Below are 57,671 nucleotides of genomic sequence, written 5' to 3' on the forward strand. Positions count from 1 at the left end.
GCCCGGGCCGCCACGTACGCGGGTATCCCGGCCGGTGTCGTCAACATCGTCACCGGCACCGGCAAGGAGGCCGGCGAGCATCTCGTCGGCCACCCCGATGTGGCCATGACCTCCTTCACCGGTTCCACCTCGGTCGGCGGGCGGGTCGCCGAGATCGCCACCGCGTCCGTCAAACGCCTCCACCTGGAACTCGGCGGAAAGGCCCCCTTCGTCGTCTTCGACGACGCGGACCTTCAGGCGGCCGTCCACGGTGCGGTCGCGGGCTCCCTCATCAACACCGGCCAGGACTGCACGGCCGCCACCCGCGCGTACGTGCAACGGCCCCTGTACGAGGAGTTCGTCGCACGGACCGCCGCCCTGATGGAGACCGTCCGGCTCGGCGACCCGTTCGCCGCCGGCACCGACCTCGGCCCGCTGATCTCGCACGTCCAGCGGGACCGCGTGGCCGGCTTCGTCGACCGGGCACGTGCCTACGCGCGCGTGGTGACCGGCGGGGAGGCCCCCGGGGGCGAGCTCGCGGACGGCGCGTACTATCGGCCCACCCTGATCGCCGACGCACCGCAGGACAGCGAGATCGTCCAGTCCGAGATCTTCGGGCCCGTGCTCGTCGTCCTGCCCTTCGACCACGACGACGACGGCATCCGGCTCGCCAACGACACCCCTTACGGCCTCGCCGCCTCCGCCTGGACGCGGGACGTCTACCGGGCGAACCGCGCGACCCGCGAGATCAGGTCGGGCTGCGTCTGGGTCAACGACCACATCCCGATCATCAGCGAGATGCCCCACGGCGGATTGCGGGCCTCCGGCTTCGGCAAGGACATGTCCGCCTATTCGTTCGAGGAATACACCCAGATCAAGCACGTCATGTTCGACAACACCGCGGTTGCCCGCAAGGACTGGCACCGCACCGTATTCGGGGACCGATAGCAGACGGGCCGCCCGACCCGCGGCCGCACGACCCTCCCGAAAGGGCACCACCTCCGAAAGGGCACCACGCGCATGGAGCAGTACGAGCCCGACCGCCTGACCCCGGCCCAAGTGGCCGCCGTGCGGCGCAGTTTCCGCAGCGGCAGGGCCGCCCTGACCCGCCGTTCACTGCTGCGCGCCTCCGCGGGCGGTGTGCTCGCCGTGGGCGGACTGGGGACGCTGAGCGCCTGCGGCATCCCGCCGGCCGGCAGGACACAGGGCGGCACGTCCGCCCAGGACTTCTCCGCCAGGGAGAGGGTCGTCAACTTCTCCAACTGGCCCGAATACATCGACGCCGACGACAGCGGCAAGCACCACCCGACCCTCGACACGTTCCGCCGGCGGACCGGCATCACGGTCAGGTACACCGAGGACATCAACGACAACAACGAGTTCTTCGGCAAGATCAAGCCGCAGCTCGCCGCGGGCCAGGACACCGGCCGCGACCTCATCGTCCTCACCGACTGGCTGGCCGCCCGACTGATCCGCCTGGGGTGGGTGCAGAGACTGGACCCGTCCCACCTGCCGCACGCCTTCGCCAACCTGTCGGCCCAGTTCCGCACCCCCGACTGGGACCCGGGCCGCGCCTACTCCTACCCCTGGCAGGGCATCTCGACCGTCATCGCGTTCAACAAGAAGGCGCTCGACGGCATCGAGGTCAGGTCGGTCTCCGACCTGCTCGACAACCCGAGGCTCAAGGGCCGTGTCGGCTTCCTGTCGGAGATGCGCGACAGCGTCGGCATGACGATGCTCGACATGGGCAAGGACCCGGCGAAGTTCACCGACGACGACTTCGACGCGGTGATGGCCCGGTTGCAGAAGGCCGTCGACAAGGGCCAGATCCGCCGCTTCACCGGCAACGACTACACCTCCGACCTGAGCAAGGGCGACCTGGCCGCCTGCGTGGCCTGGGGCGGCGACATCGTCCAGCTCAAGGCGGACAGCCCGGACGTCGACTACGTGATCCCGGACAGCGGCTACATGACGTCCACCGACAACCTGCTGATTCCCAACAAGGCACGCCACAAGACGAACGCCGAACGGCTCATCGACTTCTACTACGAGCCCGAACAGGCCGCCGCACTGGCCGCCTACATCAACTACGTGTCCCCCGTCGACGGCGTGAAGGACCACCTCGCGAAGATCGACAAGTCGGCGGCGAACAACCCGCTGATCATTCCCGACAAGGCCATGGCCGCCAAGTCCCACGCCTTCCGTTCGCTGACGCAGAAGGAAGAGACGGCCTACGAAGAGAAGTTCGCGAAGCTCACAGGGGCGTGACGACGATGAACACCACGACAGACACCGGCGGCGACGTCCGCCTCGCGGGCATCAGCAAGACCTACGGCTCGTTCACCGCCGTACACCCGCTCGACCTCACCGTGCCGCAGGGCTCCTTCTTCGCCCTGCTCGGCGCCTCCGGCTGCGGCAAGACCACCACGCTGCGCATGATCGCAGGCCTGGAGGAACCGACGAGCGGCACCGTCCGTCTCGGCGACCAGGACGTCACCCACCTGCCGCCGTACAAGCGCCCGGTGAACACGGTCTTCCAGTCCTACGCCCTCTTCCCGCACCTGGACATCTTCGAGAACGTCGCCTTCGGCCTGCGCCGGCGCGGCATCAAGTCGGTGAAGAAGCAGGTCGAGGACATGCTGGAGCTGGTGCAGCTCGGCGAGCAGGCGCGCAAGAAGCCCCACCAGCTCTCCGGCGGCCAGCAGCAGCGCGTGGCCGTGGCCCGCGCACTGATCAACCACCCGAAGGTGCTGCTCCTGGACGAGCCGCTCGGCGCCCTCGACCTCAAGCTGCGCCGTCAGATGCAGCTGGAGCTCAAGCGGATCCAGACCGAGGTCGGCATCACCTTCATCCATGTCACGCACGACCAGGAGGAGGCCATGACGATGGCCGACACGGTCGCCGTGATGAACGCGGGCCGGGTCGAGCAACTCGGTTCGCCCACCGACCTGTACGAGAACCCGCGGACGACGTTCGTCGCCAACTTCCTCGGCACCTCCAACCTGATCGAGGCCGAAGTCGACTCCCGGCACGGCGAGGAGATCGTCCTGAAGGCGGGCGGCGGCAAGCTCACCCTCCCCGGGGCACGCTGCTGCGCGCCGACGGCCGGCGGCGGAAAGGTGCTGGTGGGCGTCCGCCCGGAGAAGATCTCCCTCATCCACGCCGACGACGCGGGCGAGGTCCCCGAGGGCCGCAACCGCATCACCGGAAGGATCGCCGACGCGAGCTTCATCGGCGTCTCCACCCAGTACGTCGTCGACAGCCCGGTCTGCCCGGAGTTCGCGGTCTACGCCCAGAACATCGACCGCGACCCCCGCCTGGTTCCCGGCGCGGAGGTCGTCCTGCACTGGAGCCCGGCCCACACCTTCGGCCTGGACGCCGCCCAGTCCCTGCTTGCCGGGACCGGCGACGCCGACGACGCGAGCGTGGAGCCCGGAGAAGGGGTGGCCGCCTGATGGCCGCCGTCACCGAGGCGCCGCCGCCCCTCGCGCCCCCCGCACCCGAGAGCAGGAAGCCCCCGCGCGGACGGGGCCGCCTCACGCCGTACTGGCTGCTGCTGCCCGGCATCCTGTGGCTGCTGGTCTTCTTCGCGCTGCCGATGATCTACCAGGCGTCCACTTCGGTGCAGACGGGCTCCCTGGAGCAGGGGTACAAGGTCACCTGGCACTTCGCCACCTACTGGAACGCACTGTCCGCCTACTGGCCGCAGTTCGTGCGGTCGGTCCTCTACGCGGCCGCCGCGACGCTGCTGTGTCTGCTCCTCGGCTACCCGCTCGCCTACCTCATCGCCTTCCGCGCGGGCCGCTGGCGGAACCTGATCATGATCCTGGTGATCGCGCCCTTCTTCACCAGCTTCCTGATCCGTACCCTCGCCTGGAAGACGATCCTGGCGGACGGCGGCCCGGTCGTCGGCGCCCTGAACACGCTGCACGTCCTGGACGTCACCAACTTGCTGGGCTGGACCTCGGGCGACCGCGTGCTGGCCACGCCGCTCGCGGTGGTGTGCGGACTGACGTACAACTTCCTGCCGTTCATGATCCTGCCGCTGTACACCTCGCTGGAGCGCATCGACCCGCGCCTGCACGAGGCGGCCGGCGACCTGTACGCGAAGCCCTTCACCACCTTCCGCAAGGTCACCTTCCCGCTGTCGATGCCGGGCGTGGTCTCCGGCACCCTGCTGACGTTCATTCCGGCGGCCGGCGACTACGTCAACGCCGATCTGCTCGGCTCCACGGACACCCGCATGGTCGGCAACGTCATCCAGACGCAGTTCCTGACCGTCCTCGACTATCCGAAGGCGGCCGCCCTCTCGTTCATCCTGATGGCCGCGATCCTCGTCATGGTCACGGTCTACATCCGCCGGTCCGGCACGGAGGATCTGGTTTAAATGGACACGCGACCCAGTCGCATATTCGGCGCGAGCGTCAACTGGCTCAAACGCCGTCTCGTCGTCATCGCCGGACTGCTGACGCTCGGATATCTCCTGCTGCCGAACGTCGTCGTCACGGTGTTCTCCTTCAACAAGCCCACGGGCCGCTTCAACTACCAGTGGCAGCAGTTCTCCACGGACGCCTGGCGGGATCCGTGCGGCGTCGCCGGGATGTGCGGCTCGCTCGCGGTCAGCCTCCAGATCGCCGTGTGGGCGACGCTCGGCGCCACGGTCCTCGGCACGATGATCGCCTTCGCACTGGTCCGCTACCGCTTCCGCGCGCGCGGCGCCGTCAACTCGCTGATCTTCCTGCCGATGGCGATGCCCGAGGTCGTCATGGCGGCCTCGCTGCTCACCCTGTTCCTCAACATGGGCGCTCAGCTCGGCTTCTGGACCATCCTGATCGCCCACATCATGTTCTGCCTCAGCTTCGTCGTCACCGCGGTCAAGGCGCGCGTGATGTCGATGGACCCGAGGCTGGAACAGGCCGCGCAGGACCTGTACGCGGGCCCGGTCCAGACGTTCCTGAGGGTCACGCTCCCCATCGCCGCCCCCGGGATCGCCGCCGGAGCACTGCTCGCCTTCGCGCTCTCCTTCGACGATTTCATCATCACCAATTTCAACGCGGGCTCGACCGTCACCTTCCCCATGTTCGTATGGGGCTCGGCGCAGCGTGGAACGCCCGTCCAGATCAATGTCATCGGCACGTCGATGTTCGTCGTCGCCGTCCTGTTCGTGCTGGCGTCCATGGCCGCCGGCAACCGCAGGAAGCGCCAGAAGGCGTAATCACCGTTCCGCAGAATTCCGTAGGGAGTTGACATCATGGCCCCGAGCGCCATGACCCGTTGGACCAGTTCTCTCTCCGACGCCCGGCCGGTCCCGTACTGGCTGGACGACCCCGGAAGGCCCCGCCCCGAGCCCGCGCTCACCGGCGCCGAGACCTGCGACCTGCTGGTCGTGGGCGGCGGCTACAGCGGACTGTGGACCGCGCTGATCGCCAAGGAGCGCGACCCCGGGCGGGACGTGGTGCTGGTGGAGGGCCGCGAGGTGGGCTGGGCCGCCTCCGGCCGCAACGGAGGATTCTGCGCCGCCTCCCTCACCCACGGCCCGGCCAACGGGCTGGCCCGCTGGCCGGACGAGATCCACAAGCTGCAGGAGCTGGGCGCCCGCAACCTCGACGAGATCGAGAAGGCGGTCGCCCGCCACTCGCTGGACTGCGAGTTCGAGCGCACCGGCGAGATCGACGTCGCGACCGAGACGTACCAGGCCTGGGAACTGAAGGACTGGTACACCGAGATGGAACGCCGGGGACTCGCCGACGGCGTCGAGTACCTGGACACGGACGCGGTACGGGACCAGGTCCACTCGCCCACCTTCCTGGCGGGCCTGTACGACCGCCGTGGCGTGGCCATGCTGCATCCGGCGAAGCTCGCCTGGGGTCTCAAACGTGCCTGCCTGCGCCTCGGCGTCCGCATCCACGAACACACACCCGCCCTCACCCTGAAGCCGTACGGCGCCGGCATGGCCGTCCGCACCCCGTACGGCGAGGTGCGCGCACGGCGCGTCGCGCTCGGCACGAACGTCTTCCCGAGCCTGGTGCGGCGCGTTCGCTCCTACACCGTGCCGGTCTACGACTACGCGCTGATGACCGAGCCGCTCACCGCAGGCCAGCTGGCTTCGGTCGGCTGGACGAACCGCCAGGGCCTCGGGGACTCCGCGAACCAGTTCCACTACTTCCGGCTCTCGGCCGACAACCGCATCCTGTGGGGCGGCTACGACGCGATCTACCCGTACGGCGGCCGGGTGCGCGCCGAGTACGAGGCCCGTCCGGAGACGTACGCCAAGCTCGCCGGGCACTTCTTCACCTGCTTCCCGCAGCTGGAGGGCGTCCGCTTCACCCACGCGTGGGGCGGCGCGATCGACACCTGCTCGCGCTTCTCGGCGTTCTACGGCACCGCCCACCAGGGGAGGGTGGCGTACGCGGCCGGTTACACGGGCCTCGGCGTCGGCGCGACCCGCTTCGGCGCGGAGGTGATGCTGGACCTGCTGGCGGGGGAGCGCACGGAGCGGACGGAACTGAGGATGGTCCGCAGGAAGCCGCTGCCGTTCCCCCCGGAGCCGTTCGCCTGGACGGGCATCGCGCTGACGAAGTGGTCGCTGGCGCGGGCGGACGCACACGAGGGGCGGCGCAATCTGTGGCTGAGGACCATGGACCGGCTGGGCCTGGGCTTCGACAGCTGAGGGCCTGCCCGGCCCCTACGGCCCCGCGTGCCGGCCGAGGAACACCGTGAGCCCGGTCAGCAGCACGGCGCACAGACACCAACTGGCCACGACGTCCAGGGGCCAGTGGTAGCCGTGGCGGACCAGACCGAAGGCCACGCCGAGGTTGAGGGCGAGGCAGGCGAGGAGCACTCCGCGGCGGGCGCACGCCGTGCGTAGCCGGGGCCGCAGGACGAGGGCCGCCGCACCGTAGGCGACGGCGGCGGTGGCCGTGTGGCCGGAGGGAAAGAACCCGGTGGCCGGGCCCATCACGGGTGGGCCCGGCCGGGCGACGAGGTCCTTGAGCGGGAGCACGACCACCGGGACGAGGGCCATCGGGACCGCCGCGGCGAGGGACGGCAGCCACCACCGCCGCACGCCGGCACGCCGGGCACGCCGGGCGACGCACACCAGCACCACCGCGAGGACCGGGACGGCGACGGAGATGCTCCCCAGGTCGGCGAGAATCCCCGAGAGCCGGTCGGGGCGGACCAGGTCCGCGCTCAGCCGCCGGTCAGCCCGCGCGAGCGGGCCATGAGCGACGACCTGCCAGGTGAGGAGCAGGAAGAGGAGGACGGAGGCGGCCAGGACACGGGCCGGCCACCCGCGGTGGGGGGCGGGTTCTCGCGACGACGACACGTCGGACAGCTTCGCAGGGCCGGCCCGGCGATCGTGACCGGGACCCGCCACCGGGGGAGGCAGAACGCGGAACGGCCGCCCCGGAACAGGGGGGGTGGTTCCGAGACGGCCGTGGTGATCGGGGTGCCGCCCGCCCCGGGGGGTTTGGGGCGTGCGGCCGTCCGATCATGAGGAGATCCGGAGCCGAAGGCTCCTTGTGTGCGCGAGGGCACGACCAGGTCGAAGCTGGGGAGGCCCCGGCCCAGTGCCGCCCACAATCCCCTGTGGGCGGGTGTATCTCTCATCCGGGGAAGAACCTACGGCAGGGAAAACCGCTCCGACAGCCGGAATCGTGTCCCGTCATCCACCTCGCACACCTTCTTCACACGCTCTGACGTTGGTGGTCAGATGCGGGCGAACGCCTGCTCGATGATGTCCAGGCCCTCGTTCAGCAGGTCCTGGCCGATCACCAGCGGCGGCAGGAAACGCAGCACGTTGCCGTAGGTGCCACAGGTCAGGACCAGCAGGCCCTCCTGGTGGCAGGCCTTGGCGAGCGCCGAGGTCGCCTCCGGGTTCGGCTCCTTCGTCGTACGGTCCTTCACCAGCTCGATCGCGACCATCGCGCCGCGGCCGCGGACGTCGCCGATCACGTCGAACTTCTCGGCCATCGCCGTCAGGCGGGCCTTCATGGTCTCCTCGATCTCCTTGGCGCGGGCGTTGAGATCCAGCTCCTTCATCGTCTCGATCGCGCCGAGCGCGCCCGCGCAGGCGACCGGGTTGCCGCCGTAGGTGCCGCCCAGGCCGCCCGCGTGCGCGGCGTCCATGATCTCGGCGCGGCCGGTGACCGCCGCGAGCGGGAGACCGCCCGCGATGCCCTTGGCGGTGGTGATCAGGTCGGGGACGATGCCCTCGTCCTCGCAGGCGAACCACTGGCCGGTGCGGCAGAAGCCGGACTGGATCTCGTCGGCGACGAAGACGATGCCGTTGTCCGTGGCGAACTTGCGCAGCGCCGGCAGGAAGCCCTTCGCCGGCTCGATGAAGCCGCCCTCACCCAGCACCGGCTCGATGATGATCGCGGCCACGTTGTCCGCGCCGACCTGCTTGGTGATCTGGTCGACGGCCTGCGCGGCGGCCTCGGGGCCGCAGTTCTCCGGGCCGGTCGGCCAGCGGTAGGCGTACGCCATCGGCATGCGGTAGACCTCGGGCGCGAACGGACCGAAACCGTGCTTGTACGGCATGTTCTTCGCCGTCAGCGCCATCGTGAGGTTGGTACGGCCGTGGTAGCCGTGGTCGAAGACGACGACCGCCTGCCGCCCGGTGTACGCGCGGGCGATCTTGACCGCGTTCTCGACGGCCTCGGCGCCCGAGTTGAACAGCGCGGACTTCTTGGCGTGGTCACCCGGCGTGAGCTCGGCCAGCGCCTCGGCGACGGCCACGTAGCCCTCGTACGGCGTGACCATGAAACAGGTGTGGGTGAAGTCCTGCAGCTGCGCCGACGCCCGGCGTACGACGGCCTCGGCGGAGGCGCCCACGGACGTCACCGCGATACCGGAACCGAAGTCGATCAGCCGGTTGCCGTCGACGTCCTCGATGATCCCGCCGCCCGCCCGGGCGGTGAACACCGGCAGCACGGAACCCACGCCCTGGGCGACCGCGGCGGTACGGCGGGCCTGCAGCTCCTGCGACTTCGGGCCGGGGATGGCGGTGACGACGCGGCGCTCCTGCGGAAGTGCGGTCATGGGGGCTCCCTGATGATCTTGCGTTCGGGCGTGTCGACGGTCGTGCCGACGGGGTGTCCCGACGGTCGTGCCGGCGGGGGTGTTTTTCGGACGCTTTCCTTCTTTTCCCGCAGGTTAAGGGGGGCCGCGAAGGGTGGGCATGCTCCATGTGGGCACCTTGAGCCCGCCGCCTTGTCCGCCGTGGACATAGCGGCGGACGGGGCGGAGGGGACGTGTCACCGGACACCTGGTCGCGTATGCGGTGAACTCCCCTTGCGAGGACGTTAGATTGACTCGCTGATGGTGGACGGAGCGGCTGGTCAGGGGGCAACGGCGATGGACAGCGACGGAACGCAGGACGCACGCAGCACACGGGCCACCCCCGTGCCGCGTCCGGCGGGACCGCCCCAGGCCCCGCCCCGCCCGGCGCACGCGCCCGGGCTGCCGCCGCGGCCGGACGGCTCGGCGTTCCTGGCCTGGCTGCGGGCGCCGCGGCCGCCCGCGCTGCCCGGCGTGTGGCGCTTCGGGCACCGGCCGCGACCCGAACAGGAACCGGAGCGGACCCCCACCCGGCAGCTGCTCAGCGGCGCGCTGATCGCGTTCCTGGTGGGCTGGCTGATCTGGTCGCTGCTGTGGAACGGCTATCTGGGCAGCTGGTGGGTGGTACCGCTGGACCTGTTCACCCCCGACTCCTGGCGGCACAGCGACGACCGCATCGGCAACGCCGTCCTCTGGTACGGCTACTACACGGTCATCGCCCTCGCCATCATGCTCACGGTCGGCAAGCTCGGCCGCTGGGGCGAGGTCTGGCGCCGCTTCGGACCGCCCGCCTGGCGCGCCGCGGCGCCCGTGGCCGAGAAGCCCCCCGCGCCCGAGGACGACCCCGCCCGGTTCAACCAGCTCCGGGCCGCGGGGGCGCAGGAGGCCGCCGACCGCCTCGCCGCCGACGCGCACGCCGGGCTGATGCGCGACGTCGACCACGCCCGCATCACCCGCGCCTGGCAGGGCGTGCTCAGCGGGCGGCACGACCTCGCCGCGTTCACCGGCGCGGTCCTCAAGGACGGCGCCGCCGCCTGCCCGCACCCCTCCGGGGAGCGCGACCTGCCCGCCCGGCTGGCCCGCCACGACCTGTTCACCGGCCAGGTGCGCCTCGGCACCGCCCTCGACGACCCCCGCAACCCCTACGCCTACCGCGGCAGCGGACTCGCCCTCGGCCCCGACCTGCTCGCCACCTCCCTGGTCGCCGTCGGGCCCGCAGGGTCCGGCAAGACCAGCTCGCTGGTGTGGCCGCTCGCCGAGTCGCTCTGCCTGCACGCACTCACCGGGCGGGCCGCCCTGGTCGTGGTCGGCGCGGCCGGCGCCGGACTCGGACCGGCGGACGCCTACGACGTCGTCGTACGCGTCGGACATCCCGACTCCGCCTACGACCTGGACCTGTACGGCGGGACCACCGATGCGGACGAGGCGGCGGCCGTGCTCGCCGAGGCACTCGCCGGCGACCTCGCCGACCCGCACCCCGGCGGGGACAGCCGCCGCTCCACCACCGTCCTCGCGCAGCTCCTCGGGCCCTACCGGGCCGTCCACGGGCGCTTCCCGTCCGTACCGGAGCTGCGCGAGCTCCTCGACGGCGCGCCCGGGCCCCTCGCCGCCCTGCGCAAGGCCCTGAAGGACACCGGGCAGGACGCCCTGCTGCGCGAACTGGACGCCCGGGAGCGGCAGTCCCGGCACCCGGGCGACGTCGGCGGCGTCCTCGCCGACCGGGTCGCGCTGCTCGACCGGCCCGCCTTCGCCCCGTTCTTCGACACCTCGGGGCAGACCCGGCCGTTCTCCCTGCGGGCCCTCGACCACCCGGTGCGGGTCCGCATCGACCTGCCCGAGCGCGGTCACGCCGACGCCTCGAGGATCCTCGCGCGGCTGGTGCTCGCCCAGTTCACGGCAAGTGTCACCACCCGCGAGGACCGGTCCCTGTTCGCCTGCCTGCTCCTCGACGACGCGAGCGGTGTCGTCACGCCCGAGGCCGTCCGCGGCATCCAGCGGCTCAGGTCCGCGAACGCCGGTGTCGTCCTCACCCTGCGCACCCTCGACGACGTGCCCCGGCCGCTGCGCGGACCCCTGCTCGGCGCCACCGGGTGCCGGATGGCGCTGTCCGGTCTCACTCCCTGGGACGGGCAGGACTTCGCCGAGGTGTGGGGCAAGGAGTGGACCGAGACCCGGGACGTCACCGACCGGCAGATCATCGCGGAGACGCCGGCGGGCAAGGCCCTCCACATGCTGCGCCGGGTGATCACCGGGCATGCGCCGACCGCGCGCGCCGTGACCGTCCGCCAGGTCGAGCGCGAGCGGTGGTCCGCGTCCGAGCTGGCGCACGCGGTGCCGCCGGGGCATGCGGTGCTCTCGCTGAGGAACGTGAGGGGCGAGCACGCCCCGCCGCTCCTGGTGGATCTGCGGAACTGACGGGGTTCCGGGTCCGCGGGACCGTACGGTGAGGCAGAATCGGCACAGGTCGTTCATACGCGGCGGCCAAGGATCACGACGATCACAGAGATCACACAGATCACACAGGTCACGACGATCACTCAGACCGAAGGCCCCATGCCCCTCACCCTCGCCTCGCTGGTCCACCACACCGCGCTCAAGCTGACCGTGCGCGCGGGTGAGGACCACCTGGACGTCCCCGTCCGCTGGGCGCACGTCAGCGAACTCGCCGACCCCGTGCCCTACATGGAGGGCGGCGAACTGCTCCTGATCACCGCCCTCAAGCTGGACGCGGACGACCCGGAGACCATGCGCCGCTATGTGAAGCGGCTGGCGGGCGCGGGCGTGGTCGGCCTCGGCTTCGCCGTCGGCGTCAACTACGACGAGGTCCCGAAGGCACTCGTGGACGCGGCCCGCGAGGAGGGGCTCCCGCTGCTCGAGGTGCCGCGCCGCACCCCCTTCCTCGCCATCAGCAAGGCCGTCTCCGCCGCGATCGCCGCCGACCAGTACCGGGCCGTGACCGCGGGGTTCGCCGCGCAGCGCGAGCTGACCAGGCAGGCGCTCAGCGACGGTCCGGAGGGACTGCTCACCGCGCTCGCCGCCCAGGTCGACGGCTGGGCCGCGCTGTACGACGCGTCCGGCGCCGTCGCCGCCGCCGCACCCGAGTGGGCGGGGCGCCGCGCCGCACGCCTCACCGCCGACGTGGAACGGCTGCGGGAGCGGCCCGCGCCGGCCAGCTCCGTGGTCGGCGGGCCGAACGGCGAGGACCGCATCGAGCTGCACTCCCTGGGCACCGGACGGCGCCCGCGCGCCGCGCTCGCCGTGGGCACGGCCGCCCCGCTGGGCACCGCCGAGCGGTACGCCGTGCACTCCGCCATCGCCCTGCTGACCCTCACCACCGAACGCTCCCGGTCCCTGCACGCCGCCGAGCAGCGGATCGGCGCGGCGGTACTGCGCATGCTGCTCGCCGGGCAGCCGGACCACGCCCGCGCCGTGGCCGGGGACCTGTACGGAGACCTCCTGGACGCGCCCTTCCGGGTGATCGTCGCCGAGTCGGCGTCCGCGTCGGCCGCCCGGGCGCACGCCGACGGGCACGCGCGCGTGGTGACGGCGCCGCCGACCGCCGTCGTGCTCGCGACGGCCGGCGCGGACGGGGACCCCCTGGAGGGGCTCGTGGAGGCGGTCGAGTCCGCCGCCGCCCGCTCCGGCGAGGCCGTGCTCGTCGTGCCCGAGGGGGAGGCCCGGCTCGTGATCCTCGCCGTCGACGGGGGCGCGGCCGTCGCCGCCTGCCAGGAGTACGCGCCGGCGGTCCAGGCCGCCCGGGCCGCCGCCCGCGAGCAGTCGGCCGCCGACGAGGACGAACTGGTGGTCGGGATGTCGGCTCCCGCCGGGCCGATCGCCGCCGCTGCCGCGTACAAACAGGCCGAACAGGCACTCTCGGTGGCCCGGCGGCGCGGCCGGGCGCTGGTCGAGCACGAGGAACTCGCGACCGGATCGGTGCTCCCGCTGCTCCAGGACGACGCCGTACGCGCCTTCGCGGACGGACTGCTGCGCGCCCTGCGCGAGCACGACGCGACGGGCCGCGGTGACCTGGTCGCCTCGCTGCGGGCCTGGCTGTCCCACCACGGCCAGTGGGACGCGGCGGCGGCCGACCTCGGCGTCCACCGCCACACGCTGCGCTACCGGATGCGCCGGGTGGAGGAGATCCTGGGCCGCTCCCTGGACGACCCGGACGTCCGGATGGAACTGTGGCTGGCGCTCAAGGCCACGGCGGCCGCGGGGGAGTGACGCCGACGTCGCTGTACACGGCGTCCAAGCCCGGCCGGGCAGTGCGACTTCCCGGACAAACGACCCGCCGCCGCCCCGGCCCTACCGTGGACCACGCAACCCCAAGCACCAGCCAACCTCGGAAGGGCCGGGACTGACCGCTATGACTTCCACCCACGCCTTCTGGCTCGCCGGCCGCCAGGCCACCGGTGAGACCACCTTCGACGTCACCTCCCCGTGGGACGGCCGGCTCGTCGGCAAGGTCGGCGTCCCGACCGAGGCGCAGGTCGAGGAGGCCGTGGCCGCCGCGTACGCCGTGCGGGACGAGTTCGCCGCCACCCCGGCCCACGTCCGCGCCGCCGCCCTCGACCATGTCTCGAAGCGGCTCGCGGAGCGCACCGAGGAGATCGCGGAGCTGATCTCGGCGGAGAACGGCAAGCCCGTCAAGTGGGCCCGCGGCGAGGTCGGCCGTGCCGTCTCCGTGTTCCGGTTCGCGGCCGAGGAGGCCCGCCGCTTCAACGGCGGCGAGGCGCAGCGCCTGGACACCGACGCCGGCGGCCAGGGCCGTCTGGCGCTGACCCGCCGCTTCCCCAAGGGCGTCGTCCTCGGCATCGCGCCGTTCAACTTCCCGCTGAACCTGTGCGCCCACAAGGTCGCCCCGGCCATCGCCGCCGGCGCCCCGATCATCCTCAAGCCGGCCCCGGCCACCCCGTTGTCCGGCCTGGTCATCGGTGAGCTGCTCGCCGAGACCGAGCTGCCCGCCGGCTCCTGGTCGATCCTGCCGGTCCCCAACGACCGCATGCCCGCCCTCGTCCAGGACGAGCGGCTGCCGGTCATCTCCTTCACCGGCTCCGAGAAGGTCGGCTACGCGATCATGGACTCGGTGCCGCGCAAGCACTGCACCCTGGAGCTGGGCGGCAACGGCGCGGCCGTCGTGCTCGCCGACTACGCGAGCGACGCGGACCTGGACTGGGCCGCGAACCGCATCGCCACCTTCTCCAACTACCAGGGCGGCCAGTCCTGCATCTCCGTCCAGCGCGTGATCGCCGACGCCTCGGTGTACGACCGGCTGCTGCCGCGCGTCGTCGCCGCCGTCGAGGCCCAGGTCACCGGCGACCCCTCCGACGGCGCGACCGACGTCGGCCCGCTGATCAGCGAGGAAGCCGCCAAGCGCGTGGAGTCCTGGGTCGACGAGGCCGTGGGTGCGGGCGCGAAACTGCTCACCGGCGGCAAGCGGGACGGTGCCTCCTACGCGCCGACCGTCCTCACCGAGGTGCCCGGCGATGTGACCATCTCCTGCGAGGAGGTCTTCGGCCCGGTCCTCACCGTGCAGAAGGCGGACGGCGAGGCCGAGGCGTTCGCCGCCGTCAACGACTCCAAGTACGGTCTGCAGGCGGGCGTGTTCACCCACGACCTCCAGGCCGCCTTCCGTGCCCACCGCGCCCTCGAGGTCGGCGGCGTGGTCATCGGCGACGTGCCGTCCTACCGCGCCGACCAGATGCCGTACGGCGGTGCCAAGCTGTCCGGCGTCGGGCGCGAGGGCGTGAAGTTCGCCATGGACGACTACACCTACGAGCGGGTGCTGGTCCTCACGGGTCTCGCCCTCTGACCCCGCTCGAAGACCGACGGCCGGAGCCCGCTGTGCGGGGGCTACGGCCGTCGGTGCGTCGGCCTGGTCCGGACCCTCAACCGGAGAAGCCGACGTGCGCGAGCCGCAGCGGGCCGCGCAGTCCGATGCGGACGTCGCGCACGCCCGAGGCGGTGAACACGGCGTCCACGGTGGCGTAGTCGTACGGGCCGGTGGGCGTGGCGGGCGTCAGCACCGCCGAAGGACCGCCCCCGTCCAGGGACAGCTCGACGGTGCCCTCACCGGCGACCCGCACCGCCACTTCCGTCACGCCGTCCGCGAAGTCGCAGCGGCGGAAGAGCAGTTCACCGCTCCCCCCGTCGGCGGGCGTCACGGCGTCCCCCGACACCTTCGCACGGTCGACGATCACCGTGCCCCGCTGCTCGTCGAAGTCGGCGGCCCGAAGGCCCCGTTCCCGCACCGGGCGCGGTCCGGCCGGCTCACCGGCCGGTGTGATCGTGGTACGCAGTCGTACGTCCTCGCTCGACGCGCCCACCAGGATCTCGTACGGGCCCGGCTCGAGCCGCCACCGCCCGTGTGCCACGTCCCAGAACTCCAAGGCGCTGAGCGGCACGTCGAAGGAAAGCTCCGCCGAGGCGCCGGGCGGCAGGTGCACGCGCCGGTGGGCGACCAGCTCCCGGCGCGGCCGCGGGACAGAGGGGTCGACCGCGCGGGTGTACACCTGGGCGACCTCGTCGGCGGCCCGGCCGCTGGTGTTGGTCACGGTGAAGGAGACCGCCACCCGCCCGTTCTCCACCCGGGCGGCGAGGTCGCCGTACGCGAAGGAGGCGTACGACAGACCGTGCCCGAACGGGAACAGCGGCGTTCCCTCGAAGTACAGATACGTCTGACGGCTGCCGATCACGTCGTAGTCGAGCAGATCGGGCAGGTCCGCGTCGTCCGCGTACCAGGTCTGCGGCAGACGGCCGGCGGGCGGGACGTCGCCGGACAGCACCCGGGCCAGCGCGGTGCCCGCGGCCTGGCCGCCGTGCGCGGTCCACAGCAGGGCCGGCAGGTCGGCGGGGTCGACCGCGTACGGGTACGCGGAGACCAGCACCAGCGCCGTGCGCGGGTTGGCGGCGCGGGCCGCGCGCAGCAGGCGCTCCTGGTGGTCGGGCAGGCGCAGCGTCGTACGGTCCTCGGTCTCACGGCCGTTCAGGTGCGGGTCGTTGCCCGCGAACACGAGCACCACGTCAGCACCGGCGGCAACCCGGGTGACAGCGTCCTCGCCGCGCTCGACGACCTCCAGTGCGAAGACCTCCGGATGCTCCGCGGCAACCTTCACGCCGTCGGCGGCGACCGACACGTACCCGCCCGTCCCGGCATGCTTGAGGAGGTGGCCGCTGCCATGGGGTTCCAGGCGGAACGTCTCCTGGACGACCCAGCCGCCGGGCTGGTCCGCGGACGCGCGGACATACCCGTCGTCGGCGACCGAGAGATACCGCCCGTCGGGGGCGCGGAAGGTCAGCAGGCCCTCGCCCCAGTCGATCAGCGACAGTTCGCTGCCGTGCGCGTCGGTGGTGAGCGGCGGCAGGTCCGTGCGGCCCCGCAGCAGTGCCGGGTCCAGGGCGCCCTCGGCGCCGGGCACCTCGTCGCCGGCGTCGGCCACGGCCACCCGCAGATACGCACCCGCGGAGGTCTTCAGACGTACCCGGTCCACGCCCTCCGCGAAGTCCACCTGATCGGCGCCGAAGCGTTCGTACAGGCCCTCCAGAGGTGTGGACCGGTGGATCAGCGTGCCGCTGTACCAGTCGAGCTTGCACTCGTCGGCGAGCAGGCCGACCGCCGCGACGCGCACGTCGTCGGCGAGGGGCAGCAGGCCGTCGTTCTTCAGCAGTACGATCGCCTGCTCCGCGGCCTCCCGGGCGAGCGCCCGATGGGCCGGGGTGTCGAAGTCCCGGGTCCCCGCGTGCGGGTCGAGGCGCGGGTCGAACTCGCCCAGCCGGAACCGCACCGAGAGCTGCCGGCGCACCGCCTGGTCGACGTCCTCCTCGCTCAGCAGCCCCTTCTCCAGCGCGCCCCTGATCCGCGCGACGGTCGTCGAGCTGTCCGTGCCGTGGTCGGTGAAGCTGTCGACGCCGGCCTGGACCGCCGCGGCCGTCGCCTCCTCGTGTGTGTCGAAGTAGTGCTCGGAGTCGACCAGGTTGGACGGTGCGCCAGCGTCCGAGCAGACCAGCAGCTCCTGGTCGCTCCAGCGGCGCAGGTGCTCGCGCAGATGGGGCGAGACATGGTTGGGGCGGCCGTTGACCAGGTTGTACGCGGGCATCACCCCGGCCACCGAGCCCGCCCGAACCGCCTCGCGGAACGCCCTCAGGTCGTACTCGTGCAGCACGCGCGGACGGACCGAGGAGGAGGTGGTGTCACGGTCGGTCTCGTTGTTGTGGGCGAGCCAGTGCTTGAGGACCGGGGCGGTGCGCCAGTACGTCGGATGGTCGCCGCGCAGGCCGCGCGTGTACGCCGTCGCGATCGCCGAGGTCAGCCCGGGGTCCTCCGAGTAGCCCTCCTCGTTGCGGCCCCACAGCGGGTGGCGCAGCAGGTTGACCGTGGGCGACCAGACGTTGAGGCCGACGCGCTCGTCGCGGGCGCGCATCGCCCGGACCTCCTTGGAGACGGCCTCGCCGACCCGGCGCACCAGGTCCTCGTTCCAGGTCGCGCCGAGCCCCACCGCCTGCGGGAACACCGTCGCCGGACCCATCCACGCCACTCCGTGCAGCGCCTCCTGGCCGGTGCGGAACGCGGCGATGCCGAGGCGCTCGACGCCGGGCACGTACTGGTGCAGGAACGCGGTCCTCTCGTCGAGCGTCAGCCGCGCCACCAGGTCGTCGATGCGCTTCGCGAACGGCAGCTGCGGATCACGGAAGGGGGGAGCGGGTGGCGTCTGTCCGGTCACGTGGTGATCCTTCGGAGGTCGAGCGGCGGGCTCTTTCGAAGCGCTTCGATGCTCATTCGCCTCACGGTCGCGTGTCAAGACACCCGGGCGCAACAAATCCGTTTCCTCGCCGTGATTCCAAGCCTTCCCGTCCGCCCGGCCGACGCCTCCGCACCGCGCAGGAATCTTGGAAGCGACCCTTGTGCGTCCCCAGGTGTTCACTTAACCTCGCAGCAACATCGAAGCGCTTCGACTGCGGAGGGTCCGCTCGACGTGCTCTCCTCCCCCCGATGTCACCGACGCTTCAGCTCAGCCAAGTTCCACTCGAGACACCGCAGCCGACGGCTCTTCCGCCGGGTGTCCTGGTGCGCCACGAAGGGTTGACGCAATGACGCCGAACTCCGCTTCCACCGCCCAGAGCCGGAGAAGCTTCCTCGCCTCCACGGCGGGCGCCGCCGCCGCGGTCGCCGGCGGCATGCCGCTGCTTGCCGCCTGCAGCGGTTCGGACAGCGGCTCGCGGGATGGAACCACGTCGGGCAAGAACGCCGAGAAGATCCTGCCCGCCTACGTGGCCAGCAGCGTGGTGAAGCCGGACATCCCGTCCAAGAACGGCTCGGCGACGGGCTTCACCGCCAAGCTCGACGTCGGCACTCTCAAGACCTCGGTGCCCAGGAAGCTGGGCAAGGGCGGCACGGTCACCGTCATGTCGCCGTTCTGGGGCTCGCCGCCCAAGCAGGACAACCCCTACTACACGTCGATGAACGACCTGATCGGCGTCGATGTCGAGTGGCGGAACCAGGACGGCAACACCTACGACCAGAAGCTCGGCGCGGTCCTCGCCTCCAGCGACATCCCGGACGTGGTGGTGATCCCCGGCTGGAACATGACCGGCCGGATACCCAGCGCCATCATCGGCAAGTTCGCCGACCTCGGCCCCTACCTGTCCGGGGACAAGGTCAAGGAGTACCCGAACCTGGCGGCGATCCCCAGCGACGCCTGGCAGCGCTCCATCTTCGGCGGCAAGCTGATGGGCCTGCCGATGCCCGCCCCGTACGTCCAGAACATCGTGCCGCTCTACCGTCAGGACATCTTCGACAAGGAGGGCTACCGGGTCCCGAGGTCCGCCGACGAGTTCACGGCCCTGTGCAAGGAGATCACCAGCCCCAGGGCCAAGCGGTGGGCCTGCGGTGACATGAAGTGGACCGCCTTCAACACCTTCGGCGTGATCAGCGGCGGGGAGAAGTCGCTCGGCTGGACCGTGGTCGACGGCAAGCTGATCAACCGCATCGAGACCCCGGAGTACCTGGAAGCGCTGGAGTGGGCGCGCAAACTGATGGCCGCCGGGTACGTCCACCCCCAGTTCAAGCTGGGCAAGAGCCAGATCGGCGACCCGGCGCCCCTGTTCGCCGCGGGCGAGTTCCTGATCTGGAACGACGACATCTCCAACTGGTACGGGCGACAGGCCTCCCAGATCACCCAGAACCCCGGCTTCAAGGTATGGGGCATGGACCTCTGGGGCCACGACGGCGGCAACCCGACCCTGTGGGCCGCGAACCCGGCCGGCATCTTCTCATTCGTCAACAAGAACGCCTCCGAGTCCGTCGTCCGCGACGTGCTGGCGCTCGCCGACGTCACCGCGGCGCCGTACGGCACCAAGGAGTGGATGATGACCAACTACGGGGTCGAGGGCACGCACTACACGCTCAAGAACGGTGTGCCCGTCAAGAACGACAAGGGCAACAACGAGGTCGTCAACGCCTACGTCATGGTCGCGAGCCCCGCCGCGACCATCGCACACCCCGACCTCCCGGAGTACACCAAGGGCATGGTGGAGTGGCAGCAGCGGATGGGAGCCTTCACCAGGAAGTCGTCCTTCTGGGGCATGCAGATCACCGAGCCCTCCCGCTACACCAACCTCGCCGACGACTTCGAGCAGCTCGAGGACGACATCGTCCGCGGCCACAAGAAGATCAGCGACATGCAGCAGGCCGTCTCCGACTGGAAGAAGAAGGGCGGGGACCGGCTGCGCGACTGGTACAAGAAGCTTCTCGACGAGAACGGCTCGGCGGCGAGCTGACCGGGCTCTGAGGCAAGGAGAACAGCCGTGTCCCACAGCACGGTGCCTCGGAGCGGTACCGAGGCCGACATGCTCGAGAAGACCCCGGTGGCGTCCGGCGGCGCCACCGGTTCCCGGGAGAGGCGGAGTACAGGGAAGCCGAGTCTGCGGCTCAGGTTCCGGCGCGACCGGGTCCTGATCCTGATGACGCTGCCGGCCGTCGTGCTGCTTCTGGTCTTCAACTACCTGCCGATCCTCGGCAACGTCGTCGCCTTCCAGGACTACGACCCCTACATCAGCGGCAACGGCGTCGTCTCCATCCTGCACAGCCCCTTCGTGGGACTGGAGAACTTCCAGCAGGTCTTCGGGGACTCCGCCTTCTGGAACGCCGTCGAGAACACGCTCGTGCTGTTCCTCGTCCAGCTCGTGCTGTTCTTCCCGATTCCGATCCTGCTCGCGCTGCTCATCAACAGCGTGGTCCGGCCCCGGGTGCGGGCCGTCGCGCAGGCCGTCCTCTATCTGCCGCACTTCTTCTCCTGGGTGCTGGTCATCGCCGTCTTCCAGCAGATGTTCGGCGGCGCGGGCATGCTCTCCCAGCTGCTGCGGCAGCACGGGTACGACGGCTTCGACATCATGACCGACCCGAACACCTTCCCGCTCCTGGTCACCGCGCAGAGCGTGTGGAAGGACGCCGGGTGGGGGATCATCGTCTTCCTCGCCGCGCTGGCCTCCGTTCCCCAGGACCTCTACGAAGCCGCGGCGATGGACGGCGCCGGACGTCGGCGCCGCATGTGGCACGTCACGCTTCCCGCCCTGCGCCCGGTGATCGCCCTGCTCCTCGTGCTGCGCGTCGGCGACGCCCTGACCGTCGGGTTCGAACAGATCCTGCTGCAACGCGACGCCGTCGGGCCGGACGCCGGGGAGGTCCTCGACACCTTCGTGTGGTGGAACGGCGTGCGGAACCAGGACTTCGGCTATGCGGCCGCCGCCGGCCTGGTCAAGGGCGTGGTCAGCATCGGCCTGGTCCTCGCCGCGAACAAGGTGGCCCATCTCATGGGGGAGCAGGGGGTGTACAAGAAATGACCACCGTCGTCGACAAACCGGCCGGCAGGCCGAGTGCGTGGGTCGCACCGGAGCGCCCGGCGTGGGAGGAGGAGCCCTCGAGGGCCGGCCTCGCGGGCAAGGGCCTGGTCCTGTCCGTCGCCTGTCTGGCGGTCCTCTTCCCGCTGTGGATCGTGGTCGTCACCAGCCTCTCCTCGCGCAGGACCATCGACGCGGCGGGCGGCCTGGTGCTCGTGCCCAAGGGCATCACGTTCATCGCCTACAAGGAGTTGCTCAGCGGCGGCCAGGTCACCCGGGCCACGGTCATCAGCATCCTGGTCACCCTGGTCGGCACGCTGTTCTCGATGACCGTGTCCGTCGGTTGCGCCTACGGCCTGTCCCGCAGCGGCTCGCTCGCGCACCGCGGGATCCTGATGACGCTGCTGGCGACCATGTTCTTCAGCGCCGGCCTCATCCCCACCTATCTGCTGGTGCAGTCCCTGGGCCTGACGGACACGTATCCCGCGCTGATCCTGCCGAGCGCGGTGAGCGTCTTCAACATCCTGGTGCTGCGGGGCTTCTTCATGGGGATCTCGCAGGAACTCATCGACAGCGCCCGCATCGACGGAGCCGGGGACTTCCGGATCCTGTGGACGATCGTCATGCCGCTGTCGCGGGCCGTCCTCGCGGTGATCACGCTGTTCTACGCCGTCGGGTACTGGAGCGCCTGGTTCAACGCCTCGATCTACCTGAACGACCAGAACAAGATGCCGTTGCAGAACGTCATGATCCAGCTCGTGCAGAGGCAGCAGCAGCCGGTCGGTCTGGGCCAGGCCATCAGGACCGGTCAGTTGTCGGGGCTCGCCATCCAGATGGCGGTCATGGTGATGGCCCTCCTCCCCGTCGCCGTCCTCTCCCCCTTCGTCCAGAAGCACTTCAAGAAGGGCATGCTCACCGGCGCGGTCAAGGGCTGACGGCCGGACCCCCCGACTCCGTCGCGGCCGACCTGCTCCCGTCAGCGGTCGCCCGCGACGGACCCGAGCCTCCCCGCCTTCGACCCCCGACCGGCTGGTCCTGCGGCCCGCGCCGCCGAAGGCGTACCCGAGCGGCGGGCTGCGCGGGATCGCCCCCGGTGCGGGGCCGAGGTCCACCTCACCTGGAGGCCGGACGGCGCCACCGCCGTCATCCGGCCGAGCCGCAGCCACCGCGTCGAACTCCGCACTTCGCCGGCACCGGGTCCCTCGACCTGGTCGCCGCAGAAGACCACGTCCTCACTCTGACGACGTGGTGAACACTCCCCCCGCAATTCCCCCCACCCATGGAAGGGACACCATGGCAACACACACCCTGAGCAGGGTCGCCAAGGCCCTGTTGGCCCCCGCTATGGCGCTCGGTGCCACGATCGGCCTGGCCTCCGCCCCCGCCTCCGCCGCCGTCTGGAGCTCCTGCGACCAGTGGGGCAGCACCACCCTGAACGGCTACACGCTCTACAACGACATCTGGGGCTCCGGCGCCGGCAGCCAGTGCATCTGGGCGAACTCCGGCACCAACTGGGGCGTCTGGGCCGACCACCCCGACACCGGCGGCATCAAGTCCTACCCGAACGCCAAGAAGGTGATCAACAAGTCGATCTCCTCGCTCTCGTCGTTGTCCAGCAGCTACAACGTCACGGTGCCGGCGTCCGGCGCGTACGAGACGGCGTACGACATCTGGGACACCGGCAACAAGCACGAGATCATGCTCTGGGTCAACAAGACCGGGCCCGTGGGTCCCCTCGGCACCTCCCAGGGCAGCGTGACGCTCGGCGGCTCCACCTGGACCGTCCACAAGGGCAACAACGGCGCGAACGACGTCTTCTCGTTCGTGCGCACCTCCAACTCCGGCTCCGGCACCGTCGACATCCTGCCGATCCTGAAGTGGATCAGGGACACCAAGCGCTGGTTCGGCGACGTGACCATCACGGACCTGCAGTTCGGCTACGAGATCACGTCCTCGTCCGGCGGCCTGAACTTCGCCACCAACAGCCTGAGCGTCTCCAGCGGTTGACCAAGGCCGGAAGCCGTCCCTTCACTGAGGGGCGGCTTCCTCCGCCGGACGGGCATGGGTTGGATGGCGGCCATGCCGATCACCGGCCGCCCCCTGCGCATCCTGACCGCCGCGACCGCCGCGGCCGTCGTCCTCGCCCTTCCCGCCGCCGCACACGCCGCGCCGGTCCCGGCGCCCGCTGCCGTCTCCACCAGGCCCTCGGCGTCCGTCCTCCATCCCGTCGCCGAGCTGTCCGCCGAGCGGCTCGCCACCGCCGACCTGGTGGCGGCCGCCAAGTGGGGCACCGACCGCCCCATCGACGACCCCGCCCGCGAGCAGCAGGTCCTCGACGCGGCAGCCGCCCGGGCACAGCAGCTCGGTGCGGACCCGGACGAGGTCCGGCGCGTCTTCCGCGACCGGATCGAAGCGAACAAGCTGGTGCAGCGCGGCCTGTTCCGGCGGTGGACCGACCACCCGGACCAGGCCCCCCTCACACGACCCGACCTGGCTGTCGTCCGCCAGGAGATCAACCGCACCAACACGGCGCTCGTCCAGGCCCTCGCCGACACGGCCGCGGCCCGCGCCGTGCCCGTCTGCCGCCCGGAACTCGCCCTCGCCGCTGTCCGGGTCCACCACGAGGACCGTCTGGACGCCCTGCACACCAGGGCGCCGCTCCGCTCCCTGCGGTCGGTCTGCGCAAGCCGACGTACCGGCCCTCGGCTGCGGTCGGTCCCGGCGGGACCGGCCGCGGGCCGTCCGCCAGTCACTCGGCGATCGGCAGCTCCGCCCCGTCCCGCAGAAACAGCGGGATGCGGTCCAGGGGCGCGTCGACGGTGACGACCTCGCCGCCCTCGTACGCCTCACCCGTCCACGCGTCCTTCCAGCGGGCGCCCTCCGGCAGGTACGTGGTCCACGTCGTCACACCCGGCTCCAGGACCGGGGCGACCAGCAGGTCGGGGCCGAACAGGTAGGCGTCGGCCACCTGCCAGGCGCGTTCGTCCCCGGGGAACTCCAGGAACAGCGGCCGCATCACCGGCAGCCCCTCCTCATGGGCCTGCCGCATGACCTCCAGGACGTATGGCTTCAGACGCTCGCGCAGCCGCAGGTACCGCTCCAGGATCGCGCCGGCCTCCTCCCCGTACGACCACACCTCGTTCGGGCCGCCGGTCATCTCCGGGCCGAGCGGCATGCCGGGGTCGCGGAAGCCGTGCAGGCGCATCAGCGGGGACAGCGCGCCGAACTGGAACCAGCGGACCATCACCTCGCGGTAGGCCGCATCGTGGGGGTCGCCGCCGTGGAAGCCGCCGATGTCGGTGTTCCACCACGGGATGCCGGACAGGGCGGTGTTCAGGCCGGCGGCGATCTGGCGGCGCAGGGTCGCGAAGTCGGTGCCGATGTCTCCGGACCACAGTGCGGCGCCGTAGCGCTGGCTGCCCGCCCACGCCGAGCGGTTGAGGGTGACGACGTCCGTCTCACCGGAGGCGAGCATGCCCTCGTAGAAGGTGCGGGCGTTCTCGGCCGGGTAGATGTTGCCGACCTCCAGACCCGGGCCCGCCCAGTAGCGCAGGTTCTCCTGGAAACCCGGCTTCAGCTCCGGCTCGCAGGCGTCCAGCCAGAACGCCCTGATGCCGTACGGGTCGAGGTAGTTCTCCTTCACCCGCGACCACACGAACTCCCGCGCGTCCGGGTTCGTGGCGTCGTAGAAGGCGACCTGGACGGTGGAGGCGACCTCCTTGTCCGGCCAGTCGGCGTGTGCCAACGGCCCGTACTGGGTGCCGATGAAGTAGCCGCGCTGCTCCATCACCGGGTGGTTCTCGCTCAGCGGCGACACGGACGGCCACACGCTCACCACCAGCTTGATGCCGAGCTCGTCCAGCTCCCGCACCATCGCCGCCGGGTCGGGCCACTCCTTCGGGTCGAACCTCCACTCGCCCAGGTGCGTCCAGTGGAAGAAGTCGCACACGATCGCGTCGATCGGCAGGCCCCGCCGCTTGTACTCCCTCGCCACGGTGAGGAGTTCGTCCTGGGTGCGGTAGCGCAGCTTGCACTGCCAGAAGCCCGCCGCCCACTCCGGGAGCATCGGGGCGCGGCCGGTGACCGCGCTGTACGCGCGCTGGGCGTCGGCCGGGGCGCCCGCGGTGATCCAGTAGTCGATCTGCCGGGCCGAGTCCGCCACCCAGCGGGTGCCGTTGCCCGCCAGCTCCACGCGGCCGATCGCCGGGTTGTTCCACAGCAGGGTGTAGCCGCGGCTGGAGGTCAGCACCGGCACGGAGACCTCGGCGTTGCGCTGGACCAGATCGACGACCAGCCCCTTCTGGTCCAGCCGCCCGTGCTGGTGCTGGCCCAGCCCGTACAGCTTCTCGTCGTCGTACGCGGCGAAACGCTGCTCCAGGCGGTGGTGGCCGTTGCCGACGGCCGTGTACAGGCGCGGCCCCGGCCACCAGAAGTGGGCGCGCTCCTCGGCCAGCAGCTCGCCGCCGTCCTCCGTGCGCAGGAAGCGGATCAGGCCCTCGGCGTCCATGTCCACCGTGAGTGCGCCGACCGTGAGCCGACCGTGCCCCTCCTCGATCTTGACGGTGCTCCCGGTGGCCGTCGGCGCGTCGAGCAGGGCGCCCGGCAGCCCCTCGAGGACCGGGCCGCCGAGCCGGGCCCGCACGCGCACGGCGTCCGGCCCCCACGGCTCGATGCGCACGGTCTCCTGACGGCCGCTCCACTCCAGCGCACCGTCCCGCTCACGGAAGGTGCCCACGGTGGGGGCGGACTGGGCGAGGCTGACCTGGGGCTGCGTTGCGGCAGGCTGATTCACGGTGGGGTGCTCCTGAAGGGATGCAGACAGGAAGGTGTCTGGAACTTCAGGCGCCGGGAACGGCAGGCGCCTGGGAGAGCTGCGGCGTGGATGCCCCGGCGGGCACGGCACGGGTGCGGTGCCGAGCCGTGGTCTCAGGGCGCGGACGGCGCCGGGCCGGTGCTGGCCCGGACCGTCAGCTCCGGGGCGAGCAGCACGACTTCGTCCGTGCCGTGGCCGTCCAGCTTCGCCACCAGCAGCTCGACCGCGCGCCGGCCCATCTCCTGCGCGGGGATGGCGACGGACGTCAGCCGCACCGAGGCCTGCGTGGCGACCTGGTCCGGGCAGATCGCGATCACGGAGACGTCCTCGGGGACGGCCCTGCCCTGCTGGCGCAGCAGCGCGAGCAGCGGCTCGACCGCGGACTCGTTCTGCACGACGAACCCGGTGGTGCCCGGCCGCTCGTCGAGGATCCGGGCCAGGGTCACCGCCATCGCGTCGTACCCGCCCTCGCAGGGGCGGTGCAGCACCCTGAGGCCCAGCTTCCGGGAGCGGGACCGGAGGCCGTCGAGGGTGCGCTCCGCGAAGCCGGTGTGCCGTTCGTAGACGGCGGGCGCCTCGCCGATGACGGCGACGTCACGGTGGCCGAGGACCGCCAGGTGCTCGGCGCACAGCGCGCCCGTCGCCCCGAAGTCGAGATCCACACAGGTCAGTCCGGTGGTGCTGGCGGGCAGACCGATGAGCACCGAGGGCTGGTCCGTCTCACGCAGCAACGGCAGCCGCTCGTCGTCCAGTTCGACGTCCATGAGGATCATCGCGTCCGCGAGGCCGCTGCCCGTGACCCGTCGCACCGCGTCCGGGCCCTCCTCGCCGGTGAGCAGCAGGACGTCGTACCCGTGAGCGCGCGCGGTGGTCGCCACGGCGATGGCGATCTCCATCATCACCGGCACGTACATGTCCGTGCGGAGCGGCACCATCAGCGCGATGATGTTCGACTTGTTGCTGGCCAGGGCGCGCGCCCCGGCGTTCGGGTGGTAGCCGAGCTCCCGGATGCTCCGCTCGACCCGCTGCCGGGTGGACGCGGAGATGGACCGCTTGCCGCTGATGACATAGCTCACCGTGCTCGCCGACACTCCGGCGTGCTGGGCGACCTCGGCGAGGGTGACCATCCAGCTCTCCCAGCGTAGTGAAGCGCTTCGACAGAGCGCGCATTGCGAAACAGGGCCGTGTGAGGGTGGATCGACAGTAGCTCGGCGGGGGTGGGCTGTCCAGAGTCTGTCGAAGCGCTTCGACAGGCACATGATTCCACCGAGCGCCCATGGCCGTCCGGCCGCCCCCGGGCGGCCGCTGACCGGGCGTATCCGAACCGTCCCCCGGAAGGCCCCACCTGCGCAACACTCTCGACGGCGCCCGTCGCGGTGGTGCGTCCTGGCCCGGATTGACATCGGGGCGCACCCGGTGGCGTCGGCCGAGGCGATTTTCACCGACGGGTCGGTGCGCGAGGACTGGTGACCTTGCCCGGATCGGGGTACCAACGATCGAGTAGCACCGGTCAGTAACGTACGCCCGCGAGATCGCCGTACGACCCTCCTGGTCGTTGTACGGCACCTTGTGTGGTGTACGTCCCCAAACATCCCGATTCGCGGCGAGGTGAGCCTCATGACCGCACCAACAGCCCCCACTCCCAAGCCGACGGTCACCGAGCGCGAGGCCCGCCAGGTCGCGGAGGCCGCGCGCGAGCAGGACTGGCGCAAGCCCAGCTTCGCCAAGGAACTGTTCCTCGGCCGTTTCCGGCTCGACCTCATCCACCCCCACCCGGTACCGGACGCCGAGGCCGTACAGCGCGGCGAGGAGTTCCTCGCCAAGCTGCGCGACTTCTGCGAGACGCACATCGACGGCGCCCGCATCGAGCGCGAGGCACGGATCCCCGACGAGACGATCACCGGGCTCAAGGAGCTCGGCGCCCTCGGCATGAAGATCGACACGAAGTACGGCGGTCTCGGCCTCACCCAGGTGTACTACAACAAGGCGCTCGCCCTCGTCGGCTCCGCGAGCCCCGCGATCGGCGCGCTGCTGTCCGCGCATCAGTCGATCGGAGTACCGCAGCCGCTGAAGTTGTTCGGCACGCAGGAGCAGAAGGAGACGTTCCTGCCGCGGTGCGCCCGCACCGACATCTCCGCGTTCCTGCTCACCGAGCCGGACGTGGGCTCCGACCCGGCCCGCCTGGCCACCACGGCCGTCCCCGACGGCGACGACTACGTCCTCGACGGGGTGAAACTGTGGACCACCAACGGGGTGGTCGCCGACCTGCTGGTCGTCATGGCGCGGGTGCCCAGGTCCGAGGGGCACAGGGGCGGCATCACGGCGTTCGTCGTCGAGTCGGCCTCCGAGGGCATCACCGTCGAGAACCGCAACGCCTTCATGGGCCTGCGCGGTCTGGAGAACGGCGTCACCCGCTTCCACCGGGTCCGCGTCCCCGCCGCCCACCGCATCGGTGAGGAGGGCCAGGGCCTCAAGATCGCCCTGACCACCCTCAACACCGGCCGCCTCTCCCTGCCCGCGATGTGCGTGGGCGCGGGCAAGTGGTGCCTGAAGATCGCCCGCGAGTGGTCCGCGGCCCGGGAGCAGTGGGGCAAGCCCGTCGCGCTGCACGAGGCGGTCGGTTCGAAGATCTCCTTCATCGCGGCGACCACCTTCGCCCTGGAAGCCGTCGTCGACCTGTCGTCGCAGATGGCCGACGAGGACCGCAACGACATCCGCATCGAGGCCGCCCTCGCCAAGCTCTACGGCTCCGAGATGGCCTGGCTGATGGCCGACGAGCTGGTCCAGATCCGCGGCGGGCGCGGCTTCGAGACCGCGGATTCCCTCCGGGCCCGCGGCGAGCGGGGCGTGCCGGCCGAGCAGATGCTGCGCGACCTGCGCATCAACCGCATCTTCGAGGGCTCCACGGAGATCATGCACCTGCTGATCGCGCGCGAGGCGGTGGACGCCCACCTGTCGGTGGCCGGCGACCTGATCGACCCGGAGAAGTCCCTGTCCGACAAGGCGAGGGCGGGCGCGAACGCGGGCGTCTTCTACGCCAAGTGGCTGCCGAAGCTGGTCGCCGGACAGGGCCAGGTCCCCGGCGCGTTCGGCGAGTTCCGCCGGGACGTGGACCTTTCCGGACACCTGCGCTTCGTCGAACGCAGCGCCCGCAAGCTGGCCCGGTCCACCTTCTACGGCATGTCCCGCTGGCAGGGCCGCATGGAGACCAAGCAGGGCTTCCTGGGCCGGGTCGTGGACATCGGCGCCGAGCTGTTCGCGATGGCCGCGGCCTGCGTACGCGCCGAGCACCTGCGCAGGACCGGGGACCACGGGCGGGAGGCGTACCAGCTGGCCGACGCCTTCTGCCGGCAGTCCCGCATCCGCGTCGACGAACTCTTCGACCGCCTGTGGACCAACACGGACGACCTGGACCGAAAGGTGGTCAAGGGCGTGCTGACCGGCACCTACGAGTGGCTGGAGGAGGGGATCATCGACCCCTCCGGGGACGGTCCGTGGATCGCCGACGCGACACCCGGCCCGACCCGCAAGGAGAACGTCCACCGCCCGATCCGGTGACCGACGGCTGTATGCCGTGCAGGGGGCACCGGCACGGGTGAGCCCCCGGAGCCCGGCGGACGCGGCGACGAGCAGATCGGCCGCGTCCGCCGAGGCGTCCTCGATGCCACGCACAGCCACGGATGCGCCCGGCGACGCACCCCCGGAGACGGGGCACCCTGTCCGGCCGCCTCCGCCGTACCGCAACAATGGAGGGATGAGCGACAGCCCAGCCCCTCTTGCCGACCCCCATCTCGTCTTCGACCCCGTGGACGGAGTGCGGGACGTCGTGATCCTCGGCTCCACCGGCTCGATCGGAACCCAGGCCATCGACCTCGTGCTGCGCAACCCCGACCGGTTCCGCGTCACCGGGCTCTCCGCCAACGGCGGCCGGGTCGCACTGCTCGCCGAACAGGCCCGCCGTCTGCGCGTGCGCACCGTCGCGGTCGCCCGCGACGACGTCGTACCGGCCCTGAGGGAGGCCCTGAGCGCACAGTACGGGCCGGGCGAGACCCTCCCCGAGGTGCTCGCCGGACCCGACGCGGCCACCCGGCTCGCCGCCTCCGACTGCCACACCGTGCTGAACGGCATCACCGGGTCCATCGGCCTCGCGCCCACCCTCGCCGCCCTGGAGGCGGGCCGCACGCTCGCACTCGCCAACAAGGAGTCGCTCATCGTCGGCGGACCCCTGGTCAAGGCCCTGGCCAAGCCCGGCCAGATCATCCCGGTCGACTCCGAGCACGCCGCGCTGTTCCAGGCCCTCGCCTCCGGCACCCGCGCCGATGTGCGCAGGCTCGTCGTCACCGCCTCCGGCGGCCCGTTCCGCGGCCGGACGAAGGCCGAGCTCGCGCACGTCACCCCCAAGGACGCGCTCGCCCACCCCACCTGGGCCATGGGCCCGGTCATCACGGTCAACTCCGCGACCCTCGTGAACAAGGGCCTGGAAGTGATCGAGGCGCACCTGCTGTACGACATTCCCTTCGATCGCATTGAGGTTGTCGTGCACCCGCAGTCGTATGTCCACTCGATGGTGGAATTCACGGATGGATCGACCCTGGCGCAGGCGACGCCCCCCGACATGCGGGGGCCGATCGCCATCGGACTCGGCTGGCCCGAACGGGTGCCGGACGCCGCGCCCGCCTTCGACTGGAGCAAGGCCTCGACCTGGGAGTTCTTCCCGCTCGACACCGAGGCGTTCCCGTCGGTGGGGCTCGCCCGGCACGTGGGGCAGCTCGCGGCGACGGCCCCGGCGGTGTTCAATGCGGCCAACGAGGAGTGTGTCGACGCGTTCCTGAACGGCGCCCTGCCGTTCCCGGGGATCATGGACACGGTCACACAGGTGGTCGAGGAGCACGGCACCCCTCGGCAGGGAACTTCCCTGACCGTCGCGGACGTCCTCGAAGCGGAGACCTGGGCGCGCGCCCGGGCCAGGGAACTGACGGCGCAGACGGCTACGGCGGAGGCTCGTGCATGACGACTCTGATGATGATCCTCGGCATAGTCGTCTTCGTGGTCGGCCTGCTGTTCTCGATCGCCTGGCACGAGCTGGGGCACCTGTCGACCGCCAAGCTCTTCGGCATCCGCGTGCCGCAGTACATGGTCGGCTTCGGCCCCACCGTCTGGTCGCGCAAGAAGGGCGAGACCGAGTACGGCATCAAGGCGGTCCCGCTCGGCGGCTACATCCGCATGATCGGCATGTTCCCCCCGGGCCCGGACGGCCGGATCGAGGCCCGCTCCACCTCGCCGTGGCGCGGGATGATCGAGGACGCCCGGGCGCAGTCCTTCGAGGAACTCCAGCCCGGTGACGAGACGCGGCTCTTCTACACGCGCAAGCCGTGGAAGCGCGTCATCGTCATGTTCGCGGGCCCCTTCATGAACCTGGTCCTCGCCGTGGTGGTCTTCCTCGGCGTGATGATGACCTTCGGCGTCCAGACCCAGACCACCACGGTCTCCAAGGTCTCCGACTGCGTCATCCAGCAGAGCGAGAACCGCAGCAAGTGCGAGAAGGGCGACCCGGCCGCACCCGCCCAGGCCGCGGGCCTCAAGCCGGGCGACAAGATCGTCGCGTTCGACGGGAGCAGGGTGAAGGACTGGTCCACCCTCCAGTCCGACATCCGCGCCAACCCCGGCAAGGACGTCACGATCACCGTCGAGCGCAAGGGACAGACGGTCGACCTGCACACGCACCTGATCAGGAACCAGGTCAGCAAGACCGACGGCAACGGCGGCTACGTCGAGGGCAAGTACGTCTACGCCGGCTTCCTCGGTTTCACCCCGGCCACCGGGATCGTGCAGCAGTCCCTCGACCAGTCCGTGCAGCGCATGGGCGACATGATGGCCAACGGCGTCGAGTCGATCGTCTCCCTGCCCGGCAAGATCCCCGCCCTGTGGGACGCGGCCTTCGGCAACGCCCCCCGCCAGCCCGACTCCCCGATGGGCGTGGTCGGCGCGGCCCGGGTCGGCGGCGAGGTCTTCACCCTCAACATCCCGCCGTCCCAGCAGATCGCGATGATGCTGATGCTGGTCGCGGGCTTCAACCTGTCCCTGTTCCTGTTCAACATGCTTCCGCTGCTCCCGCTGGACGGCGGGCACATCGCGGGCGCCCTGTGGGAGTCGCTGCGCCGCGGTGTTGCCAGGGTGCTGCGCCGCCCCGACCCGGGCCCCTTCGACGTGGCGAAGCTGATGCCGGTGGCGTACGTGGTGGCCGGGATCTTTGTCTGCTTCACCTTGCTCGTGCTGGTGGCAGATGTGGTCAACCCGGTGAAAATCTCGTAGCCACGGGGAGTTCGGGCGGCCGGGAAGACTGTCATCCCGGCCGCCGCCCATCGGGTGGGTTCACGGATGGTGATGTGCCGGGGTCCGCACCCGTGGCGTAATCTCGGAGCCCGGGACCCGCCGCTATCCGGGACCGGACCTTGATCCACGACTTGGGGTTGCACAGCAGATGACTGCGATTTCACTCGGCATGCCGTCCGTTCCGACCAAGCTCGCCGAGCGCCGGAAGAGCCGGCAGATCCAGGTCGGGCCGGTGGCGGTGGGCGGGGACGCCCCGGTGTCCGTGCAGTCGATGACGACGACGCGCACGTCGGACATCGGCGCGACGCTCCAGCAGATCGCGGAGCTGACCGCGTCGGGCTGCCAGATCGTGCGCGTGGCGTGCCCCACCCAGGACGACGCCGACGCGCTGGCGACCATCGCGAGGAAGTCGCAGATCCCGGTCATCGCCGACATCCACTTCCAGCCGAAGTACGTCTTCGCCGCGATCGAGGCGGGCTGCGCGGCGGTCCGCGTCAACCCGGGCAACATCAAGCAGTTCGACGACAAGGTCAAGGAGATCGCCAAGGCCGCCAAGGACCACGGCACCCCGATCCGGATCGGCGTCAACGCGGGCTCCCTGGACAAGCGACTACTCCAGAAGTACGGCAAGGCGACCCCCGAGGCGCTCGTCGAGTCCGCCCTGTGGGAGGCGTCCCTCTTCGAGGAGCACGACTTCCGGGACATCAAGATCTCCGTCAAGCACAACGACCCCGTCGTGATGATCGAGGCCTACCGGCAGCTCGCCGCCCAGTGCGACTACCCGCTGCACCTCGGCGTCACCGAGGCCGGCCCCGCCTTCCAGGGCACCGTCAAGTCGGCGGTCGCCTTCGGCGCGCTGCTCTCCCAGGGCATCGGCGACACCATCCGTGTCTCCCTGTCCGCGCCTCCGGTCGAGGAGGTCAAGGTCGGCATCCAGATCCTGGAGTCCCTCGGCCTGCGCGAGCGCGGCCTGGAGATCGTCTCCTGCCCGTCGTGCGGGCGCGCCCAGGTCGACGTCTACAAGCTGGCCGAGGAGGTCACGGCGGGTCTCACGGGCATGGACGTCCCGTTGCGCGTCGCCGTCATGGGCTGCGTCGTCAACGGCCCCGGCGAGGCCCGCGAGGCCGACCTCGGCGTCGCCTCCGGCAACGGCAAGGGGCAGATCTTCGTCAAGGGCGAGGTCATCAAGACGGTGCCCGAGTCGAAGATCGTGGAGACCCTCATCGAGGAGGCCATGAAGCTCGCCGAGCAGATGCAGAAGGACGGCACGGCCTCGGGAGAGCCGTCGGTGTCCGTCGCGGACTGAGCACCGCATCTTCTTCCCATTCCTCTTCCCGGAGTCCCGTCACCCGTCGGTGGCGGGACTCCGCCGTACTTCCGCCCAGACGCTCTTCCCGGGGCTGCGCGGCACGACGCCCCACAGGTCGGCCAGCGCCTCGACGAGCAGCAGCCCGCGTCCGGACTCCTCGCTCGCCGGGTCCCGCGGGGGCCGGGACCCGGGCAGCCGCTCCGTGCGCGTGTCGGAGACCTCCAGGCGCACCACCTCCGGCGTCTCGGTGAGCCGAACGTGGAAGTCCCGCCCCGGCACATGACCGTGCCGCACGGCGTTGGCGGCCAGCTCGGCTGCGATGAGCGTGACGGCCTCGTTGAGGGGACCGCCGTAGGGGTGCCCCCACTCGTCGAGACGGTGGGACACCAGACGCCTGGCGAGTCGCGCGCCGCGCGGAGTGGACGTGAACCGCATGGCGAACTCGTGTGCGGGCGCGGTGCGCTTCTGAATATGCCAGTTGGAGGGGCTTGCCGACTTCATACCGCTCACGGTCGCGCACCGTGCGTAGCGTTGGACAGGGGCTCCGCCGGGACCACCGCGGGTTGTACGCGGGCGGGTCGCGTCTGTACGCGCGGTGAGCCGTGACCACGGCTGCGCGGGAGCGGTGAGGGGTGCATGAGCGAGGAGCAGGCGACGGGCGTGGCCCACATCTTCGGACGGCAGTTGAAGAGGCTGCGCACGGCGGCGGGGATGGGGCGTGCCGAACTGGGGGCGCGGACGGGCTACTCCGAGTCGACCATCGCGTCGTTCGAGCAGGGGAGGCGGATCCCGTCGGCGGAGTTCATCGCCCGGGCGGACGAAGTGCTCGGGGGACGCGGGGTGTTGCTGGAGTTGGTCGAGGAGTTGCAACGGGCGCAGTATCCGGCGTTCTTCCGGGATGCAGCCAAGTTGGAGAAAGAGGCGATCGAGTGGCATGTGTACGACGCACGCGTTGTCAACGGCCTCTTGCAGACGCAGGACTACGCACGGGCGGTGTTCGCCATGGCGCGGCCCTTGCTCGATGAGGAGACGGTCGAGCAGCGAGTGGCCGCTCGCCTGGCACGGCAGGACTTTTTCTTGAGGAAGCCGCTTCCCGTCACTAGCTTTGTCATCGAGGAGGCGGTTTTGCGTGGCCGTCTCGGCGGACGGGCCGTCATGCGGGGGCAATTGGAGCAGGTGCTCCTCATCGGCCAGTTACGCAACGTGGCGATCCAGGTCATGCCGATCGACCGCGAAGAACATCCCGCGCTCACTGGTCCCTTCACCTTGATCGAGACGGCGCAAGGGCGCAGGATCGCATATGTGGAGGCGTACAAGCACAGTCGCCTCTTCACCGATCGTGGGACGGTCAGGGAACTGGAGGAGAAGTACAGCCTTCTACGCGCCCTAGCCCTGACACCAAGCGAATCGCTGGCTTTCGTAGAAAAGTTGCTGGGGGAGACATGAACGCCCAAGAGCCTTCCGAGTTGATCTGGTTCAAGAGCAGCTACAGCGATGACCAGGGAGGCCAGTGCGTGGAAGTGGCCCTCGCTCGGCGCAAGAGCAGCCACAGCAGAGGCGCCGGCGGCGAATGGGTAGAGGTAGCCACCCGCCCCACCACCATCCACGTCCGCGACTCCAAACACACCCCCGGAACCGGCCCCACCCTCATGATCGCGCCCGCCTCCTGGGAGGCGTTCACAGGTTTCGCCGGTCGGCAATGAGTCACTGCGATCCCACAAGCCACAGCAAACCCCCACCAGGCGGCACTGTCCAGGCGCGGCAGGTACAGTGCGGAGATCAGCAGACCCAAGGGTGAGGCTTCCGCACGTGTTGACGCAGACGACCACCCGGGTCCTCGAACCGAGTGACCTGGACGCCGCGCTCGCCGTCCTCGACCGCGAGCCGGTCGCGAACGCCTTCGTGACGTCCCGCGTCCATGTCGCGGGCCTCGACCCCTGGCGCCTCGGCGGCGAGATGTGGGGCTGGTACGAGGACGGCATGCTGACCTCGCTCTGCTACGCCGGTGCCAACCTCGTCCCGATCTGCGCCACCCCCCGCGCGGTGCGGGCCTTCGCCGACCGCGCCCGGCGCACCGGCCGCCGCTGCTCCTCGATCGTCGGCCCCGCCGAGTCCACCGCCCGGTTGTGGCAGCTGCTGGAGCCGAGCTGGGGGCCCGCCCGCGAGGTTCGCGCCCACCAACCGCTCATGGTCACCGACCGTATGCCCGACGGCATCGACCCCGATCCGTACGTCCGCCGCATCCGCAAGGACGAGCTGGAGACGATCATGCCGGCCTGCGTGGCGATGTTCACCGAGGAGGTCGGCGTCTCCCCGCTGGCCGGCGACGGAGGGCTGCTCTACCAGGCGCGGGTCGCCGAACTCGTCGGCGCGGGCCGCTCCTTCGCCCGCATCGACGACAGCGGGAGGGTCGTCTTCAAGGCGGAGATCGGTGCCGCGACCCCGCTGACCTGCCAGATCCAGGGCGTGTGGGTGGCCCCGGAGTACCGGGGGACGGGCCTGGCCGCACCGGGCATGGCGGCGGTGCTGCGTTACGCGCTGAGGGACGTGGCCCCGGTGGTGAGCCTGTACGTCAACGACTTCAACACCCCCGCGCGGCGGACCTACCACAGGGTGGGGTTCCAGGAGGTCGGGGCGTTCATGAGCGTCCTGTTCTGAGCGTCGCCGCAGGCACCCGCTGTAGGCTCACGACCATGCCTCGTACCGTCGACGATGTCGTGATCGGCGCCCTGGACCTGTCCGCCCGCGCCGAGGAGGCGCTCGCCGTCCAGGCCCTCGCGTTCGGACTGAGCGCCGACGAGGTCGCCGTACGCCGGCAGATCGTGCTGCGGCACATGACCTACCCGGGAGCCCGCGCGTTCGGCGCGACCACCTCGGACGGACGGCTCGTCGGGTTCGTGTACGGCATGCCCAACGACCGTGCGCACTGGTGGTCCACCGTCGTCCAGCCGTATCTGCGCGCCCAGGGCCGCGACGACTGGCTCGACGACTCCTTCGTGATCACCGAGCTGCACGTCCACCCCCTGTACCAGAACCGCGGCATCGGCCGGTCCCTGATCACCACCATCACCGACACCGCCACCGAACCCCGCTCGATCCTCTCGGCGATCGACACCGACAGCCCGGCCCGCGGCCTGTACCACTCGCTGGGCTACGTGGACCTCGCACGGCAGGTCCTCTTCCCCAGCGCGCCGAAGCCGTACGCCGTGATGGGCGCCCCGCTGCCGCTCCGCCGCCGAGGTCACTTCGGGCCTTAACCGATTTCCACCGGCACGGCAAGCCCGGCTAACCTCCTAGCCAAAACCTCCCCCACTCCCGGCTCGGCCCGAGCGGGGGGACCACCATCGGCAGGAGTACGAGAACCATGGCCAACGCACCGGTCCAGCGCATGTCCCAGTTGATGGCGAAGACGCTGCGCGACGACCCGGCCGACGCCGAGGTCCTCAGCCACAAGCTGCTGGTCCGCGCGGGCTATGTGCGCCGCACCGCCGCCGGTGTGTGGACCTGGCTGCCGCTCGGCAAGAAGGTCCTCGCCAACGTGGAGCGGATCGTTCGCGAGGAGATGGACGCCATCGGCGCCCAGGAGGTGCTCCTGCCCGCCCTGCTGCCCCGCGAGCCCTACGACGCGACCGGCCGCTGGGACGAGTACGGCGCCGAGCTGTTCCGCCTGAAGGACCGCAAGGGCGGCGACTACCTGCTCGGCCCCACCCACGAGGAGATCTTCACCCTGCTGGTGAAGGACCAGGCGTCCTCCTACAAGGACCTGCCGGTGATCCTCTACCAGATCCAGACCAAGTTCCGGGACGAGGCCCGGCCCCGCGCGGGCATCCTGCGCGGCCGTGAGTTCCTGATGAAGGACTCGTACTCCTTCGACCTGGAGGACGAGGGCCTGGCCCGGTCCTACGCCCTGCACCGCCAGGCCTACCAGCGCGTCTTCGAGCGGCTCGGCCTCGACTACCGGATCGTCGCCGCGACCGCGGGCGCGATGGGCGGCTCCAAGTCCGAGGAGTTCCTCGCCCCGGCCGCCGCCGGCGAGGACACCTTCGCCGACTGCCCGAACTGCGACTTCGCCGCCAACACCGAGGCGATCACCTACGAGCTGAAGCCGGCCGACGCCTCCGGCGTCCCGGCCGCCGAGGAGATCCCCACCCCGGACACCCCCACCATCGAGACCCTCGCCGCCTCCCTCGGCGTCCCGGCCTCCGCCACCCTGAAGAACCTCCTGGTGAAGGTCGACGGCGAGATCGTCGCCGTCGGGGTCCCCGGTGACCGCGAGGTCGACATGGGCAAGGTCGAGGCGCACTTCGCCCCGGCCGCCGTCGAGATGGTCACCGAGGCCGACTTCGCGGGCCGGCCCGACCTCGTCCGCGGCTACGTCGGCCCGCAGGGCCTGGGCGAGAAGGTCCGCTACATCGCCGACCCGCGCGTGGCGCCGGGCACCGCGTGGATCACGGGCGCCAACAAGGAGCACACCCACGCGAAGAACGTGGTCGCGGGCCGCGACTTCGAGGTCGACGAGTACGTGGACGTCGTCGTGGTGCAGGAGGGCGACCCCTGCCCGAAGTGCGGCACCGCGCTCAGGCTGGACCGCGCCATCGAGATCGGCCACATCTTCCAGCTCGGCCGCAAGTACACCGACGCCCTGAAGCTCGACGTCCTCGGCCAGAACGGCAAGCCGGTGCGCGTCACCATGGGCTCCTACGGCATCGGCGTCTCCCGCGCGGTGGCCGCGCTCGCCGAGCAGACCGCCGACGAGCAGGGCCTGTGCTGGCCCAAGGAGGTCGCCCCGGCCGACGTGCACGTGGTGGCCGCCGGCAAGGCGCTGCAGACCGAGCTGGCCCTCGACGTCTCCCAGAAGCTGGCGGCGGCCGGTGTCCGCGTCCTGGTGGACGACCGGGCCGGTGTCTCGCCCGGTGTGAAGTTCACCGACGCGGAGCTGATCGGCGTACCGCAGATCCTGGTGGCGGGGCGCCGCGCGGGCGAGGGCGTGGTCGAGCTCAAGGACCGCAGGACGGGCGAGCGCGAGGAGCTGACGGTGGACGAGGCGATCGCCCGCCTCACCGCCTGACCCCGTACGTCAGGGCACCACCCGCCCAGGGGCCGAACAGCCCTTGGGCGGGCGTCTCCCGTCCCTACTGGGCGGGCAGGTCCTTCGGGCATGATGAGGCCGCACACCAAGGGATCCGCGGATCTTGACCACCCGGAGGACGCCGTGTCCGACATGACTGGCCGGCACCGGTACCGGTTCGGCCCCGCCCGGTTGCGGCACGGGCGCACCCGGCCGCCGGCCGGGGCGGCCCCCACCGTACCGGCGCCGAATGGCAGCGGCCCGCAGACCCTGGCGGTCGAGGCCCGTGGGCTGCGGGTCGTCCGCGGCGGCCGGGAGGTGCTCCGCGGCCTGTCGTTCACCGTGCCCCGGGGCACGGTCACCGGCCTGCTGGGCCCTTCGGGCTGCGGCAAGACCACCCTCATCCGCAGCGTCGTAGGGACACAGATCACCGCCTCCGGTACGGTCACCGTCCTGGGCGAGCCGGCCGGATCCCGGCGGTTGCGCGGACGTGTCGGCTACGCCACCCAGAGTCCGGCCCTGTACCCGGACCTCACGGTCGCCGAGAACCTGCGCTACTTCGCCGCGCTGCTGCACGCGGAACCGGACGTCGAACGCGTCATCGCCGCCACCGACCTGGAGCGCCAGCGCGACCAGGCGGTCGGCTCCCTCTCGGGCGGCCAGCGGATGCGCACCGGGATCGCCGCCGCCCTGCTGGGCGCCCCGCCGCTGCTGGTGCTCGACGAGCCGACCGTCGGCCTGGACCCCGTCCTGCGCAACCAGCTCTGGCAGCTCTTCCACGCCCTGGCGGCGGACGGCACCACGCTGCTGGTCTCCAGCCACGTCATGGAAGAGGCCGGGCGCTGCGGACGGCTGCTGCTGATGCGCGACGGCCTGCTCCTCGCCGACGACACCCCCGACGCCCTGCGCGACCGCACCGGCACCGCCGATCTGGAGCAGGCGTTCCTCCGCCTGATCCAGGACGTTCCGCCCCGCGGGAACCGGCCCCACGAGCACGAGGAGACCGCGCCGTGACGACCTCGGCGAGCCGCGCCACCACGCGGCGCATCCTGCGCCAGCTGCGTCACGACCCGCGCACGGTGGGCCTGCTGCTGCTCGTCCCGGTCCTGCTCGTGGTGCTGCTGCGCTACATGTTCGACTCGGCGGCCGCCTTCGACCGGGTCGCCCCCGCGTTGCTGGGCATCTTCCCGTTCATCGTCATGTTCCTCGTCACCTCGGTGACGACCCTGCGCGAACGGACCTCGGGGACGCTGGAGCGGCTGATGACGATGCCGCTGAGCAAGCTGGACCTGCTGACCGGTTACGCCTGTGCCTTCGGCCTGCTCGCGGTGGTCCAGGCGCTGGCGGTCACCGGGGTGAGCGTGCGACCGCTCGGGCTGACGGTGTCCGGATCGATGGGCCTGCTGCTGACGGTGGCGGTGCTGGACGCCCTGCTCGGCACGGCGCTGGGGCTGTTCGTCTCGGCCTTCGCCCGGACGGAGTTCCAGGCCGTGCAGTTCATGCCCGCGGTGGTCTTCCCGCAGTTGCTGCTGTGCGGGCTGTTCGTCCCCCGGGCACACATGGCGCAGCCGCTCCGCTGGGCCTCGGACGTCCTCCCGCTCTCCTACGCCGTCGACGCCCTGGACCGGGCCGCCGCGGGCACCACCGGCACGGCCGACCTCGTCCGCGACCTCTCGGTGATCGCCGGTTCCGCCCTGGCCGCCCTGGCGCTCGCGGCCGCCACCCTCCGGCGGCGGACTCCCTGACGCCCGGTCCGCAGGCGTTGCGAGCCGGTCACGTCCTCGGGCGGGGCCGACGGCGCCCGGCCCTCGGCATTCCCCGGCCGAGCCGGGCCAGGTTGACGCCGTAACCGATGCCGAAGGCGTGCGGTGTGAGGAACGCGTCGCTGCCCGGGTTCCAGAACTCGCGAACGACCCTGTCCACGGTGGGCCTGCGGAAGTCGTACGGCAGCCCCGCGACCCGGCCCGTCCAGGTGCGCTCCTGCGCCGGCTTGCGCAACTGCTGCGCCACGGCCGCGGCGGTGGCCGCGCCGGCGGCGAGAACGACCAAGGTGCTCAGCGCTTTGCTCCTCATGGGTAGACCGTACGCCGTCGGCCGCGGGACGGGGCGGGGACGAAAGGGGCCCGGCGCAGGGCCGTTCGGGCCTTCGGCACGGCTGACCGGGGTCGGGCGAGGGCTGTCGGCACGCCTCGTCTAGAGCCAGCTCGCGAACTCCAGCAGCAGCTCCGCATCCCCCGGGCGGCCCACCCGGCGCGCCCGTACACCCGACTCCACCGCCCGGAACAGGGTCCAGCCGCGCAGCCGCTCCCGGTCCAGGTCCAGGGACTCCGCGAGCCGCTTCACCCGGCGGCGTGTGATGGACGCCCCGGAGGGCGCCGCGATCAGGTCCTCCACCCGGTCGCGCACCAGCCGGGCCAGATCGAAGGCGCACTCGCCGACCACCGGGTCCGGACCCACCGCCAGCCACGGCATGCGCTCCCCGGCGAGGATCTTGCTCTGCCGGAAGGTGCCGTGCAGCAGCCGCTCCTCGGGCGGCGCGGCGAGCAGCTCCTCCCGGGCCGTCAGCGCCGCCCGGACCAGCGGCGCGGCCTCCGGGTCCGTCTCCGCGCTCCCGAGCATGGCCTCGGCCTGCCGTCCGGTGCGCGCGGCCACCGTCTCGAAGGAGTGGCCGGCGGGCGGCTCGACCCACAGCCGCCGCAGCGTCCCGGCCGCCTCCAGCAGGGCCTTCGCCTCCGGCAGCGAGCGCACGGACATCTCCGGGTGCAGGCGCTCCAGCAGCAGCACGCCCTCCTCGGCGTCCGGGGCGTCCGTCTCCAGGAGCCGGACGGCCCCGAGGCCGTCCCACCGCGAGAGTGCGGCCCGCTCGCCGGCCGGCCTGGCCCACGGCGGTACCAGCTTCAGCACGGCGGGCGTCCCGTCGGCCCGCCGCACCAGCAGCACCAGGCTGCTGCGGCCGCCCGGCGCCTGCACCCGCTCCACGGTCAACTCGCGCAGATCGACGGCCCGCCCGACCAGCTCCGGGAGCCTGCCCAGCCAGTCGGCGCCACCGTCCCGCCGCGTCTCGCCGAGCGCCCTCACCAGGCGCTGCGGCGGTTCCAAAGCCATGCGCGAGTTGTTCCCTTCCAGGTCGGCTTCGCACGCGTACGGTCGAGCGCGTACGCGTCAGGTCCGCGGTGTCGCCGACGCGGTGGGGGTGGCCGCCGCCCGCTCGGCGAGACCAGGGAAGGCTACGCTCTCGCCGCTCCAGCGCACCGCCCGCACCGCCGCTTCCCGCAGCGCCCCGGCCGCGAAGCCGCGCCGCGCGCCCGTCGAGGCCCGCACGAGATCCGAGTAGACCCCGGCCACCCGCTCCTCCAGCTCGGCGGCCAGCCGCACGGCGGCGGTGGAGTCGGGCACCGGGAACGGCAGCGCGTACGCGGCCGCGGCGGCGTCCGGCGTGCCGCCCAGCTCCCGTACCGCCCGGGCCAGTTCGTCCCGCCGGGCGCGGTGGGCGGCGTAGGCGGCCCGCGCCTCCTCGCGCCGCGTCTGCTGGATGCGGCCGCCGACGACGCCGTAGCCGTAGACGGCGGCGTGCTCGGCGCGCAGGGCGGCGCGCAGGGCGGTCAGTTCGGCGCTTGCGGCCGTCGGTGTGCCGGTGCTGCTGGTACTCACTTTCCGCCTTCCGTCAGCAGGTACGCGTGCGCTGCCCCGGCCGCCGCCACGGACGCCATCAGCCGCGCCAGCTCGCCCGGCACCCCCAGCAACGCCCTGCCGCGCCGGTCGGCCAGGGCCCGCTCGGCCGCGGCCAGACCGGCCAGCGCGGACCCGGGGTCCGCCGGCACCGCGGAGGGGGCTGCGGAGGAGCCGGTGGAGGCGGCGGCCGAGGGGGCTGCGGAGGAGCCGGCCGAGGGAGGTGCGGGGGAGTCGGTGGAGGCGGAGGGGGACGCGGAGAGGCCGGTCGCACCGGCGGCGGGGGACGCCGAGGCGCCGCTCCCGCCGCCGAACGCCTGTGCGTGCCGGACGACCTCCGCCCGCAGTGGTCCCAGCCGCGCCGCCAGGTCCGGGTGGGCGGCGATGACCGCCGCGTACCGCGCCGCCAGTGCCTCGCTGTCCCGGGCCGCACGCGCGCGTGCCCGGTCGGCCGTCCCCGGACTGCCGCCCGTGGCGCTCGAATCGGAGGCGCCGGAGCAGCCCGCCAGCAGCGCGGCACCCGCGGCCGAGACGAACAGGCTCCTTCTGCGCAGCGCGTCGGCGTGCGGTGACGGGGGGAGGGGCACGGCAGACCGTCCTCGGAGGCTTCGGTGCGAACGGATGGGCGGGACTCCGACGGATGGGCGGGAGCCCGATGATCACCGTACCCGCGCACCCGGTCCGTGCCCGCCACCGGCTCGGCCGACAGCAACTGCACGCGCGTGCGCTCGCCGTCGGCCCGGCCGGCCGCGCCCCGGGCGGGGCGGCCCAGGTGGACGGCATCACCCTCCGGGACCGGATACCCTTTGACCTGACAGCGACCATCCCACAACAGCACACGCGGCCGAGGAGTCACCCGGATGAGCACCACCCAGAGCGAGAGGCTGCGAGAACTGCTGGAACCGCTCGTCACATCCCAGGGGCTCGATCTCGAGGAGATCGCGGTGGACTCCGTCGGGCGCAAGCGTGTGCTGCGCGTCGTCGTCGACTCCGACACCGGTGCCGACCTGGACGAGATCGCCGATGTGAGCCGCGCGCTCTCGGCGAAGCTCGACGAGACGGACGCGATGGGCGAGGGCGAGTACACCCTCGAGGTCGGAACCCCGGGCGCGGAGCGCCTCCTCGGTGAGCACCGGCACTACGTGCGAGCCACGGGCCGGCTGGTGAGGTTCCAGTTGGCCGAGGGCGGCGAACTGGTCGCCAGGATCCAGCAGGTCGACGACGACGGGGTCGATGTCGAGGTGCCCGGTGTGAAGGGCCGCAAGGCCACCACCCGCAGACTCGCCTTCCCGGACATCGCCAGGGCGCGGGTGCAGGTGGAGTTCAACCGCAAGGACACGAGGGACATGAAGGAAGAGGAGGAGGCGTAGCCGTGGACATCGACATGAGTGCCCTGCGGGGCTTGGTGCGGGAGAAGGAGATCTCCTTCGACCTGCTGGTCGAGGCGATCGAGGCGGCCCTCCTCATCGCATACCACCGCACCGAGGGAAGCCGCCGCCATGCGCGCGTGCAGCTCGACCGGGAGACCGGTCATGTGACCGTGTGGGCGAAGGAGGACCCCGAGGACCTCCAGGAGGGGCAGGAGCCGCGCGAGTTCGACGACACCCCGTCGGGCTTCGGCCGCATCGCCGCCACCACCGCCAAGCAGGTCATCCTGCAGCGTCTGCGCGACGCCGAGGACGACGCGACGCTCGGCGAGTACGCGGGCCGCGAGGGCGACATCGTCACCGGCGTGGTCCAGCAGGGCCGCGACCCGAAGAACGTGCTCGTGGACATCGGCAAACTGGAGGCCATCCTGCCGGTGCAGGAGCAGGTCCCGGGGGAGACCTACGAACACGGCAAGCGCATCCGGTCGTACGTCGTCCGGGTGGCGAAGGGCGTGCGCGGCCCGTCCGTCACTCTTTCGCGCACCCACCCCAATCTGGTGAAAAAGCTGTTCGCGCTGGAGGTGCCGGAGATCGCCGACGGCTCCGTCGAGATCGCCGCGATCGCCCGTGAGGCCGGTCACCGTACGAAGATCGCCGTGCGATCCACCCGTTCGGGCCTGAACGCCAAGGGCGCCTGCATCGGCCCCATGGGCGGCCGTGTGCGCAACGTCATGGGCGAGCTGAACGGTGAGAAGATCGACATCGTCGACTGGTCGGACGACCCGGCCGAGATGGTGGCGAACGCGCTGTCCCCGGCCCGGGTCTCCAAGGTGGAGGTCGTGGACCTCGCGGCCCGCTCCGCCCGCGTGACGGTCCCCGACTACCAGCTCTCCCTGGCGATCGGCAAGGAAGGGCAGAACGCCCGTCTGGCGGCCCGGCTGACCGGTTGGCGGATCGACATCCGGCCGGACACCGAACAGCCCGCCGAGAGGCAGGCCTGAGCCGTGCGACCTCGGCGGCCTCGGCGGGGAATAGATCCCGGCCGTGCGTCGCTGAGATCACGACAGAATCATGTGCAGCAGCTGTTCGATTCTTGCCCCGGAGGGGTGAGGTCGGCGCGGGGAGGTAGACTTAACCGTGTCTGGCCGGACGCACGCCCGATCATGCCCTGAACGCACCTGTGTGGGGTGCCGGGAGCGAGCGGTCAAGATCGAACTGCTGCGCACCGTGGCGATGGGGGACGCCTGCGTCCCCGATCCTCGCGGTACGCTGCCCGGCCGGGGTGCGTACCTGCACCCCGTACTGTCCTGTTTCGACCTGGCGGTCCGCCGCCGGGCGTTCCCGCGGGCGCTCCGCGTCCCGGGTCCGCTCGACACAAAGGCGTTGCGCGAGTACGTCGAGCAGGAAGAAAGTTGTCAGCAGCACGTAGCTGGGCAGGCAACACCGTAAGACGTGCCGCACGGATCCCCGTGCGGTCCTGGTACCTCGCGAGTCGAAAGCAGGTCGAGATTGCGATGAGCACTCGATGAGTACGCGATGAGTACGCCCATGAACTAGCGACGGTCCGGCTTCAACCCGGACCTCAGAGGAGCGAAGTGGCTAAGGTCCGGGTCTACGAACTCGCCAAGGAGTTCGGTGTCGAGAGCAAGGTCGTCATGGCCAAGCTCCAGGAACTCGGTGAATTCGTCCGTTCGGCGTCTTCGACCATCGAAGCGCCCGTAGTACGCAAGCTGACCGACGCCCTGCAGCAGGGCAACGGCGGTGGCGCCAAGTCCGCGGCCCCGCGCAAGGCCGCCCCGGCGAAGCCGGCCGCGCCCTCCCCGGCGCAGGCCGCCCGTCCGGCTGCCCCGCGTCCGGCGGCCCCCAAGCCCCCGGCCGCCGAGAAGCCCGCGGCACCGGCCCCCGGTCCGCGCCCGACGCCGGGTCCCAAGCCCGCGCCGCGGCCCGCTCCGGCGTCCCCGGCCCCGGGTGCCCCCGAGTTCACGGCACCCCCGGCGGCTCCCGCCGCCCCCGCGCCGCGCCCCGGCGCCCGTCCCGGTGCCCCCAAGCCCGGCGCACGTCCGGCCGCCTCCGGTCAGGGGCAGGGCCAGGGCGGCGCCCAGGGTGCGCGTCCCGGCACTCCGCGTCCGGGTGCTCCCGGCCCGCGTCCGGGTGCCCGTCCGGCCGGTCCCCGCCCGGGCAACAACCCCTTCACCTCCGGTGGCTCCACCGGCATGGCGCGCCCGCAGGCGCCCCGTCCGCAGGGCCAGCGTCCGGGTGGTCCCGGCGCCCCGGGCGGTCCGCGTCCGCAGGGTGCGGGCCAGGGTGGTCCCCGTCCGCAGGGCGCGGCCGGTGGCGGTCCGCGTCCCCAGGCACCGGGCGGCCCGCGCCCGACCCCGGGCTCGATGCCGCGTCCGCAGGGCGGTCCCCGTCCCGGCGGCGGCCCCGGCGGCCCGCGTCCGAACCCGGGCATGATGCCGCAGCGTCCCGCTGCCGGCCCGCGTCCCGGTGGCGGCGGCCCCGGCGGCCGTGGTCCCGGTGGCGGCGGTCGTCCCGGTGGCGGCGGCGGCCGTCCGGGTGGCGGCGGCTTCGCCGGTCGTCCCGGTGGCGGTGGCGGTTTCGCCGGCCGTCCCGCCGGTCCCGGTGGCGGTGGCGGCGGTTTCGCCGGCCGTCCGGGTGGTCCCGGCGGTGGCGGCGGTGGCCGTCCCGGCTTCGGCGGCCGTCCGGGTGGTCCCGGTGGCCGCGGTGGCACCCAGGGTGCCTTCGGCCGTCCCGGCGGTCCCGCGCGTCGTGGCCGCAAGTCGAAGCGGCAGAGGCGCCAGGAGTACGAGGCCATGCAGGCCCCGAGCGTCGGCGGCGTGATGCTGCCGCGCGGCAACGGCGAGACCATCCGTCTCTCCCGCGGCGCGTCGCTCACCGACTTCGCGGAGAAGATCAACGCCAACCCGGCGTCGCTCGTCGCGGTCATGATGAACCTCGGCGAGATGGTCACCGCGACGCAGTCCGTCTCCGACGAGACCCTGCAGCTGCTCGCCGACGAGATGAACTACACGGTTCAGATCGTCAGCCCGGAGGAGGAGGACCGCGAGCTGCTCGAGTCCTTCGACATCGAGTTCGGCGAGGACGAGGGCTCCGAGGAGGACCTGGTCGTCCGTCCGCCGGTGGTGACCGTCATGGGTCACGTCGACCACGGCAAGACCCGCCTGCTCGACGCGATCCGCAAGACGAACGTCATCGCGGGCGAGGCCGGTGGCATCACCCAGCACATCGGTGCCTACCAGGTCGCGACCGAGGTCAACGACGAAGAGCGCAAGATCACCTTCATCGACACCCCGGGTCACGAGGCGTTCACCGCCATGCGTGCGCGCGGTGCGAAGTCGACCGACATCGCGATCCTGGTCGTCGCGGCCAACGACGGCGTCATGCCCCAGACGGTCGAGGCGCTCAACCACGCCAAGGCGGCCGACGTGCCGATCGTCGTCGCGGTCAACAAGATCGACGTCGAGGGTGCCGACCCGACCAAGGTGCGCGGTCAGCTGACCGAGTACGGCCTGGTGGCCGAGGAGTACGGCGGCGACACCATGTTCGTCGACATCTCCGCCAAGCAGGGTCTGCACATCGACTCGCTGCTGGAGGCCGTGATCCTCACGGCCGACGCCTCGCTCGACCTGCGGGCCAACCCGAACCAGGACGCGCAGGGCATCTCGATCGAGTCCCGGCTCGACCGCGGCCGTGGTGCCGTGGCGACGGTCCTCGTCCAGCGAGGCACGCTGCGGGTCGGCGACACGATGGTGGTGGGCGACGCCTACGGCCGTGTGCGCGCCATGCTCGACGACAACGGCAACAACGTCGCCGAGGCCGGCCCGTCGACGCCGGTCCAGGTCCTGGGCCTGACCAACGTCCCGGGTGCGGGTGACAACTTCCTGGTGGTCGACGAGGACCGTACGGCCCGTCAGATCGCCGAGAAGCGCGCCGCCCGTGAGCGCAACGCGGCCTTCGCCAAGCGCACGCGCCGCGTGTCCCTCGAGGACCTGGACAAGGTGCTCAAGGCCGGCGAGGTCCAGCAGCTGAACCTGATCATCAAGGGTGACGCTTCTGGTTCCGTCGAGGCCCTGGAGTCCTCCCTGCTCCAGCTGGACGTCGGCGAAGAGGTCGACATCCGCGTCCTGCACCGCGGCGTCGGTGCGGTCACGGAGTCCGACATCGACCTGGCGATGGGCTCCGACGCCATCGTGATCGGCTTCAACGTCCGCGCGGCCGGCCGCGCGGCGCAGATGGCCGAGCGCGAGGGTGTGGACGTCCGGTACTACTCGGTCATCTACCAGGCGATCGAGGAGATCGAGGCGGCCCTCAAGGGCATGCTCAAGCCGGAGTTCGAGGAGGTCGAGCTCGGTACGGCGGAGATCCGCGAGGTCTTCAAGTCGTCCAAGCTGGGCAACATCGCCGGTGTGCTCATCCGCTCGGGCGAGGTGCGCCGCAACACCAAGGCCCGCCTCATCCGCGACGGCAAGGTGGTCGCGGAGAACCTCACCATCGAGGGCCTGCGTCGCTTCAAGGACGACGTCACCGAGATCCGCGAAGGCTACGAGGGTGGTATCAACCTCGGAAACTTCAACGACATCAAGGTCGACGACGTCATCGCGACGTACGAGATGCGGGAGAAGCCGCGGGCGTAAGGCCGACGGTTGCCTGCCGGCCGACGGGACGACCTGTTCCGTCGGCCGGCGGCCGTCTGCCCCTGCGCTGCGCCCGGCGGACCGCCGGCGCCGGGGTTCCCGCCCCGCCGACCCTGCCCTTCCCGTCCCTCGGGGCTGCGCCCCAGAACCCCGCTGTCGGCCTTGCGGCCTCGTCCTCACTCGCCGGACGGGCTGGAATTCAGCCCCTCCGGCGTGTGAGAGCGGGGCCCCGGGGCGGTCGGCCCCAGGAAGGGGTAGGAGCTCCGGGGCGCGGCCCGGCCAGGGACGCGGTCCCCGTCGGGGCCCCGGGGTCGGCGCAGTCCCCGTCATGCCCTCGGGCGCATCCACGCCAGAGCCCTGACGGGGTGCTGGGGACGTAGTCCCCGCCCGGGTTTCCGGGGCGCAGCCCTTGGTGGGGTCGGAGCGGTGGCAGACCCTGGAGGAAGGGAACGGGCAGGGGCGGCCGGGGCGGGAACAATCCCGTCGAGTGGGCCGCAGGGTTCGTTGTACGGTTTTCGTGTTCCTGCCCATACCGACGGCAGGGGCCATCGATCCCGTACCGGCGGGTCATCCGGACACACATGTACGTGGGGACCCTGTCCTTCGACCTCCTCCTCGGCGACGTACGGTCGCTGAAGGAGAAGCGCTCCGTCGTCCGCCCGATCGTCGCCGAGCTCCAGCGCAAGTACGCGGTGAGCGCAGCCGAGGTGGACCACATGGATCTCTACCGCAGGGCCGTCATCGGCCTCGCGGCGGTCTCCGGCGACGCGGGGCACCTGACCGACGTACTCGACCGGTGCGAGCGGCTGGTCGCCGGACGCCCCGAGGTGGAGCTGCTGTCCGTCAGACGGCGCCTCCACGGCGACGACGACTGACGACCGACCGAAGAACACAGACAGGAAAGACAGGGAGACGGACCAGTGGCCGACAACGCGCGGGCTAAAAGGCTGGCGGACCTCATCCGAGAGGTGGTGGCCCAGAAGCTGCAGCGCGGGATCAAGGACCCGCGGCTCGGCTCGCACGTCACCATCACGGACACCCGGGTGACGGGCGATCTGCGGGAGGCGACCGTCTTCTACACGGTGTACGGGGACGAGGAGGAGCGGAAGGCCGCCGCGGCCGGCCTGGAGAGCGCCAAGGGCATCCTGCGCTCCGAGGTCGGACGCGCCGCGGGCGTGAAGTTCACCCCGACCCTCACCTTCGTCGCGGACGCCCTCCCGGACACGGCCCGGACCATCGAGGACCTCCTCGACAAGGCCCGGCAGTCCGACGCGAAGGTGCGCGAGGCGGCCACGGGCAAGTCGTACGCCGGTGACGCCGACCCGTACCGCAAGCCCGGCTCCGACGACGAGACGGACGACACCACCGAATGACCCGGCAGCACACCACGCCCGACGGCCTTGTCATCGTCGACAAGCCGTCGGGCTTCACTTCGCACGACGTCGTCGCCAAGATGCGCGGGATCGCCAGGACGCGGCGCGTCGGTCACGCCGGCACCCTCGACCCGATGGCGACCGGTGTCCTCGTCCTCGGCGTGGAGAAGGCCACCAAACTCCTGGGCCACCTCGCGCTGACCGAGAAGGAGTACGTGGGCACCGTCCGCCTCGGGCAGACGACGCTCACGGACGACGCCGAGGGCGAGGTCACCTCCTCCACCGACGCCTCCAAGGTCACACGGCACGCCATCGACGCCGGGATCGCCAGGCTGACCGGCGACATCATGCAGGTGCCGTCCAAAGTCAGCGCCATCAAGATCAACGGCGTACGGTCCTACAAACGGGCCCGGGAGGGCGAGGAGTTCGACATCCCGGCCCGGCCGGTCACCGTCTCCTCCTTCACGGTCTACGACGTCCGGGACGCCGTCTCCGAGGACGGCACCCCGGTGCTCGACCTGCTGGTGTCCGTGGTCTGCTCCTCCGGCACCTACATCCGGGCCCTCGCCCGCGACCTGGGCGCGGACCTGGGCGTCGGCGGTCACCTCACCGCGTTGCGCCGCACCCGGGTGGGGCCCTACGGGCTGGACGCCGCCCGCACCCTGGACCAGCTCCAGGAGGAGCTGACGGTGATGCCGATCGCCGAGGCCGCCGCGGCCGCGTTCCCGCGCTGGGACGTGGACGCCAAGCGGGCACGGCTGCTGGCCAACGGGGTACGGCTGGAGATGCCCGACGCGTACACGGGGGCGGGCCCCGTCGCCGTCTTCGACCCGGAGGGCCGCCTCCTGGCGCTCGTGGAGGCCCGGCGGGGCAAGGCCAAGAGCCTGGCCGTGTTCGGCTGACGCCCGCCTGGTCAGCCGGTGGGGGGCCGGCGTCTGCGTGGTCTGCCTGCGGGTGGGGACGTCTGCGTGGTCTTGTCGGTGGGGGCGGCATCCGCCTGGGCTGACCGTGGCGCGGTGGCGTCTGCCCGGTCTGCCCCCTGGGGGCCGGCGTCCGCCTGGGCTGCCCGTGGAGCGGCGATCGCCGGGACGCCGGTCGCCGCTCCACGGTCCCCCCTCGGTTCCCCCTCACAGAGATGTATCCATCCACCCGCATCCATTCACCCCGGCGAGCAGGCGCTCGGAGTGAACCGAGGGAGCGGAAGGGGGCGCGTTCACCGCACGGCGACCGGCACAGGCGGTGCCGCACGGCCCGCACGGCGACGTCCGCCCGCCGGACACCCTCGATACGACGTGCCCCCCGTCACAGCCCCCATGCCGATGCGGGCCGAGGCGTCCCGGCATGGCACCCTTAGACCTGCGTACAAGGCAGAGACGGACACGGGTTCGACGAGGAGCGGTCACAGTGCAGCGCTGGCGTGGCTTGGAGGACATCCCCGAGGACTGGGGGCGCAGCGTCGTCACCATCGGCTCGTACGACGGAGTCCACCGCGGCCACCAGCTGATCATCCGGCACACCGTGGAACGCGCCCGTGAGCTGGGTGTTCCCGCGGTCGTCGTGACCTTCGACCCGCACCCCAGTGAGGTCGTCCGCCCCGGCAGCCACCCGCCGCTGCTCGCCCCGCACCACCGCCGCGCCGAACTGTGCGCCGAACTGGGCGTCGACGCGGTCCTCGTCCTGCCCTTCACCACCGAGTTCTCCCGGCTCTCGGCAGCCGACTTCGTGGTCAAGGTGCTGGTGGACAAGCTGCACGCCAAGGCCGTCGTCGAGGGCCCCAACTTCCGCTTCGGGCACAAGGCCGCCGGCAACGTGGAGTTCCTGGCCCAGCAGGGGAAGACGTACGACTTCGAGGTCGAGGTGGTCGACCTCTACGTGACCGGTGAGGCAGGCGGCGGCGAGCCCTTCTCCTCCACCCTGACCCGCCGGCTGATCGCCGAGGGCGACGTCGAGGGCGCGCGCGAGATTCTCGGGCGTCCGCACCGGGTGGAGGGCGTGGTGGTCCGGGGTGCCCAGCGCGGCCGCGACCTCGGCTTCCCGACCGCCAACGTCGAGACGCTCCCGCACACCGCGATCCCGGCCGACGGTGTCTACGCCGGCTGGCTGCTGGTCGAGGGCGAGGCGATGCCGGCCGCGATCTCCGTCGGGACCAACCCCCAGTTCGACGGCACCGAGCGCACGGTGGAGGCGTACGCCATCGACCGGGTGGGACTGGACCTGTACGGGCTCCATGTCGCCGTCGACTTCCTGGCGTTCGTCCGCGGCCAGGCGAGGTTCGACTCGCTGGACGGGCTGCTGGAGCAGATGGCGGAGGACGTCAAGCGTTGCCGTGAACTGATCGCGGCGGCCGGGGACCCCGCCTGAACGACGGCCGCGTCCTTCGCACGCGAACCGCTCGGAAACTCCTTGCCGCCAGGCCCGGTTGTAGAATCCCCCTCGTCCGTAAGGTCGGTGGAACGGAGTGGACCCGGTGGCGACCGAGCAGGAGAAGGAAGAGCTGTACGCCATGGACATCAGCGGCGTCGAGTGGGTCGGCTCCCCTGAAGGTCCCCAGGACGAACGGGTGGAGATCGCGTATCTGCCGGGCGGCGCCGTCGCGATGCGCAACTCCGCGGACCCCGACACCGTGCTCCGCTACACGGCGGCCGAGTGGCGGGCGTTCGTACTCGGGGCGCGCGACGGGGAGTTCGACCTGAAGTAGTGAGACCCCGGGAGTTCAGAGGGCCGGCACCGTGAAGGTGCCGGCCCTCTGGCCTTGTCCGCCGTTTCGCTACTGCTGCGTCCAGCCGGGCGGTACGGCGCCCTGCTGGGGCTGGTCCTGCTGCTGGTGCGGCGGCTGGGCCGGGGCCGGCTGCTGCTGCTGCCAGCTCTGGCCCGGCGCGGGCTGCTGCTGCCAGCCCTGCCCGGGTCCGGGCTGCTGCGGAGCCTGCTGCCAGCCCTGCCCCGGATGCGGGGCACCGTCGGGCCGGCCGTATGGCTGCTGGGGCTGCTGCGGGGCCGCGTATCCCTGCGGGGGCTGCTGGAAGTGCAGGTTCGGGTTGCCGAAGCCCTGCTGCGTACGGGCGATGTCCTCGGCGACCAGGGCGGCGAGGTCGAAGTAGGCCTCGCGGGTCTTCGGGCGCATCATGTCGAGGTCCACCTCGGCGCCCGCCGCCAGGTGCTCGTCGAACGGGATCACGACGACACCGCGGCAGCGGGTCTCGAAGTGCGCGACGATGTCCTCGACCTTGATCATCTTGCCCGTCTCACGGACACCGGAGATGACGGTGACCGACCGCTGGACCAGATCGGCGAACCCGTTCGCCGACAGCCAGTCCAGCGTCGTCGACGCGCTGCTCGCACCGTCCACCGAAGGGGTGGAGATGATGATCAACTGGTCGGCGAGGTCCAGGACTCCGCGCATCGCGCTGTAGAGCAGACCGGTGCCCGAGTCCGTGAGGATGATCGGGTACTGCCGGCCCAGCACGTCGAGCGCGGCACGGTAGTCCTGGTCGTTGAACGTGGTGGAGACCGCCGGGTCCACGTCGTTGGCGATGATCTCCAACCCCGACGGCGCCTGCGAGGTGAAGCGGCGGATGTCCATGTAGCTGTTCAGCCGCGGGATCTCCTGGACCAGGTCGCGGATGGTGGCGCCCGTCTCGCGCCGCACCCGTCGGCCGAGGGTGCCGGCGTCCGGGTTGGCGTCGATCGCCAGGATCTTGTCCTGGCGCTCGGTGGCCAGGGTCGCGCCGAGCGACATGGTCGTCGTGGTCTTGCCGACGCCGCCCTTGAGGCTGATCACCGCGATCCGGTAGCAGGACATCACCGGCGTACGGATCAGGTCCAGCTTCCTCCGCCGCTCCGCCTCCTCCTTCTTCGCGCCGAACTTGAAGCGCGACGGGCCCGTGTTGTTCTTGCGGGCCTTCGGCTGATGGCGCAACAGCCGGTCGGAGGACAGCTCCACGGCCGCGTTGTAGCCGAGCGGTGTGCCGGGCGCGGCCTGCTGCTGGGGGGCACCGGGGCCCGCCTGGGGGCCGACCGGGGCGGTCCAGCCCTGGTTGCCGTGGGCGGCGGGCGGAGCAGCCGGATGCTGCTGGGGCACCTGCTGCTGCGGAAGCGGCTGCTGCGTGGGGGGCTGCTGCTGCGGAAGCGGCTGCTGCGCCGCCGGTTGCTGCTGGTCCGGAGCCGGTGGCTGGGCCGCGGACTGCTGGTGCGGCGCGGCCTGCTGCGGCTGGACGGGCTGCGGGTAGCCGTAGCCGGGCTGCGGGGGCGGATAACCGTAACCGACCGGTCCGGGCTGCTGCTGGGGAAGCGGCTGGGCGGGCGGCTGCGGATAGCCGTATCCGGCGGCCTGCGGCTGGGGATACGGCTGCGGAGGCTGGGGCGCCTGCCGCGGGTCCACCGGTGCGGGCTGTCCGCTCTGCGGCGGGTACGCGGGAGGCTGGGCCGGGCCGAACGCGCCCTGTGGAGGCGTCGGATACACCGGCTGCACCGGCTGCACCGGCTGTCCGGGACCCGGCTGGGCGGGCGGCTGCGGGTAGCCGTATCCGGCGGCCTGTGCGGCCGCGGCCTGCTGGTCCGGCTGTCCTGCCTGCCGCGGTGCCCCCTGAACGGGATGCGCGGGCACGTATCCCTGGGGCAGCGGAGGAAGCTCCTGACCGGCGGGGGACGCGGCGGGGACCTGCGCGGCGGGAGCCGCCTGCGGCTGCGGCTGCTGCCCCTGTGCCGGGGGCGCCGGCGCCGGTGCGGGTCCGGAGGCGGCGGGCGTCGGCTCCGGACCCGCCTCGGCTTCCGGCTCTGCTTCCGCGGTCGCTGACAGGGCGTCGGCCCCGTGCGGCGCGGCGGATTCCGCATCGGAACGGACGTCGGCGGTCTCGGCAGCATCCGCACCGGACACCCCGCCTCCGGCGGAGTCTCCCGACTCCGCCTCGTCGCCGCGCTCCTCCTCCGGCTCCTCGTCGTCATCTCCGCCGAACAGCTTCGCCGCCTCGGCGTCGGCGGCGGCATGGTTGAGTTCCGCCATCGGCTGATCGTGCGTCGCCTCGGGCATCGGCTGTGCGACGTCAGGCCGCTGGGGGACGGCAGGCTGCTGAGGGACGCCCGCCGCCGGGGCGGCGGCCTGTGGCGCCTCGGGCTGGGCGTCCTCGTCGACGGGCCGCAGCACGGGGAAACCGGGCGCGGGCGCTTGGGCCGGCGGCTGCGGCTGGGTCGGTGCCTGTGTCTGCGGCTGGGCGGGTGCCTGTGCCTGGGCGGGCGCCTGTGTCTGCGGCTGGGCGGGTGCCTGTGCCTGGGCGGGCGCCTGTGTCTGCGGCTGGGCGGGTGCCTGTGCCTGCGGCTGTCCGTAACCGCCCGACGTGTCCTGACCCTGCTGGGGCGCGCCCGCTCCCGTCTGCTGGGGGTAGCCGTATCCGCCGGGCACCGCCGCGCCACCCGACGTCTGCGGGATGCCCGGAGCAGGCTGCTGCGGCGGGAAACCGTAGCCGCCCGCTCCGCTCTGGTGCGCGGCGGGCGCGCCCTGCGCAGGCTGCGCGGGCTGCTGCGGTGCGCCCTGGACGTATGGCTGGGCCGGTGCGGGAGTGTGCGGTGCGGGGCCGCCCGGCGGACCGGTGGGCGGACCGACTGGAGGACCGACGGGCGGACCGGGCGGCGGAGGCGGCGCGGCCGTCCCGGCGTCGCGCTGTCCGCCGGCCGGGGAGCCACCCTGCGTGTTTTGGGCGTACCAGGCGGGAGGCGTGTAGACGATTTCGAACTCGCCGGTGAGGTCCACCTCTTGATCGTCCCCGTCCGAGGACGGGCTGCCGCCGTTGTACTCGGACCGATCGCTGTTCACTGCTTGCCTCCTGGTCAGCCACTGCTGCTGAGTTGGTCGTCGTCGCGGCCGGGCGGACCGAGTGGCGATTCCCACGCGGCTGCGATCGTCACCGCATCACCAGAAGAGACTAATCACTAGGGTCGCGGTACGGAAAAGTGACTGTCGACGCGACCGGGCGGCACGCGATCCGGGGACGACGAGCCGTCGAACGGGCCGTCGGGCGAGCTGTCGAAGGGGCCGTCGGGCGAGCCTCGAACGGGCCGTCGGGCAAGCGTCGAACGGTCGTCGGGCAAGCGTCGAACGGTCGTCGGGCAAGCGTCGACTCGAACGGGTCGCCCGGCGAGCGTCGAACGAGCCGGACGACGTGTCAGTCCATACGGCGGGCCACGCCGAGCAGGCCCGTCTCCGCGTCGGTGGGCTCGGTCATGACGAACTTGCGGTGCCTGCGCGTGCACCACAGGGCGACGCCGTCGTACAGCGTGGGCAGCAGCTGGAGATGCTCGTCCGGGATGCCCAGGGTGTCGCGCACGATCTCGGTCTCCTGCGGCGAGATGCGCTGGATACCGACCAGTTGGGCCTGGGCCAGCCAGCGCGGCGCGTGCTCGCCGACGAACGGCAGCACGGTCACCACGGCCTGCCACGGCAGGGCGGTGACCCGCCCGCGGGGCGGACGAACGCCGCAGTCCCGGATCAACACCACCGGGCTCGAGACGGACGGGCCCTGAGCGGGCACCCTTCCCACCGGATAGACCGTCACGCACTGCTGGCCGCCACCCGCGACCTGGGCCAACTGCTGCCAGGCCTGCGGACGTCCCGTCTCGACGCCGACACGAGCCCCCGTCGCGGCGGCGCGCAGCGCCAGCACCTGGGCGAGCCAGAGGCCGCCCACGAGCACCACGTCGAAGGGCGTGGGACGGGACAGGCCGAGCACCGCCGGCTGCGACTCCGGGTCGGTGCCGATGATCACGCCGTCGTCGCCGATCGGCATGCAGATGGCCGCGAGCTCGTCGACTGTGACCACATGGCGGTTGCGGCGAGGGCCGCGCAGCCCGAAACCCGGGCTGAAGATGCGCCGTTGCTGCTGCGGTGCCTCCGGCTGCCGGATGACGGGGATCACGCCGGTGTCGGTGGGCGAGGCGACATGGGCCGGCGTGCGTCCGGAGGCCCGGCCGTGCTGCCGCGGGTCCGTGGCCGTGGCGGGGTGGGACATCAGTACGTACCTCCGAGCGGCAAAGTGGCGAGGGCTCCGGGGACCTGCTCCCGGTCGAGGCGGACCAGACCCACCTTCGCGGCACTGGCGGCCCGCTCCAACTCACGTGCCACCTGCGCGAGTTCACTGTCACCACGGGCGGTGACGCGCAGATGCCCGGCCAGGGAGACACCCCGGCTGCCGGCCTTGCCCAGCGTCACGCTGAACGTCGTGGCGAGCACGGGAAGCGAGGTGAACCGCGTGATCAGCTCGGGCAGTGCCACACCACCGCTGCCCAGTTGCGGCCACCGGGAGAGCCAGTACGTCGTGTGCCACCGGTCGTCGACCCGCCAGGTCCGTACCGACTCGACCGTACGCCGCTGGGGCGACCGGCCGTCCTGAGCGTGCTGCGCGTTGGCCCGCGGGTTCAGGCAGCTGGACGTCGCGAGCGCCTGCATCAGCTCGTTCTCGTCCAGGATGGTCGCCCGGAAGCCGGCTCCCGCCAGTCGGCTCGCCAGCTGGTCCGCCACTCGCAGCAGTGCCCGCTGCGCCCCGGGAACACCGTCCCCGCGCGCCTGAACCGCCTCCGGACACAGCTCCGGGTCGAGCTTGAGGGCGACCCAGGTGAGCCGGAGCGCGGGCGAACCCGTCTGCGCCTGCAGCGGCCCGTACGACCGCGCGGCGACCGACTGCTGGGGGAGATGCGGTGCGGGCGCCGGTTGAGTGTGCTGCACGACCTGAGCGGACGCCAGACGGATCCCGTCGACCTCCAGCGCCTCCTGGACCAGGAGCAGCGGCAGTTGCCGCCCGGCGGAATCGGGGCGCAGCGGCTGGTCTGCCGGCTGCACGAAGAGCACGGCGGTCAGGAAGGTGCCGTCGCCGATCATGCCGATCGAGCGGTCGTCACGGGACACGAAGCGGTACGTCCGCAGGGCCGGGTCGCACTCGACGGTGGGGGCCAGCATCGGGTCCGTCCCCGGCGGGACGGACGTCTTGGCCTCGCGCTGACGGTGCCTGAGCGCCCGGGCCGTCTCGTACCACTCGGGCAGTGGGCGGCGGCCCCGGCGCAGTACCGCAAGGAGCAGCAGCAGCGCCGCCACCCCGCCGGCCGGGGCCAGCAGCCAGGACGCGTCCGCGGCCCAGGCGACCAGCATGACGGCCGCCGCGAGCTCCACCAGGATGAGCTGCTGCAACCGCAGCGGACCCATACCACCCGGGCTGGGCAGCAGG

47 protein-coding genes and 1 pseudogene (2 of these 48 only partly in view) are annotated in these 57,671 nt (G+C 71.7%); 35 read left to right on the plus strand and 13 right to left on the minus strand.

Annotated features, from left to right (window positions below; translation table 11 throughout):
- The 6 genes from AC5WS8_RS22040 to AC5WS8_RS22065 form a co-directional block, all read left to right on the plus strand.
- Positions 1-927: the 3' portion of a gamma-aminobutyraldehyde dehydrogenase gene (locus AC5WS8_RS22040; protein ID WP_496105157.1), read on the plus strand. It extends 618 nt beyond the left edge of the window; only the last 927 of its 1,545 coding nucleotides appear in the window; its start codon lies off the left edge, out of view; it ends in the stop codon at positions 925-927.
- Positions 928-999: 72 nt separating this feature from the next.
- Entirely contained in the window at positions 1,000-2,247 is a 1,248-nt protein-coding gene (locus AC5WS8_RS22045) for a polyamine ABC transporter substrate-binding protein (protein ID WP_496105158.1), read from the plus strand.
- The gene (locus AC5WS8_RS22050) at positions 2,244-3,434 is read left to right on the plus strand and encodes an ABC transporter ATP-binding protein (protein WP_496105159.1); all 1,191 of its coding nucleotides are present in this window, start codon (positions 2,244-2,246) and stop codon (positions 3,432-3,434) included. The genes AC5WS8_RS22045 and AC5WS8_RS22050 overlap by 4 nt, the downstream gene beginning before the upstream one ends.
- Positions 3,434-4,366, plus strand: a complete 933-nt coding sequence (locus tag AC5WS8_RS22055) for an ABC transporter permease (protein ID WP_496105160.1) — start codon at positions 3,434-3,436, stop codon at positions 4,364-4,366. The genes AC5WS8_RS22050 and AC5WS8_RS22055 overlap by 1 nt, the downstream gene beginning before the upstream one ends.
- On the plus strand, positions 4,367-5,194 hold the full coding sequence (locus tag AC5WS8_RS22060; protein WP_496105161.1) for an ABC transporter permease: 828 nt from the start codon (positions 4,367-4,369) through the stop codon (positions 5,192-5,194). It abuts the gene before it with no gap.
- A 36-nt stretch (positions 5,195-5,230) separates the two neighbouring features.
- On the plus strand, positions 5,231-6,649 hold the full coding sequence (locus AC5WS8_RS22065; protein WP_496105162.1) for an NAD(P)/FAD-dependent oxidoreductase: 1,419 nt from the start codon (positions 5,231-5,233) through the stop codon (positions 6,647-6,649).
- A 15-nt stretch (positions 6,650-6,664) separates the two neighbouring features.
- On the opposite strand, the gene AC5WS8_RS22070 is transcribed toward AC5WS8_RS22065, so the two are convergent.
- Together AC5WS8_RS22070 and gabT are read right to left on the minus strand one after the other, a co-directional pair.
- Positions 6,665-7,306 (minus strand): phosphatase PAP2 family protein, encoded by a 642-nt coding sequence (locus tag AC5WS8_RS22070; protein ID WP_496105163.1) that lies wholly within the window; start codon positions 7,304-7,306, stop codon positions 6,665-6,667.
- A 383-nt stretch (positions 7,307-7,689) separates the two neighbouring features.
- Entirely contained in the window at positions 7,690-9,024 is a 1,335-nt protein-coding gene (gene gabT, locus AC5WS8_RS22075) for a 4-aminobutyrate--2-oxoglutarate transaminase (protein ID WP_496105164.1), read from the minus strand.
- Between the two features lie 315 nt (positions 9,025-9,339).
- On the opposite strand from gabT, the gene AC5WS8_RS22080 reads away from it, so the two are divergent.
- From AC5WS8_RS22080 to AC5WS8_RS22090, 3 genes are all read left to right on the plus strand, one after another.
- Complete coding sequence (locus AC5WS8_RS22080; protein ID WP_496105165.1) at positions 9,340-11,457, plus strand: type IV secretory system conjugative DNA transfer family protein; 2,118 nt, start codon at positions 9,340-9,342, stop codon at positions 11,455-11,457.
- Positions 11,458-11,595: 138 nt separating this feature from the next.
- On the plus strand, positions 11,596-13,266 hold the full coding sequence (locus tag AC5WS8_RS22085; RefSeq protein WP_496105166.1) for a PucR family transcriptional regulator: 1,671 nt from the start codon (positions 11,596-11,598) through the stop codon (positions 13,264-13,266).
- Positions 13,267-13,408: 142 nt separating this feature from the next.
- Positions 13,409-14,854 carry an aldehyde dehydrogenase family protein gene (locus AC5WS8_RS22090; protein ID WP_496105167.1) on the plus strand — a complete coding sequence of 482 codons (1,446 nt, stop codon included), beginning with the start codon at positions 13,409-13,411 and terminating at the stop codon, positions 14,852-14,854.
- A 76-nt stretch (positions 14,855-14,930) separates the two neighbouring features.
- On the opposite strand, the gene AC5WS8_RS22095 is transcribed toward AC5WS8_RS22090, so the two are convergent.
- On the minus strand, positions 14,931-17,762 hold the full coding sequence (locus AC5WS8_RS22095) for a glycoside hydrolase family 3 C-terminal domain-containing protein (RefSeq protein ID WP_496105168.1): 2,832 nt from the start codon (positions 17,760-17,762) through the stop codon (positions 14,931-14,933).
- A 367-nt stretch (positions 17,763-18,129) separates the two neighbouring features.
- On the opposite strand from AC5WS8_RS22095, the gene AC5WS8_RS22100 reads away from it, so the two are divergent.
- From AC5WS8_RS22100 to aroQ, 6 genes and pseudogenes are all read left to right on the plus strand, one after another.
- A complete protein-coding gene (locus tag AC5WS8_RS22100) occupies positions 18,130-19,818 on the plus strand; it encodes an extracellular solute-binding protein (protein WP_496105169.1) in 1,689 nt (562 codons plus the stop codon).
- 27 nt (positions 19,819-19,845) lie between these two features.
- Complete coding sequence (locus AC5WS8_RS22105) at positions 19,846-20,880, plus strand: ABC transporter permease (RefSeq protein WP_496105170.1); 1,035 nt, start codon at positions 19,846-19,848, stop codon at positions 20,878-20,880.
- The gene (locus AC5WS8_RS22110) at positions 20,877-21,812 is read left to right on the plus strand and encodes a carbohydrate ABC transporter permease (protein WP_496105171.1); all 936 of its coding nucleotides are present in this window, start codon (positions 20,877-20,879) and stop codon (positions 21,810-21,812) included. Before AC5WS8_RS22105 ends, AC5WS8_RS22110 begins: the two co-directional genes overlap by 4 nt.
- Positions 21,813-21,891: 79 nt before the next feature.
- Positions 21,892-22,129 (plus strand): annotated as a pseudogene (locus AC5WS8_RS22115) (glycosyl hydrolase family 95 catalytic domain-containing protein); the annotation flags it as partial.
- A 41-nt stretch (positions 22,130-22,170) separates the two neighbouring features.
- Entirely contained in the window at positions 22,171-22,884 is a 714-nt protein-coding gene (locus AC5WS8_RS22120; protein WP_496105172.1) for a glycoside hydrolase family 12 protein, read from the plus strand.
- Between the two features lie 72 nt (positions 22,885-22,956).
- Entirely contained in the window at positions 22,957-23,700 is a 744-nt protein-coding gene (aroQ, locus tag AC5WS8_RS22125) for a gamma subclass chorismate mutase AroQ (RefSeq protein WP_496105173.1), read from the plus strand.
- Here aroQ and AC5WS8_RS22130 read toward each other — a convergent pair.
- Both AC5WS8_RS22130 and AC5WS8_RS22135 read right to left on the minus strand, forming a co-directional pair.
- On the minus strand, positions 23,627-25,669 hold the full coding sequence (locus AC5WS8_RS22130; RefSeq protein WP_496105174.1) for a glycoside hydrolase family 31 protein: 2,043 nt from the start codon (positions 25,667-25,669) through the stop codon (positions 23,627-23,629). The two genes, aroQ and AC5WS8_RS22130, sit on opposite strands and share 74 nt — an antisense overlap.
- Before the next feature lie 134 nt (positions 25,670-25,803).
- The gene (locus AC5WS8_RS22135) at positions 25,804-26,817 is read right to left on the minus strand and encodes a LacI family DNA-binding transcriptional regulator (protein WP_496105175.1); all 1,014 of its coding nucleotides are present in this window, start codon (positions 26,815-26,817) and stop codon (positions 25,804-25,806) included.
- Between the two features lie 490 nt (positions 26,818-27,307).
- On the opposite strand from AC5WS8_RS22135, the gene AC5WS8_RS22140 reads away from it, so the two are divergent.
- The 4 genes from AC5WS8_RS22140 to ispG all read left to right on the plus strand — a co-directional run bounded on the left by AC5WS8_RS22140 (position 27,308) and on the right by ispG (position 33,329).
- Entirely contained in the window at positions 27,308-29,248 is a 1,941-nt protein-coding gene (locus AC5WS8_RS22140) for an acyl-CoA dehydrogenase family protein (RefSeq protein WP_496105176.1), read from the plus strand.
- Positions 29,249-29,444: 196 nt separating this feature from the next.
- The gene (gene dxr / locus AC5WS8_RS22145) at positions 29,445-30,701 is read left to right on the plus strand and encodes a 1-deoxy-D-xylulose-5-phosphate reductoisomerase (RefSeq protein WP_496105177.1); all 1,257 of its coding nucleotides are present in this window, start codon (positions 29,445-29,447) and stop codon (positions 30,699-30,701) included.
- Positions 30,698-32,002, plus strand: a complete 1,305-nt coding sequence (locus AC5WS8_RS22150) for a M50 family metallopeptidase (RefSeq protein WP_496105178.1) — start codon at positions 30,698-30,700, stop codon at positions 32,000-32,002. The genes dxr and AC5WS8_RS22150 overlap by 4 nt, the downstream gene beginning before the upstream one ends.
- 169 nt (positions 32,003-32,171) lie before the next feature.
- Entirely contained in the window at positions 32,172-33,329 is a 1,158-nt protein-coding gene (ispG, locus tag AC5WS8_RS22155; protein WP_496105179.1) for a flavodoxin-dependent (E)-4-hydroxy-3-methylbut-2-enyl-diphosphate synthase, read from the plus strand.
- A gap of 39 nt (positions 33,330-33,368) precedes the next feature.
- On the opposite strand, the gene AC5WS8_RS22160 is transcribed toward ispG, so the two are convergent.
- Positions 33,369-33,833, minus strand: coding sequence for an ATP-binding protein (locus AC5WS8_RS22160; protein WP_496105180.1), 465 nt, complete (start codon positions 33,831-33,833; stop codon positions 33,369-33,371).
- 135 nt (positions 33,834-33,968) lie between these two features.
- On the opposite strand from AC5WS8_RS22160, the gene AC5WS8_RS22165 reads away from it, so the two are divergent.
- The 7 genes from AC5WS8_RS22165 to AC5WS8_RS22195 all read left to right on the plus strand — a co-directional run bounded on the left by AC5WS8_RS22165 (position 33,969) and on the right by AC5WS8_RS22195 (position 40,145).
- Positions 33,969-34,778 (plus strand): helix-turn-helix domain-containing protein, encoded by an 810-nt coding sequence (locus tag AC5WS8_RS22165; protein ID WP_496105181.1) that lies wholly within the window; start codon positions 33,969-33,971, stop codon positions 34,776-34,778.
- Positions 34,775-35,035: a DUF397 domain-containing protein gene (locus AC5WS8_RS22170; protein ID WP_496105182.1), complete on the plus strand. Its 261-nt coding sequence runs from the start codon at positions 34,775-34,777 to the stop codon at positions 35,033-35,035. The genes AC5WS8_RS22165 and AC5WS8_RS22170 overlap by 4 nt, the downstream gene beginning before the upstream one ends.
- 106 nt (positions 35,036-35,141) lie before the next feature.
- On the plus strand, positions 35,142-35,990 hold the full coding sequence (locus AC5WS8_RS22175; RefSeq protein ID WP_496105183.1) for a GNAT family N-acetyltransferase: 849 nt from the start codon (positions 35,142-35,144) through the stop codon (positions 35,988-35,990).
- Positions 35,991-36,025: 35 nt separating this feature from the next.
- Complete coding sequence (locus AC5WS8_RS22180; RefSeq protein WP_496105184.1) at positions 36,026-36,589, plus strand: GNAT family N-acetyltransferase; 564 nt, start codon at positions 36,026-36,028, stop codon at positions 36,587-36,589.
- A 107-nt stretch (positions 36,590-36,696) separates the two neighbouring features.
- Positions 36,697-38,400 carry a proline--tRNA ligase gene (locus AC5WS8_RS22185; protein WP_496105185.1) on the plus strand — a complete coding sequence of 568 codons (1,704 nt, stop codon included), beginning with the start codon at positions 36,697-36,699 and terminating at the stop codon, positions 38,398-38,400.
- Positions 38,401-38,553: 153 nt separating this feature from the next.
- Positions 38,554-39,414, plus strand: coding sequence for an ABC transporter ATP-binding protein (locus AC5WS8_RS22190; protein ID WP_496105243.1), 861 nt, complete (start codon positions 38,554-38,556; stop codon positions 39,412-39,414).
- Positions 39,411-40,145 (plus strand): ABC transporter permease, encoded by a 735-nt coding sequence (locus tag AC5WS8_RS22195; RefSeq protein WP_496105186.1) that lies wholly within the window; start codon positions 39,411-39,413, stop codon positions 40,143-40,145. The genes AC5WS8_RS22190 and AC5WS8_RS22195 overlap by 4 nt, the downstream gene beginning before the upstream one ends.
- A 28-nt stretch (positions 40,146-40,173) precedes the next feature.
- On the opposite strand, the gene AC5WS8_RS22200 is transcribed toward AC5WS8_RS22195, so the two are convergent.
- The 4 genes from AC5WS8_RS22200 to AC5WS8_RS22215 form a co-directional block, all read right to left on the minus strand.
- Positions 40,174-40,473, minus strand: a complete 300-nt coding sequence (locus AC5WS8_RS22200) for a DUF5808 domain-containing protein (RefSeq protein WP_496105187.1) — start codon at positions 40,471-40,473, stop codon at positions 40,174-40,176.
- Positions 40,474-40,593: 120 nt separating this feature from the next.
- A complete protein-coding gene (locus AC5WS8_RS22205; protein ID WP_496105188.1) occupies positions 40,594-41,505 on the minus strand; it encodes an aminoglycoside phosphotransferase family protein in 912 nt (303 codons plus the stop codon).
- 57 nt (positions 41,506-41,562) lie between these two features.
- A complete protein-coding gene (locus tag AC5WS8_RS22210; protein WP_496105189.1) occupies positions 41,563-42,051 on the minus strand; it encodes a ferritin-like domain-containing protein in 489 nt (162 codons plus the stop codon).
- Complete coding sequence (locus AC5WS8_RS22215; protein WP_496105190.1) at positions 42,048-42,656, minus strand: hypothetical protein; 609 nt, start codon at positions 42,654-42,656, stop codon at positions 42,048-42,050. Before AC5WS8_RS22215 ends, AC5WS8_RS22210 begins: the two co-directional genes overlap by 4 nt.
- Positions 42,657-42,929: 273 nt before the next feature.
- On the opposite strand from AC5WS8_RS22215, the gene rimP reads away from it, so the two are divergent.
- From rimP to AC5WS8_RS22260, 9 genes are all read left to right on the plus strand, one after another.
- A complete protein-coding gene (gene rimP / locus AC5WS8_RS22220; protein ID WP_496105191.1) occupies positions 42,930-43,439 on the plus strand; it encodes a ribosome maturation factor RimP in 510 nt (169 codons plus the stop codon).
- Between the two features lie 2 nt (positions 43,440-43,441).
- Positions 43,442-44,437, plus strand: a complete 996-nt coding sequence (gene nusA / locus AC5WS8_RS22225; protein WP_496105192.1) for a transcription termination factor NusA — start codon at positions 43,442-43,444, stop codon at positions 44,435-44,437.
- A 136-nt stretch (positions 44,438-44,573) separates the two neighbouring features.
- The gene (locus AC5WS8_RS22230) at positions 44,574-44,885 is read left to right on the plus strand and encodes a YlxR family protein (protein ID WP_496105193.1); all 312 of its coding nucleotides are present in this window, start codon (positions 44,574-44,576) and stop codon (positions 44,883-44,885) included.
- A 146-nt stretch (positions 44,886-45,031) separates the two neighbouring features.
- A complete protein-coding gene (gene infB / locus AC5WS8_RS22235; protein ID WP_496105194.1) occupies positions 45,032-48,091 on the plus strand; it encodes a translation initiation factor IF-2 in 3,060 nt (1,019 codons plus the stop codon).
- 581 nt (positions 48,092-48,672) lie between these two features.
- A complete protein-coding gene (locus AC5WS8_RS22240) occupies positions 48,673-48,966 on the plus strand; it encodes a DUF503 domain-containing protein (RefSeq protein WP_200422685.1) in 294 nt (97 codons plus the stop codon).
- A gap of 45 nt (positions 48,967-49,011) precedes the next feature.
- On the plus strand, positions 49,012-49,464 hold the full coding sequence (gene rbfA, locus AC5WS8_RS22245; protein WP_496105195.1) for a 30S ribosome-binding factor RbfA: 453 nt from the start codon (positions 49,012-49,014) through the stop codon (positions 49,462-49,464).
- Complete coding sequence (gene truB, locus AC5WS8_RS22250; RefSeq protein WP_496105196.1) at positions 49,461-50,366, plus strand: tRNA pseudouridine(55) synthase TruB; 906 nt, start codon at positions 49,461-49,463, stop codon at positions 50,364-50,366. The genes rbfA and truB overlap by 4 nt, the downstream gene beginning before the upstream one ends.
- A gap of 502 nt (positions 50,367-50,868) precedes the next feature.
- Positions 50,869-51,825, plus strand: coding sequence for a bifunctional riboflavin kinase/FAD synthetase (locus AC5WS8_RS22255; RefSeq protein WP_496105197.1), 957 nt, complete (start codon positions 50,869-50,871; stop codon positions 51,823-51,825).
- Between the two features lie 106 nt (positions 51,826-51,931).
- Entirely contained in the window at positions 51,932-52,162 is a 231-nt protein-coding gene (locus AC5WS8_RS22260) for a DUF397 domain-containing protein (protein WP_388570400.1), read from the plus strand.
- A 69-nt stretch (positions 52,163-52,231) separates the two neighbouring features.
- Here the strand turns inward: AC5WS8_RS22260 and AC5WS8_RS22265 are convergent, their stop codons facing one another.
- The 3 genes from AC5WS8_RS22265 to eccE all read right to left on the minus strand — a co-directional run.
- On the minus strand, positions 52,232-55,270 hold the full coding sequence (locus AC5WS8_RS22265; RefSeq protein WP_496105198.1) for an SCO5717 family growth-regulating ATPase: 3,039 nt from the start codon (positions 55,268-55,270) through the stop codon (positions 52,232-52,234).
- Positions 55,271-55,619: 349 nt separating this feature from the next.
- Positions 55,620-56,462, minus strand: a complete 843-nt coding sequence (locus AC5WS8_RS22270; RefSeq protein ID WP_496105199.1) for a hypothetical protein — start codon at positions 56,460-56,462, stop codon at positions 55,620-55,622.
- On the minus strand, positions 56,462-57,671 hold the 3' portion of the coding sequence (gene eccE / locus AC5WS8_RS22275; protein WP_496105200.1) for a type VII secretion protein EccE. The gene runs 107 nt beyond the window's last position; the window shows 1,210 of its 1,317 coding nt (coding positions 108-1,317); its start codon lies off the right edge, out of view — the gene reads right to left on this strand; it ends in the stop codon at positions 56,462-56,464. Before eccE ends, AC5WS8_RS22270 begins: the two co-directional genes overlap by 1 nt.

It is taken from the genome of Streptomyces sp. PTL18, from assembly GCF_059510295.1.

Coding starts and splice junctions, on each gene's coding strand:
- AC5WS8_RS22045 (WP_496105158.1), top strand. CDS start 1,000: ATGGAGCAGTACGAGCCCGACCGCCTGACCCCGGCCCAAGTGGCCGCC.
- AC5WS8_RS22055 (WP_496105160.1), top strand. CDS start 3,434: ATGGCCGCCGTCACCGAGGCGCCGCCGCCCCTCGCGCCCCCCGCACCC.
- AC5WS8_RS22060 (WP_496105161.1), top strand. CDS start 4,367: ATGGACACGCGACCCAGTCGCATATTCGGCGCGAGCGTCAACTGGCTC.
- AC5WS8_RS22065 (WP_496105162.1), top strand. CDS start 5,231: ATGGCCCCGAGCGCCATGACCCGTTGGACCAGTTCTCTCTCCGACGCC.
- gabT (WP_496105164.1), bottom strand. CDS start 9,024: ATGACCGCACTTCCGCAGGAGCGCCGCGTCGTCACCGCCATCCCCGGC.
- AC5WS8_RS22080 (WP_496105165.1), top strand. CDS start 9,340: ATGGACAGCGACGGAACGCAGGACGCACGCAGCACACGGGCCACCCCC.
- AC5WS8_RS22085 (WP_496105166.1), top strand. CDS start 11,596: ATGCCCCTCACCCTCGCCTCGCTGGTCCACCACACCGCGCTCAAGCTG.
- AC5WS8_RS22090 (WP_496105167.1), top strand. CDS start 13,409: ATGACTTCCACCCACGCCTTCTGGCTCGCCGGCCGCCAGGCCACCGGT.
- AC5WS8_RS22100 (WP_496105169.1), top strand. CDS start 18,130: ATGACGCCGAACTCCGCTTCCACCGCCCAGAGCCGGAGAAGCTTCCTC.
- AC5WS8_RS22110 (WP_496105171.1), top strand. CDS start 20,877: ATGACCACCGTCGTCGACAAACCGGCCGGCAGGCCGAGTGCGTGGGTC.
- AC5WS8_RS22120 (WP_496105172.1), top strand. CDS start 22,171: ATGGCAACACACACCCTGAGCAGGGTCGCCAAGGCCCTGTTGGCCCCC.
- aroQ (WP_496105173.1), top strand. CDS start 22,957: ATGCCGATCACCGGCCGCCCCCTGCGCATCCTGACCGCCGCGACCGCC.
- AC5WS8_RS22135 (WP_496105175.1), bottom strand. CDS start 26,817: ATGGTCACCCTCGCCGAGGTCGCCCAGCACGCCGGAGTGTCGGCGAGC.
- AC5WS8_RS22140 (WP_496105176.1), top strand. CDS start 27,308: ATGACCGCACCAACAGCCCCCACTCCCAAGCCGACGGTCACCGAGCGC.
- dxr (WP_496105177.1), top strand. CDS start 29,445: ATGAGCGACAGCCCAGCCCCTCTTGCCGACCCCCATCTCGTCTTCGAC.
- AC5WS8_RS22150 (WP_496105178.1), top strand. CDS start 30,698: ATGACGACTCTGATGATGATCCTCGGCATAGTCGTCTTCGTGGTCGGC.
- ispG (WP_496105179.1), top strand. CDS start 32,172: ATGACTGCGATTTCACTCGGCATGCCGTCCGTTCCGACCAAGCTCGCC.
- AC5WS8_RS22160 (WP_496105180.1), bottom strand. CDS start 33,833: ATGAAGTCGGCAAGCCCCTCCAACTGGCATATTCAGAAGCGCACCGCG.
- AC5WS8_RS22165 (WP_496105181.1), top strand. CDS start 33,969: ATGAGCGAGGAGCAGGCGACGGGCGTGGCCCACATCTTCGGACGGCAG.
- AC5WS8_RS22170 (WP_496105182.1), top strand. CDS start 34,775: ATGAACGCCCAAGAGCCTTCCGAGTTGATCTGGTTCAAGAGCAGCTAC.
- AC5WS8_RS22180 (WP_496105184.1), top strand. CDS start 36,026: ATGCCTCGTACCGTCGACGATGTCGTGATCGGCGCCCTGGACCTGTCC.
- AC5WS8_RS22185 (WP_496105185.1), top strand. CDS start 36,697: ATGGCCAACGCACCGGTCCAGCGCATGTCCCAGTTGATGGCGAAGACG.
- AC5WS8_RS22190 (WP_496105243.1), top strand. CDS start 38,554: ATGACTGGCCGGCACCGGTACCGGTTCGGCCCCGCCCGGTTGCGGCAC.
- AC5WS8_RS22200 (WP_496105187.1), bottom strand. CDS start 40,473: ATGAGGAGCAAAGCGCTGAGCACCTTGGTCGTTCTCGCCGCCGGCGCG.
- AC5WS8_RS22205 (WP_496105188.1), bottom strand. CDS start 41,505: ATGGCTTTGGAACCGCCGCAGCGCCTGGTGAGGGCGCTCGGCGAGACG.
- rimP (WP_496105191.1), top strand. CDS start 42,930: ATGAGCACCACCCAGAGCGAGAGGCTGCGAGAACTGCTGGAACCGCTC.
- AC5WS8_RS22240 (WP_200422685.1), top strand. CDS start 48,673: ATGTACGTGGGGACCCTGTCCTTCGACCTCCTCCTCGGCGACGTACGG.
- truB (WP_496105196.1), top strand. CDS start 49,461: ATGACCCGGCAGCACACCACGCCCGACGGCCTTGTCATCGTCGACAAG.
- AC5WS8_RS22270 (WP_496105199.1), bottom strand. CDS start 56,462: ATGTCCCACCCCGCCACGGCCACGGACCCGCGGCAGCACGGCCGGGCC.